The sequence below is a fragment of the Shewanella sp. SM69 genome (assembly GCF_025653985.1).
Lineage (GTDB): Bacteria > Pseudomonadota > Gammaproteobacteria > Enterobacterales > Shewanellaceae > Shewanella > Shewanella oncorhynchi.
In genome coordinates this window covers 173,015-216,656 of record NZ_JAKKRV010000009.1, presented here as the reverse complement: position 1 = coordinate 216,656, position 43,642 = coordinate 173,015, and the positions used below count along the sequence as shown (strand labels likewise).

The following is a 43,642-nucleotide window of genomic DNA, read 5'->3' as shown; positions in this document are numbered from 1 at the left end:
TGGTTCAATGCCTGTTGTGGCTAGTTGGTTTACACGCACAGCAACAGGGCTGGGATAAGCATTTTCAGGCCAATACCATTGGGCATCGAACGGTACTCTCAACGATTCGCTTGGGATTGGAGGTACTCAGGCGGCCTGATTATCAAATCACGGAGAAAGAATTGCTGGCGGCCTGGGTATTATTCGCCAATCAGTTGCTCAAATATGGCTATGCTATGGCTGATTTATGAGGGGATCCTTCAGTGCTAAGTACGGCCTTGTTCTCAGAGAGTCGAACTCAACCATTATTAATGGCAATCATATTATTTACTTTAAATTTTAGCATGTTATTCGATTTGCACCCACTAGCGTCCTCTCTACCTAATGGACAAGGTGATAAGTTTTTTATTAACTTTGAGTTAAAAAACATATAGTTACATTCCTTTTTTAACAATCCATTTTTACGAAGCTTGGCCAGCATAATATCTAACTTAATTATACTTATATGTAAAATGTCCGATATTTCCTCTCTAGTTAGCTTGACATCAACTTTAAGCCATTCATCCTTAAAGTTACAGTCGAACACTGTTAACAAGTCAAAAACTAACTTTACTAACTTTTCGTCAGGAGAGGACGTTAGTAAAAAAATTGCCAAAGCCGTTTGTCTTTCCAAGAAATAGTTTGAACTAAACATAAACTTAGTAAAAAGATTAATATTTGTGTGAGATAAATTGTTGATTAATCTTTTATCTATAAACGTTACTTTACTATCCCTCGCAACTATTATTTGTTTGCAACAAGTACATTTATCCTCTAAGAGCAAATGATAATCAGTCAGCCTACCTGGGATTATTGCATTTACAAATTTTGGTCTAGTGTAATCGTTAGTCCGTTTGGCATATAAAATAAGTCCATCGTCTAAATATATAAAATTGTTTAACAACAACTGCTTACTTATCGGGCTTCCTTTGGGTAAAGTCTTTGTTACACCATTTTCATATATAAAATCCACAATGCATTTTTCAACTTTTTCGGGGAAAAATATTGTCGACTGTTCCCTCATTCTTGCGTTTAGATCTACTGCGTTCATGATAAAGCCATCTAATAGTTACCACGTGTATTAATCATAATAATTAATACACGCTTTAAACATACCACTTATCAATTTTATATTTATGAAATCGTGACGCAATCGACACTTGGTAAAAATGCGTGATGACAATCAAAAAAATCAATTAATTGGATTTGTGACTAGTATCATCATTTATCATATAACTTCTATATGCGTATATACATATTTCTAACTAAATTATGCTTAAATCTTAAAGCGTCAAAGACATTCGTTAAATAAATGCTGATGTGCTTTTTGCATACTTAAATTGATCACATTTGCAGTTATTAAATACGGATAAAAATAATGAGCTTAAGTGCTTAAGGTTAATGGTTTGCAAAATGTGGTACGAGGCTTAATAATGAAACACTTATTATCAGCAATACTGTTGATTAAACTAATTCTTTTCATTCCTTTAGCATATTCTACACCTTGGGATGGCCTAACAACTGAGCAGGTTGAGTCGACCCTTGAAGATAAGTTTACCGCAGGTAAATATTCGCCTAAAGGTGCAGATTCTTGCCTAGTGTGTCATAAGAAAAATGACAAAGTGATGGCTATTTTCGATGGCAAGCATGGTGACATGAGCCATTCCAATTCCCCCATGGCGGGATTGCAGTGTGAGTCTTGTCACGGCCCTCTAGGTAACCATAACAAAGGTGGCAAAGAGCCAATGATCACCTTTGGTCAGGACAGCAAGTTATCCGCCCCGACTCAAAATACTGTGTGCTTGGGTTGTCACCAAAATACCGCCAAAGCAGGTTGGCATAATAGTTTGCATAATCTGGAGGAAATCGCCTGTGCATCCTGCCACCAGGTACATGTGGCTAAAGACCCTATCTTAGATAAACAACAGGTTAACCAAGCTTGTACTTCATGTCATACCCGCGAAAAAGCGGATATGAGTAAACGTTCATCCCATCCCTTAAAGTGGGATCAGATGACGTGCATCGATTGTCATGCACCTCACGGTTCATCAAATGAGAGCGCCCTCAAAAAAGCCACAGTAAATGACACTTGCTATAGCTGCCATGCCGAAAAACGCGGCCCCTTCCTATGGGAGCATGCGCCCGTAACCGAAAACTGTTCAACCTGTCACAACCCACACGGCAGTGTGAATGAGGCACTGGTGAAGCAACGCGTACCACAGTTATGCCAGCAGTGCCATGCCGATGACGGTCATGCTAGTCGCGTCGTGAGCCAGCCGAGTACCAATGCCTTTGGCGCTGGCATGGGTTGCTTGAATTGCCATAGCCAAATCCACGGTTCCAACCACCCTGCCGGCAGCAATTTTGCGCGTTGATTAAGGAGTCTAAGATGAAGTTTAAATTAAATTTAATCACCATTGGACTGCTTGCCGCTTCTGCAAGCGTTAACGCCGCAGACTTTTCGGTAAAGCAAGCCAATACCAGCAAGGTCAACACTAGCGCCTATCAATGTAAGGCTTGCACAGTGAAACAGGGCTACCAAGGCGAAGTGAACACCAATGTTGGCTGGGCAAGCAGCGACGATATCCACTCAGGTAACAGCTTTGGCGACAGTGATACGGGTTGGCGTGGCAGTGTCGGTGGTGATGTGAGTTATCGACAAGGTGAATACCAGGCAGTGATGAAAGCCGATGAACTCGGTTCGGACAACGGTTATCTGCACCTCGAAGCCGCCAAGAACAATCTGGGCGGCATCCAACTCGATTACAGCATGATGACTCGTTATGACGCCACTGCCCAAACCCAATTATGGCATAACAATGGGTTGCTGCTACCCGACAGTCACACCCGCTACCTTGACCTTGAATTACAGCGTGAAAAAGTCGGCATCGGCCTTGAGGGTGAGTTAGATGCGCTGCTTAACGGCCTCAAGGGCTATATCAACTATGACCAAGAGGATAAAACGGGCAATCGTCGCAGCAGTTTACTAGCCAACTCAGGCCCAATGAACTTTGCCTTGCCCGTCGATGCAACTACCCAAAATATCAATGCGGGTATTAGCATCGACCAACACCAATGGCAGAGCGAACTGGCCTATAACGGCAGTTATTACCGAAATCACATTAATCACTTAAGTCTACCCTATGCCGACAATGTGTATGCTGCTACCCCAGATAACGATGCCCATCAAGTCTCGTTAACGGGCCAATACCTACTCGGCACGAACGTGATTAACGGTCGCCTCGCTACTGGCCGAATGATTCAGGATGACAATCTTATCCAAGTCAGCGGCAATCCCCTGCAAAGCTGGGACGGTGAAGTGGAGACCTTAGACGCGCGTATCGGCTTTAGCAGTATGCTGAGTCCCCGTTGGCGCCTAAACAGTCAGCTGGATTACAGCGACCGCGATAATAAAAGCTCTACCTGGGATTTTGCCCAATTTGAAGTGGACAATGTCAGCGGTGCTTTTAAGCAAAACGTTGCGATGGATATTCAGCGCACCAACTTCAAACTGCAGAGTAGCTACCGTTTCAACAGCGACTATCGTTTACTCGGCGGTTTTGATTATAAAGCGGTGGAACGTAACTATACCGAGCGTGAAGAAACAGAAGACAGTGCGCTGTGGGCCAAGCTGAATATCCGTGTCATCCCTAAAACAGTGGTTGACCTTAAAGCCAGTTATGAAACCCGTGATGGCTCAACTTACGACAGCCTTGAAGCCACGTCCATCGAGGAAAATCCGTTGTTACGCAAGTTTTACCTTGCAGACAGAAACCGTAATGGGCTCGAACTCAGCGTTAATCATACTCCCCTGCAATGGTTAACTCTTGACTTCGATGCCCATTACAACAATGACGACTACGATGACACCCTCATTGGTTTAACTGAGGTGCAGGACTACGGTTACAACGTACAACTCAGTGCGCAGCTCTCCAACAGATTCAACGTTTTTGCTAGCGCAGGGCAACAATGGATTGAATCTGACATGGCAGGTAGCCAAGCCTATTCCACCCCAGATTGGTACACCAATGTCGACGATGAGTTTATCGACCTCAATATCGGTTTCACCTACGACGGGCTGATGGATGACCGCTTAAGCATTGGGGGCAATTACCAATTTGCTAACTCAGCGAGTGACACCCTAATCACCACGACCACTAACCAGCCTTACGGCGATTACTACTCCTACAGCCACAACTTTGAGCTGTATGGCCGTTATGCACTGAACAACAGTATGGGACTGAAACTGAGCTATCAGTACGAACGTTACTACGATACTGACTATGCCGAAGTCAGCCTCCATGCCGTTCCGGGATTAGTGACCTTGAGTGAGCTTAATCATAACTACAACGCGCATCTGCTGATGTTGACCTTCAGCTACATGCTGCCTTGATTTAAAAGAGGTGAAGAGAATGGAACGTAGAAGTTTTTTAAAGATGAGTGCCGCGGTGACCGCTGCAGCGACAATTTCTGGATGCAATAAAAGTGCGAGTGAAACCAATGTTGTACCACCGCCGATAACGCCCACAGATGAAGTCATTAATTGGTCCGCTTGTTTGGTTAACTGTGGCTCAAACTGCCCCATAAAAGTGTTCAGTAAGGATGGGGTGATCACTCGTATCGAAACAGATCATGAAACCACTGATGAGTATGGCGTTAATCATCAAGCAAGAGCTTGCCCCAGAGGCCGGTCATTAAGGCAACGAACTTACGCTACCGACAGACTTCGCTCACCAATGAAGCGTGTAGGTAAGCGTGGTGACGCTCAATTTGTCCCGATAACATGGGAACAAGCTTATTCTGAAATAGCTACGAAATTACAAGCGATTAAAGAAGCTTATGGTCCAGAATCTATATATATGCATCATGGTTCAGGAGCATATTATGGCTTTTCATCCAATACAGCCACTTGGGGACGCCTATTAAACTTAAACGGCGGCTTTCTAGACTACCACTGGGATTATTCTTGGGCTGGTGTCTACGCGGCATGTATGGCGACATACGGAAGTCAATGGGACAGTATTAGTGGTTCATCTCTAAGCGAAATTGAAAATTCTGACCTATTTATTGGTTTTGGATTTAACCCTAATGAAATTCGCATGAGTGGTAGTGGTGAAGGTTATGACTTTGTGAAAGCCCTTGAAAAAAACCAAAAGGGAATTAAAGTTTGGATGATCGAACCTCGTTACACTGATTCTATGCGTGGGAACGAAAATGAATGGCTTGCTATTCGCCCAGGAACAGACGCAGCATTAATCGAAGCTGTTATTTATCAGATGATTAATTCTGGCTGGGTAGACTCAAATGCGAAGTCATTTTTAGATAAGTATGTTGTAGGTTATGACAGGAATTCTTTAGTTAATGCCAAAGCATCTATCGCGTTACATTCAGATCCATTCATTGCATCACATGCACAGTATGTAAACCCAGATGAAAACTATTTTGATTACATCATGGGGCAAGGCATTTATTCCGCTAACGGAGCTAAAACTCCAAGTTGGGCGGCAGCTATTTGTGGTGTATCTGAAAATAAGATCAAACAATTAGCTACTGCAATTATGGCTGCTGAAGCGCCATATATTTCTGCTGGAGCAAGTATTGGTCGACATGCTAACGGTGATCAAGCAACCCGAGCTGTTTATACCCTAGCGATAATGACAGGTAAGATTGGCCGTTCAGGGGTAAATAGCGGTGCAATGCCGAGCAGTTATAGCTTTGGGGTATCAGGAATGCCGGCAGGTAATAATCCTGTTGAAGTAACAATCCCAGTCTTTACATGGTCAGATGCTATTGTTCGAGGCAAGGAATTTACAGGTACCACAGATGGTGTTCGATACAAGAAGAGTGGCAGCCAAGAACTAGTAGATAACAACCCTGCTAAATTAACAACCAACATCAAAGCCATAATCAACTGTGCGGGTAACACACTGGTAAACCAACATTCTGACATTAATGGTACAGCAGAGATATTACAAGACGAGACACTTTGTGAATTAGTGATCGTAAGTGATTGTTGGATGACAGCTTCTGCAAAATTTGCAGACTATCTGTTACCTGATAGTACTTGGCTTGAATCTGATGACTATGCAAATGACTCTTATGCATCAGGGCAGATGGCCTATGCAACCTTCATGAGTACATCACTAACTCCTCTTGGCCAAGCTCAATCAATGTATGAAATGTGTACTGGCATAGCCAAGGCAATGGGTAAAGAGTCTGAATATACCAATGGGCTAACTGGCCAACAATGGTGTGAAAAACTCTACAGTGAAACAAAAGCGATGAATCCAGACGTTGCGATGCCCAATACCTATGAAGAGGCTCAAAAAATTGGGGTATTCCGCAAATATATGCCAGCTTCATTTGTAGCGTATCAATCATTTATTCAAAACCCAACAGCAAATCCACGACCAACGATTTCAGGAAAGTTTGAAATATTCTCCATTTCCCTTGCTCGTAAAGCGGCAACTTGGACATTGCCTCCAGGAGACAAAATTACTGCCCTGCCACAGTATGTTGTCACTTGGGACGGGTATGAAGATGCTGATGCGATTAATGCTGGTTATCCATTACAACTTTGTGGCTATCACACAAAAGGTAGAGTCCATTCAAGTTATCACAATGTCGCTTGGTTACGTGAAGCGGTTGAAGATGCGGTGTGGATGAATCCCATTGATGCAACTCAACGCGGTTTAGCCGATGGAGATAAAGTCCATATTTTCAATGACAGAGGTACGATAGAGATTCCAGTCAAATTAACACCTAGAGTAACACCAGGAGTTTGCTCCTTAGGGCAAGGTGCATGGTACAAACCAGATAGCAATGGTCGAATTGGTCCATCTGGTCATGTGATTGATATTGGTGGTTGTATTAACACATTAACCAAATACCATCCTTCGCCCATTACAAAGGGGAATCCACAACATACCAATCGTGTTCAGGTAGTAAAAGCTTAAGGGTAATCAAAATGACAGAAAAAACTCAATTTGGATTCTATTTCGATAGTAGCAAGTGTACAGGCTGTAAGACTTGTCACATTGCTTGTAAAGACCGTATGGTTGGAAAAATTCGAAACAAAGATGACGTAGCCTTAAATGGCGTAGCTTCTCTACCTGGCATGTTATGGCGTCGAGTGTATGAATACGGTGGCGGAACATGGAACCAGAATAGCGATAATAGCTTTGAACAAGATGTATTTGCTTACTATACCTCGCTAAGTTGCAATCATTGTTCTGAACCTGTTTGCGTCAAAGCTTGCCCAACCGGAGCGATGCACAAACGCAAGGAAGATGGTCTTGTGTTAGTTGAAGAATCACTTTGCATTGGTTGTCAAAGTTGTTCTAGAGCATGTCCTTACGATGCTCCGCAAATTGATAGAGACCGAAAAGTCATGACTAAATGTGATGGTTGCTACGATCGTCTTGCCGAAGGTAAAAAACCTATTTGTGTCGAAAGCTGTCCTTTGCGGGCATTAGATTTTGATACGATGGAAAATCTACGAGCAAAATATGGCGATGGAGATGAGCATTTTGCTCCCTTACCTTCGCAGTCAATAACGTCTCCAAACTTGATTGTAAAAGCCTCACGAAACTCAAAATCAACAGGCAATGGTAGCGGTAAAGTATTGAATATACGCGAAGTTTAATGACCATTTAAGTTAAGGTGCAATGAAAATTGCACCTTTTTAAAATATAAAAAGATAATTCAACCATCATGAAAAGAAATAATCTCGCAACACTCAACGAATTGAAAGCTATATCAAATATTTTTCATTCAGTATTAATGATATACCCTGAGGCAGAATTACTAAATCAATTCAAAGAGCAAAACCTAGCCAAAGATTGGCCAAGATTAACTAATTCCAAAAGAGAATCTCAAGCTTTAGATGAATTGTCCCGATTTCTAACACAATGGAGTGATAACAATGATGCACTCATTAAGCTTAAATTAGATTACGGAACGGTTTTTTATGGTCCAAACACTCCCAAAGCAACACCTTGGGGGTCAACCTATTTATCACCTTCACAGCTATTAAATGACAGCAGCACTATTGAGTTAAAACATTTTTACGCCAAACACGGAATAAATGTTAAAGCCGAAAGCAATGAACCTATTGATCACATCGGCTTAATTATGGCTGTTATTAATTTTTTACTAGGAAAAATGATAGAAAACCCTAGTAACGATGATTATAGATTAGTTCTTACAGAGCTATTAGAGACCCATTTTCTACCGTGGGGAAATCGGTGTTTGCAGTTAGCTTATGAAAATTCTGAATCAGACTATTATAAAGGATTTTCAAATTTAGGATTAGAGTTCTTTGAATATTTAATTAAAACATTCAACTTAAAAGTTAAAGTTATAAATATTTATCGTTAGGTATCAAATAATGACCTTATTAAATTCAATAAACCAACAATGGGAAAAATCTCATTTAAGCGATGCGCTAAATCAAAAGTTTAGAAACTACAGTCAAATAAATCAATTTATTACGGGTGCAACCAGTTTAAATTCTGTGACATGTATGATTGCTGCACTGGTATACAATGAAGGTAAACCAGATTGGTTGCCCAGAAAAGTTAACTTAAACAAAATATCAGAAGAACATGTTTTAAACTGTTTGTTTATTAGCTGCCAGTTACTATTTATAAAAGCATTGCAAGATAACGAACTTAGCCAATGTGAAAGGCTCATATTCACATTGGCAAATATCTGGGCAAACAACTTCGCCCCCAAAAGCTCTAGTATCTGCGGCTTAATAAATAAAATATGTTATCAACTAGATATCATAACATTACAGAATGGGTTAAAAAATAAATCAATAAGATAAATGCATCTTTTACTTTCACTTTGCATCTGGATTTTTAAATTATATGGATTGGTTCTAATTTTTAATTAAACCTGATAAGCTTGTTCTGTATCTTCCACAGTACTATCTATTTTCAGCTCTAAAATATCATTATAAAATAATCAACTGGAAACAGTGCAAGTTATCTTTTATCAACCGTAATTTATTCTTTTTTTGGATTAAGAAAGATATGATTTTATGCAAACTGCAAGTTCAAAAATGCATAATAGTTATATTTTCAGTAAATTATCATAAATTCCGCACTAATGATTAAGCGTGTGTTATCTATACCAATATTCATTTTTAATCCTAAGCATCAACTAGCGAGCATCCTATTATTCTATGACCTATATTTAGCCTTATTTACAAGCACTTAGTATCTTAGCATGATTAAATAGAAAGTTAAAAATCCATGTACTGTAAAAATAGCGCGCGATGTATTGAATCGGGTGACTTAGATCTACTTCATATGTGACTTTATTAAGTGACTACGCAACTGTGAAATATAATGAGCATACTCGTTTGGAGGCGTCGCTGAGAACTTAGTGAACCAAGCCAATAATAAATCTTTATAAATACTCGCTATAGATATAGAAATAATTTGACTGGGAATATTAAAACTTATTGTAGGAAAAGCCTGATTTAATTTTTCCTGTAGAATTTTGCTCATAAGCATATTCACATTTGTTAATAAAAAATCAAGATCATTCCCCAATTTATAACTCATAAAAAATCGATTGTTTCCTAATTGACGTGACCGATTCAAAAACGATACTAAGTGAGGTTGTGGCTCAGTCTGCAGCCAGTTTTCAGATGTTGTAAGATCATCGAATAACAGGTTAAACATATCCTCATGAATTTCAAGCATAATGTGTGCTTTAGATGGATAATGCTTATAAAGTGTACTGCGGCCAACATTAGCCTCTTCGACAATGTCTTTTACAGTAATGTCATTATAGTTTTTGTTCTTTACTATTAGTATAAGTGCATTCTTAATTGCACTTTTAGTTCGGCAACGTTCTCGCTCTCCACGTTCCATAGCTTAGTATCTCACATTATAGCCAACAAATCATATTCGTCTAAGTATGGACAATATATATAATTTGTCTATATTTTGCAAATCTTAAAGCATTTATCATTATGACTCGACATTAACTTTTGTTTTATGAGAGGGTTGTTTATGAAATTTAGCTTAGTTTTTTTGTTTTCGGTTGCTTTTAGTATACCAGTTACTGCTAGTGAAATAATTTCAGCTGAAAAAATTATCAGGAATCAGCATCAGCTGCTAATCAATAAGATTAGCTCAATTGAAGCTGAAACACTTAATAAATGGATAGAAACCAAGAAAGATTTTATTCTTTTAGATGTTAGAGAGCCTGAAGAAATTATTGCTGTAAATATAGATATAAATAATAAGATAAACATCCCTAGGGGAACGGTGGAATTTAATGTTCAGAGGTTGATCCCAAATAAGAATCAACATATTGTTGTTATGTGTTCCCATGGCATTAGAAGCACAATCGTTACTGATACCCTTAATAAATTTGGGTATACCAATGTTTACAATCTAAAGGATGGGCTATTTTCATGGGTTAACTCTGGACACAGAGTAAGTAATTTTTATGGTTCATTTAAGATTGATGAATTTAAATCAAGCATGAAATAATTTTTTAAATTTGGAGTTTTTATGAATATTGTGATGTTACTTTACCCTGGTATAACGCCTTTAGATTTATTTGGGCCATTACAAGCTTGGTCATTAATAAATGATGTTAATATTCAACTAGTTTGGAAAAATCGTGAGCAAATAGAGACTGATACTAGCGCATATTTATTGCCAACTTGCACCTTTGATGAAATTGATGCTCTGCCGAGAGTTGATATACTTTTTGTTCCAGGAGGAAAACTTGGTGCATTTGAAGCAATGCAAGATCAAGAAGTTTTAGATTTTTTAAATCGTACCGCAGATAAATCATCTTGGATTACGAGCGTATGTACAGGTGCACTTATTCTTGGTGCAGCAGGATTATTGGAAGGCTATAAAGCAACGACACATTGGACAATGGTCGATATGCTTCATTCATTTGGTGCTGTCTATACAAAAGGCCGCTATGTGATTGATCGTAATCGTGTAACAGGTGGCGGTGTTACTGCTGGAATTGACTTTGGTCTTGCTATTATATCACGTATTATTGGTATCGATAAAGCACAAGAAACTCAATTACTACTGGAATATAATCCAGATCCACCGTTTAACTGTGGTCATCCTGATGTTGCTCCTCCAATTTTAGTAAATAAAGTTATTTGCGATTTGATGGCAATCGGTTATCCCGTCATAGCAAAGAATATGTAGCCACGTTCAGTTATTTACTGAGCATATAAAATATTAAGATTAACTTGCACCCTAAAATATTTTGATTGAAGTACACACAAACATCAATCGTAAAGCTAAAGGGTGCAAGTGTTAATTGCCTTATATAATCAATCTCTATCTGTATTCTCATACTCCTATCTCTTTTGGAGCAATATATTACATAAGGACATAGAGGCTAGAAATATTCCTGTAGCTTTCGATTGAAAGCTATGCACATCAGTTTGTACAAACTTAAAGGGCTTTGTATGCCTGAAACTCAGAACATAATTTGATATTTGAACAATTTTTGGACTTGTTAGTAAATCCGATTTGGAAACAAAGCTCATCCTAGATCATTGCTGAAACGTTTTGAGGCAAATCCGAGCTATAACATCTGAGCCAGCATAGATCGCCCGATTTTGAATCACTCGGAATCTGTCCCAGCAAACGCACTATTTTACTACTACGTCAACTTGATAGAAGCTATAAAGCTGTGGCCAGTTTCTTGAACGCTACAGACCACTACACTAGCTCGACAGTTAACTAGGCACACCAGAGTGCAAGCAGAACTGAGGCGGCAAATATCACTTGGCAAGTTTAATTAAGATGCCTCTATGGCAAGAGTGCCCTTATGTCACAACCTAAGGCTTCCGCCAACTGATAAGCCTTCTCGAGCGTGATGTTTACTTCCCCACGCTCAATTCGTCCCATATAACTGCGGTCTATCTCAGTCAATAACGCAACTTTTTCTTGGGAAATACCATGCCGTTTACGCTCTTCCCGTAATTTAGCCCCAAATTGGATTGCTAAGTCTTTCATTTTTCATCTCGTTAAAGAGAAAGACTATCCAAAGTTGCGGCTTATAATGCCACGGATTATAATCCGCATTTATGCAAGCAATGCTCTTCTAATGCCTAGTGGGAGCACTAAACAGCCTCTAGCGAGAACGTCATGTCTAAAGCCTCAATCAAAATATGCCCGACTTTACATACCATTCTCCAGGACGAGAGCTTCAACAATTTTCAAGTTATGAGTTTACGCGATGCTTATCTTGCTGTTTCAACTAGCAGTTTAACTGTCAGTAAAACTTACAATTTCATTTATCAGCAGATCCACAGACTCGTGAAAAAAGGGCTCTTAGATAAAAATGTAGACCCACTGTCGAAAGAAACGACTTATCAAAAGACAACGAATTTTTTCCAAGCGAATTTCATCCTGCAAAGCGCAAAAAAATCCGAAGCCGTAGAGGTAACACCTACAAATAGGGAAAAGCATAATACTATTAAACAATTAGAAGAGCGGCTCAAGCAGTCAGAAATCGATTTACTTACGAGCATAGGTGAGTCGGAAGAGTATATGCGCTTATACCAATCCTTTCCTGAAATGAAAGCTCATCTCGAATCACAGTATTTGTTGGCTCGTGAAACGAGCTCAAAACTGCTAGGTCAAATCAAAGCGATTAAATCAGCTATTACCCATCAGCAAAAGTAACTCCATGCAACTTAGACAATGGCAATCTGAGTGCGTCAAACGCGCTCTAAGGCACTTTCATGGTACTCACAAACATTTCCTTTGCTTAGCAACACCTGGTGCAGGCAAATCAATTATGGCCGCCGAAGTTGCTGCGAAACTATTTGAGGATGGTCTAATCGATTTTGTGTTGTGCTTCTCTCCATCAGTAAATATCTCTCAAGGGATGAAACAGACATTTTCCACTCGTCTGGAGTGCCGATTTGATGGCGTGATAGGTTCAGTCGGTTGCTCTTATACTTACCAGGGGATGTTGGCTTTTAAAGAGGATTTCTGGCAATTACTGAGAAGGAATAGAGTTCTCGTTGTCTTTGATGAGATCCATCATTGTGCAGGGAGATCTCTTGAAGATGCAAACGCATGGGGGGAAGAAATCCTACTCAACATACAGGCCCAAGCGCAGTACACCCTAGCGTTAACGGGCACGCCTTGGCGCTCTGACCAAGCACCCATTGTCTTATCTCGATACACAGATCCAGATAACCAAATTCAATGTGACTATGTCTATGGCCTTAAGGAAGCCGTTGCAGAAAGTGTATGCCGTAGCCCTCACATTGTGCTAATCGATAATGACAAAATTTCAGTTACAGACGAAGAAAACGAAACAAAGACTTATCGCTCTTTGGATGAGCTACTGAAAAGCTCATCAATCTCTTATCAGTCTATCATCGAGAATCATGAGGCGATTCAATATATCTTAACGTTAGCAACAAATAAGTTAAAAGCCATAAAACAGTCCAACCCTAATGCAGCCGGACTTATTGTCGCATCATCTGTATCACACGCAGCAGATATCTTAAACACACTCAAAAATGAGTTTAATGAAACAGCTCAGATAGTTACCTACAAAGAGGATGATCCATCTGCCAAGATAAATGGATTCAGAAACAGCACAACTAACTGGATCGTGAGTGTCGGCATGATAAGTGAGGGGACTGATATCCCTCGCCTGCAGGTTTGTTGCCACCTTAGTCGAGTAAAAACTGAGCTTTACTTTAGACAGGTTTTAGGTCGTATTTTACGAACTAATGATTCGCTTAATCAGCAAGCTTGGTTATACACCTTTGCTGAACCAAAACTTGTAGAATTTGCAAGTCGTATAGCAGAAGAAATACCTGATATCCCAGTGATATTCAGCGAGCCAATTGAGATAAAGCTCAAACAAGAGTTATCCGAACACCATGATATGACACTGAAAATGATTCCACCGACTAGCTGTAATATTCTCAATATTGGCAGGCAATACCTCGATAAACAGACAAAATCTGATTCTGCAGAGATTTTCTTGGCGGAAAATTTTGGCACCTCAACATCACTATCATTCGAACTCTTAGGTGGCTTTAGAGAAAAAGTTGTCTCAACTTTTGACTCTCCGTTTTAAATTAAAATGTCAAAATTATGGTGCCACCACTTTTCTCAGAATTTTAAGTTTTATGATGAAGTCATAAAACTTAAAATGATTTAACAAGCTATATGAAGCACGTATAAATAACTACACTGACAACATTTTGCAGCCAATCAGATATTTGATTTAAAATGACTACTGGCTAGTATTACTAGTCGATTACATCTGCTCCATTTGCAGACAGCGACACATAATACAAAATAGTTTACAATTTAGGTTAAAACATTTCCGATTCAGCAAATCTAACTTCTGGAAGTGCATCAAGTTTAGCTTCCGCCAGTATTCGATTTAATTCAATATCGTCATTTTTGCTTTTATTCAGAATATCTCTTGCTAACTTAACGCAAGCGGCTCGAACAAATGAAATACTCACTGACTCTCTACTGGAAGGGGAAATATTGCAGTATTCTGCGCTATCAAATATGACAGGTAGAATCTCCGTTAATACTTCAATATTATCGGGGGATAAATACTCTCGGCAGTACATCTGATTAGCTGTCCAAAGTAGTGCTGGTAAACCGACAATCCGATTTGACCCAATAAGGTAAACCAGTCTCAAAATCAATTTATCGATTGCAGGAGAAGCCTTCTGATTTCGCCAATCTAAAAGCGTGTAGGCTGCATATGCTAATTTATCCACATCTTCAGATTGAAATCCTTGTCTAATCAGTTTTTCTACCCGTCCGATAAATATTTCGCTTGCGGCAGCAAAGTAGGAAAAAGCTATCAAGACCTGCGATGTTTCAACTTCGGTATAAAAAGCAAATAATTTTTTGAAATTTTCTTCTGTCAATGCGCTAGAATGCAAAGATGGAACAACAGATCGAGCCAATACTGCACCGATTAAGTCAGCGGTTTGTTCATTTTCTTGTTTGGCAAAATTAAGCCTATCGTTATCATTTCTTTGCGGTCTCCAAGCAACCAGTTGTTCGAAATATTTGATAGCTTGCTCTCCAGATGGAAATTCCTTTACATCTTCAGCTAGAGCTGCATTTACTATATCTAACAGTAGATCCACATTAATCAGTTTTGCTTCTGTTGCGTCAAACAAATAACTCCTGACAAGAGCTTTCACACTCGAAGGGTTTTGTGAAGGCAACTCAAGCAGTGCATGGTGGAGCAAACCCGTTTCAGGAATAGTTTGCTGGCTGATATTGTCACCCCACACTTTCTCTGTAATTTTATTAAGCTCCTTAACCGTCAAAAAACTATTCTTAATTAAAGGAAAAAGGCGTATGAGAGCTGGTGCACTTTGAGTGGAGCATGGTGCTATGCACTCTATTATTTCATCTACTCGACGATCTAGAACCGGATTTTTTTTCCTTTCTCCAGGGTTTCTGATCACTGGATTAACCCACTTAGTACGCTCTTTAATGGTTAACTCAACTTGAAGTGGGAACGATAAGGCATCCACTAAGACATCCTGTTGCTGTAACTCGGGAATACTCTTTAAAGCAAATTCGATCAAATGCTTAATTGAATCAAAAAGCCAGAAATGATGAAACTCAGGCTTCTTACCAAGAGATACTGCCATACGGAATAACTCCATGGCTTGCTCCGGCGTTGCACGCACGGATACACGAGCCAACACTTCGATAAAAATCCCCAAACGTTCTATAGCATAACTTTCAGATTTATCTGTAAACTTTACAGTCCAATAATTAATTGCCTGCTTGCACTGATTCAGTAAAAAAATTATGCCATCTTCAGGAAGTCGTGCGATCTGAACTCTTGAAAACACTTTGTTCAAAATATCAGACGTACCGCTATTGGCTGCACGGATAGCAAATGCAAAACGGTGAATATTATCAATATCCTCAAGCTCAGCGAGCCTAGATGCCTGTTCAACAAGAAAGCCAACATAATCCCATCGTAATGGCATACCTACAGTATTCGAAACCCCTTCCAACAGAAGCAACGGATGCAGTTCATTGCTAAAATTTATTGTGTAGCCATTATTTTTATAACGTCCAGGTTCGAATAATGGTTCAATCGCTTGTTGTTTTTGCTGTTTATCTAATGCCTTCGAAATTTTATCTCTAATATGCTCAATATGATCCCATGGATCACACTTAGAATCTCGATAGCTAAATGGGAAAACTTTAAACTCTTCATTAAATGAAGACAGATCTATACCGCGCATTAACCTATGCGCCCATGCTAAGCGAGAAAGTACATGAATTGAATTACGGTCATTACGGTACTGTAGAAGAAGCTCCTTGTATGCCTCAGTCACTAGCCTCTCACCTTTATCAAAATGCCCAAGCTCGGCAAGTAGAGACGCCTTTCTTAATTTCCAGATTGGGTTGGAATTGGTGATTTTTTCGACACATTGTTCTAAGATGGCGTAATCGAACCTATCTCGCGCCACTATGGCGTTATGGTATGCAAGCTCATTAACGCTTTCAGCCCAGTATTTTTCGCCTTTCTCCAGTAACGCACTAGTCGTTTGGGAAATCGATTCAGCTTCAGATGGGCTCATCCAGCGCGTATTTTTAAGCAGTAAAAGAGCTATTTCCAACTGCTGCTTTTTTGTCAATGTGCATGTTTGTTCAGTGTCGCACATGGTAAGTAGTTCTTTCGCTAACCAAGGTGGAACAGCTTCAAAGGTAACTTGGTGACGCCAAGATATTTCATACAATAGCTTTGCTTTACAATTTGCGGTCATTGCAGACAAATTTTTTTCGCTTGGTAAAGGCTCTGATATTTGATGCCGCAACTCACCTCTCTGAAAATTGGGAACAATCAACCACCCAGGATAAGACAGTCTATCCTTCTCTAAAGATGGAAGCTGTTCTACCAATAACTTGGCAGCATAATCAGGCTCCTTATTAATCCTTTTGCGATCTACACCAGTTGCCGTTTCACGACGCAAACTCGTTGGATACCACTCCCAAGTCTGCTTTGGCTTTAGCTCTCTAAGTGCCTTAAAAAAAATCTTTGTGGCTTCCAAATGCCTGATATCTTTATCATCATAGTCTGCAACCAAGTCATCTAAGTCTATAGGCGCAACGTTGATGGATTCGAGGTATTTACGCTTAGCGGAGTTTAATCCTAAGGCTCCAACTAGGTAAATTCGTCTGGAATGATTTGCCAGATGATCTCGAACCCACCCAGTCCACTGCAGAAAGTTTGGATCATCACCGGAGAAGCCCAATAAACACAATTCGTTCTCAATAAATGCTTGCCGAGAAAAATTCACAAACGCCGCATGTTGTTGCGGGTATTTTCGGTAATCTTCTTGAGTGAAAATTAAGTCTTTGGTTACGTCGATAGTCCCATGCAACTTGACAATTCTAGGTGATCTTGCACAGGAAAGGTCCTCCTGCTTAGACACAACACTATAAACTGGATGATGAACTTCAATTGACGCTCGTTCAATTAAAGTATCCCAGTTTGTCGTTAATACTTCTGACCAAGGTAATTCAAGTAATTCTCGATGTAGTGGACCAGGATTCCAACTAACATCATTAACTTCCTTTTTGATGAGATCGTAAAGTGCTTGCTGGCCGAAATATGCACAGTACTCTTCCGCTAGGCGCAGAGGGTCAATACTCCCTGACTGTAATTCTCCAGCAAGCGTTTTTGAAAAATCATTCCATAGTGGTAATTTTCTGGTGGCGTCTCCGGTAGATGCTGCACATCGACTAAAGCCAGCACCCACCATAACGGCTGCACCATGATAGGAACTATCTTGTTGCCAAAGCGCAGATGCAAATTTTTTTAATGCTGCATAATCGGGAAGAGAGGAAATATTCGTAACCATTAAAAACCTACCTAAAAATGCTTTTGAAATCAATCAAAATACTCTCGCAAGTACAGCCAGTCAAATACACAAAACATAGCAATGACAAAGCATCAAAAGCAATTTCATAAAATACGTACACCATGAGCTCAGCAGTCTCCAACCACAAATGATGAAAATAGCCTAACAGTGCATTTAAAAAACGGAGGACAACGAGGACATGATCAGACAATCTAAGACAAGCAAAACATTCCACTGTCGTTTACGTGAGTCACTAGCTTACTCTGAGACAAAAGCATCTTATAAGTTGATCATTCAAGAAGTGTTCAGCTTTAGGCTTTAATGAGTAATTAAGATAAAAAACACCAAAGATAGTACATTGAAAAAAGTATAATACTATTTTTTAATATAATGAATTCAATCACTAAAACATTTTAGTACAATTAAAGAGCTACTAATTGGGAATCCGCGTTCTCACTACGGTCGCCCTGCGCCGCCGCTTCTTGGACTTTAAGGGTGATTTGCGGCCGATATTCTTTCCACAAATACTTCAATTCTTTATCTAAAGTTTGCCACCCCTGACGGGTGATCAAATGCGCTTTCATACTCATTACTCAATCGTTGGATTAAACGACCACAATTGATGCGGGATAATATATTGGACTGATGATACTCAGACTAGACGCTAAAGTTAACCCACTAAATCATCTCTGTGCATAATGGCTTTTAAATCACCTCTTTTACTGATACAAATTTAGTAACCATTTCAGCTTCGATCGACTGATACATTACTGTTTTCCATCAATATCAATCCAATAAATACAATAGCTGTATTGCCCATCATTAAGCTGGCGGTTATTGCTGGTCAGCTTGGGCTATAAAAGAGCTTTGTTTCCTAAATCGATTGAACTAAAACACTGTCTGCTGATCTGACCAGCATAATCCACTTTCTTCACCATCAATCGTGCCAAAACCTCACGACAAAACCACTCACTGGAAACGCTATAACCAAGCCTTGATAAACCGTGGTTTGCTTACCTTCTGGATTGATGAAGAGGCTATCACAATGTGGAAAACGAAAACTAAGCATTGCAATAAAGGCGTCCCCGCTTGTTTAGTGACCTTAGCTATTACCACCGGATGGTTAAACATGTTTTCTCTATGCCGTTGCGATCCCTGCAAGGCTTTATCAATTCAGTGCTTAAACTAGGCGACATCCAACTATCTTGCACCTGTATCATCAAGCGAGCAAAAAGCGTTAATATCGCCTTCAAAACCAAAACAAGAAGCACCATTGAGCACTTTGCTATCCAGTCGACGGACTTGAAAGTCGATGGCGAAGGCGAGTGGAAAATTAAAAAGCATGGCACGGATGGGAAGCGCCGAGTATAGCGTAAACTGTAGATACGTATAGCCACGCAATTTAGCCGTGAGCTTTCAGAAACTTTATAGTTCAAAGAAAAAACCAACGACCACTAATTATAATTTAACCTAATAAATGACTTTTTAAATAATTAACAATTTTCTTAATAAAAATTTAAGCAGCTAATAGTTTTTTCCAACTGATTAGCTGCTTAATTAGTTAATATAATAGAGAAAAATTAGCCAATTAACGAGAAAACTCTTTGTCAGCAAATAATGCGAACATCGAATGTTGCAATGATCGTGTTTCAAAGCTACCGCTATCTATACTAAGATCATCTCCTAATACATTCACACTGATTTTACCTTTATTTTTACTAACTAAAGCCATGGCATTTCCTACGCGGGCTTCATCTCGTTTTGGTCCCATGTCATAATCAAAGCAGTTTACATTGGATTGGTTCATGACTGACTCACCGTGACCACAATAAATAAAAGCAGATTGGTCGAAATGGCTAGATAAATAACTTACTAACTCTTGGTTATTAGTACATGGTAAAGTATTAGATGTGTCACTAGCTAAAAATTCAGCACTTTGTGCAATCGACTCCGCACCTTTCTCTCCTGTAATCCAATCGTTATTTTCATTATTATATTGACCAGCATGGAAAGCAAACAACTTACTAGACTTAGTAGCAAACACAACAGAGCATCCCGATAAACTCCCAGCATGAATTAAAATAGGCTGGCCCTCTTTGACTTGATTTAAATCGAATGAGATACCAATAGTACCTTTATTACCATTATCCACAGCGAGTATATGCAGGTTGTTATCAAATGTTGCTTGATGAAAATACTGCCCAATTGGGCTTCCAGGAATTAATTCCTCTGGTACAATGTGATCGCCAGTGTAATATATTAATCCAGCTTTACTTTCTAGAGTATCTGAAGAAATATACTGGCCATTCTTATCATTTTGAATATGAGTTATAGGGAATGGTAAGTGTTCGTATTTTTTATGACAATCAATAATCCCCTTGCCGATTAAGGGTGACAATTGACCTTTAAGAACAGTTTGCTTGTCTGATTGTAGGCTGTGTAACGATAAGTCTGCAGACTTGAAGTGATTTCGTCGCGAGTCATTTTTCCATTGAGCACTTGCTTCTTCGGTTGAACCTTTTTTAACTTCAATAGTTAAGCCTCGCTTACTTAACATTTTGTTCTTACCAGAGCTATTATCAAATAAAGATTTAATTTTAGTCAGTACGGTTGCAGACTTGATTGATTTGTTATTTTTAATAAAGTTAGAATAAGTTTTATTTTTTGTTAAATTTTTCTTCTCTTGTTCAGTCAACGGACGAACAGAAACCAATTGAATCGGTGACGAATTATCGCTATTTTTTAAATTCGGCGTCAATAAGTCATAAGAGTTAGCTTTACTAAATATATTCATGCGCATGTCAAGTTTTCCACTGAGTTAAAAAATGAGCATATTCGATATCAGTATATTTCCTTAATGAAAAAATATAATATTTCATCACTTTTAATTATCAAAAACTATTTAAGGGAACTAACGTGAATAAACATGAATAAATATTATCATTCCTCCTTCACTAAGCAGGATTGATAGACTTAAACTTTAGCCACAGAAAACACGTTTGAAAAAAATAAAAATTAGTAAATACAATGCATAGGTGGTGACTATAAATGGCTAATGCCGCTACCTCACCTTTAAAATACTCACCATGTAAAGGTGAGCTATATCGGTAAATTGTTATAAACAGTCCATCAGCCCGAAATTGAGTCTGCGGGATTACAACAGTCAGGTTTAAAAGTGATGAACAAGACATAAGGCTAGCTATGCCCATCCGCCAGAGGGTCAATTAGCACAGGAAACAAGGTAGGAATGGGGTCACTGGAGAGTGATTTAAGTAATAAGCCCTCTTGGATAGAAAAATATTTTCAAGCCAATACAGTATGATCGTCTAGAAACCATATAGATACAGACCTCAAGCTCTAATTCAATAATCATCAGAGTATTTCATTATTTTTATGGTGTACATCTGTCTAATAAGTCTGATAGTCATAAAACCGACAGATAACCAATAGGAAATATCCCTATGCCATTTCGCATAGTTCAAGGAACAATATTCGTACCACTCAATACGAACACCCAACACCGCAATCCTACAATCTCAATAAAACATGTTCGGCCTCTATTAGCATCATCCCAATCTCCACACTCACGACTAAAGAATCAGCACCATAATAGTGTGGTGAAGGGACCTGTATCGACACAGGATACGATTGATGGACCCACTCAGATGACAGACTTCAGCCACCGTTTATTTGAAGTCGCAGTAAATGATCACCAAGAGCGTCAACAAAGGCTTTCTAATATATTAACCCCTCATGATCACGCATCACTGAATCATATTAAACGTTTGGTCGTGATAGGAGATAGTCTATCGGATTCAGAAGGCCGAATGAAATCAAAAACCTTGGGAATAATGCTTTCCTCTAAACAATATCACGCTGGACGTTTTACCAATGGTTTCGTATGGCCAGATTTTATATCTTCACCTGCCTATTTGAATAAAGAACTGGTAAATTATGCCGAAGGTGGTGCTGTAGCGGCTAAATATTCCAAGTTAAATCCCACCTTCTGGTTTATTTCCAACATGGAACGTCAAATTAAAAAACATGATTTTAAATCTGATGACTTAGTCATACTCGCTCTGGGCAGCAACGATTATATGACGTTCGATAAGAAAGACACTCAAAAAGTGGTACACTGTTACGAGAAACAAATCACTAAATTAGTGGGAAATAAAAAAATAAAAAACATCTTAGTTACAGGGATTCCAGACTTCACGAAGACAGCCTATGCCCAAAAACAAGACGAAACATATCGCACCAGTAATAGTGCTCTCGCCAGTGAACATAATGCTAGCCTAAGCCAAAAAATAGCAGAACTCGCGGAGCGATATAAGGCCGAAGGAGTAAATATACAGTTTTTCGATTTCGATAATCAATTTACTGAATTACTAGATAAAGCTGATAAGGTAGGTTATGACACTCACACAGCAAATAGTGTCGGTTATGTGGATATCTTTGGCACGAGTAAAGCTTTTGATCCTGCACATCGGCATGTATTTCATGATGAAGTTCATCCAAGCCAAGAGGTACACCAAATGTTAGCATCTCGAATGAGCGATTATATTATCTATAAATTTGGAAAATTAACCGATAATTAAAAAATTATCAATTACATAAGATTTTATTGCGTCCATATTAATTAGACGCAATAATTTAATTCTATTATAGAACAACAAGAAACCTAGCCACCATGTTAAAAAAAACAATATTATGTGCGTTCGAGCGATAGTTCCCGAAGTCAATTTAATAAGAACTACTAAAAGTAGTTAAATACATAATAGAGGTAGAAATCGAGCTAATTCTTTCATAAATAACGTATTTAAGTTGCGCCAACTCATTGCCTAAAGGTTGGCGGTTTAAAATAGTTTTGGTGTCAGTTTTTTAAAAGTGCTGACAGCTTGTCGTAAAATGCCGCCGTCGTTTTTCTAAGTGTTCACAGTAATAGGTGAGTTCTTGCAGAGCCGTCACCACAGGGCTATAAAATATCTTAATTTAGATTTACCCTAATAAATTAGCTATGCGATTTTATGAAATCAAAATATGCGAAGCGAATTTCATTAACGAGATTCAATGCAGCTGGAGTTAATTTTTTGTTACGAGGAAAAATCAAGCTATAATGGCCCTTAGGAAGCTTATCCTTAATTGGAATAATAGATATCAAGTCTTTGTGATGTGGAGCTAAAAACATAGGTCTAGGACCAACAAACAAATAGTCCTCATTTAATACAAGTTTCCGAGCGATGGCACTTGAATCACCAAAAATTACCGAACCACAAGATTTGACTCCATTAGGAAAAATTACTATTTCTAAATCGCTATAATATCCATGACTTGCAGCTGGAATATACCATTTTGCAGCCTGTAGTTCAGCTAGTGAAGTACTATTAGCAAGAGGATGTCCTTTGCGAGCTACGACCGAAAAACTACACGATGTCAACCTCTCTTCAACAAACTCATTAAGCATTAAATCGGAAGATACAACGCCAATAAAAAAATCTAGCTTCCCCATACGTAAAGAGCTTAGTAATTCAGAAAGCTGCCCTTCAATAATAGTAATCCGAGTGGAATTATGGCGTTCCTGGAACTTTTTAATAACATCAGGAACAATACTAGTAGCTGGGAAATGAGAGCAACCAAAAGCTATTTTTCCATCTGATAATTTCTCAATTTGTCGTAATTCATCAACTGCTCTCTCTAACTCATTCAGGATTAAATTCATTCTAGGCTCAAACATCATGCCGGCTTTAGTTAATACAGTGCTATTCATCCCTCTGTCTAACAAGGTAACACCCAGCGTCTTTTCAAGCTCCTGGATACTTCTCGTCAATGTCGACTGTGTCTGATGAAGCATTTGTGCAGCAGCACTAATATTTCCATGTTGAATAATAGCCCTAAGATTTCTAAGTTGATTTAGTTTCGGCAACGCTTTCATTCTATCTCCTTCAATATAATGGACTTTCTTTTTTACTGCATTTCCATACGCAGGATAGCTGTAGATAGGATCACTCTGAGTAATAACTGGAACTTAAAAGCAATACCTCCATTGGCAAAACAACACTCAATTAATAATAGTAATAATTCTTGTTTAAGATAAGGGTATTTGCTACTACGTCGTGACTTATTAAAATTTGGCTTCAGCATACAACGACTTAGTATCGCAGACATTCCTAGTTTTAGCCCATGAGACCTAATGTGTACTGCAACCTCATTCGACTTATAGCAGAAAATATTATCAGATAAAAACCTCTTGACTGTAGGAAGGTGTGTTGGCATAGATCAATCACTGCAATGACTTTTTTAACAACCTCAAGGTCATTTTTGACAAATAATACAACAATATAATTACCAGAAAACCATCAAAAAAACAGTGAGTTATGAAAATCAACTTCGCAAGTTAAAGGACAAAAGAACAAAAAATTCATAGCCATGAAAAAAATATAGTTTTTTTTTTAAGCAAGTCTCGCTAGCATGCCTCTCCGTTATTGAGCACTTGACGCATAGTTTTGTTGTTTAGTACATATTAAAATCATAAATATCAATTCGATATACTTGCAGATTTACCAAAAACTATCATGACACAACTGGGAAATGTGAAAATTTTTATCCAGAAAATCACGAAAATATCAAAAAAAACAGTTACAAAAAAAATATAAATTACTAACTTACTTACAAGGCGGTGTTTTTCGATTGATGCATAGTTTAACTATTGAAGTAAATTAAACTTGATCAACAACAATATTTGAAATGACCGAACAAGGAATAACACAGAAATCAAGTGCTGAGGGCAATACAAAGTTATCTCCTAAACTTAATAAAATGACTAATTTTTAATTTATAAAACACAATATAGCAATATGAGTCGCTAGCGATGAATAAATTGCTGCACGATGTAAGCGCATAAATAGACTAAAGACTGCTTTTGACAGTAATGAGCACGGCAAGCAAATGACACAGCAAAAAGCTGCCAAACAAACTAGTCTAATAACCAAGAAAAAATCATTAAATACCTTATTCATAAAACGAATAGGGTCCATTTATCATGCTTAACACTAGACTTATATCAAGCGAGTGAGCTTAAGAGGGCTAAAAAATGACAAGAAACTATGTGTTGGGAAATCAGTTAGTATTTGATGTACTTAAAAGACAGATTAGTACACAAGAAAATACAGTGAAAATAGGTGGTCGCGAGGCAGTAATCTTGAAGTTACTATGTGATAATTTTAATAGTGTTGTAAATAAGGAATATATTCAAGAAAAAGTTTGGGGGAAAGTATTTGTAAGTGAAACATCCTTGACAAAAGCTATTTCAAATTTACGAAAAACCCTTACCCAATTCGACAACTTAGCTTGCGAAATCAAAACAATTTCAAAAGAAGGTTATGTACTTATTTTAGATAAAAGTACCACGGACATTCAAATTCCCGATAAAAAAGATATAATTGACATCAAAAGTATCGAACAAGGAAATAAAGCTTTAAACAATCACGGCATGATTTCATCTTTTATAGAGAGAACGGAAATGATGCGAGAAAATTTGTCTATTAATCATGTATATTTTTTCTTAGTATGCTTAATTTCTTCACTACTTGCATCGATGTTTACCGTTGTAGCTATTGTTACCATAAATAAAATATTTCAATAACTATAGAAGCTGTTTTTTTGAATATCTCATTATATATTAGAAGCATGTAAAAATTAGCTGTAAATATATTCCATAAAAATCAAAATACACTTGCATTATATAGTCAAGGCATTGGCCAATGATATTATACAAGTCAATAAATCTAGCTCAGATATAGTGATGAAGAGTGAATAGCTACGCATTAACTCTACAGAAATAAGTTCTCCAAAGACATCTGCAAGCGAAATACATAATTAGAATAGAGCATTTACACTTTAGAATAGGAGGTAGTACCTTACTAAAAAATCTATCAGCCTAATTATTTGCAATAAACACGTCTATCTAATTAACTTCGCATCTACTCAAATCTGATTAAATTTTTTCATAGTGTTTTATATCTAAATAAGTTAACTATTGATTAACACTTGCTTGCATAATATAGAAACTCTTAATGCCAATCAATATAGTAGCAGAAAAACCTTACTAATAAATAAAATATAAAGGCACAAGATATCCTCTGATATACATGCGCCACAAATATATAGATTTAACCAATAGATAAATCGTTATATTAATTTAACTATTACAGGTTTTAACTTGAAAATATAAATTAATTCACGATATTATTAACTTGTTCAATAGAAACATAAAACTGGTCATCTACTTTTATTAATGTGCCTGTTGCTATCAGTTCATTACCACTTTTTAATAATACTTCAGATTGAACAAAGTCGTTTACTGGCTTAATTTGACTTGTTTGTAAATGATTAAGTTCGTCCAATGTCATAGTGCAATTTGCAATAACAACATCTATCGCGATGCGCATCATTTAGCCTCCCTGAGAAATAGAAATAATTGAGCGACGGACATCACGGATCTCTTCTTGAGCAGAGGTAATTTCTGTCATCGTATTTTTAAACTTTTGTTGCTCAGTATCTAAATCGACTTGGATGGTGTCACAATATGCTGTCATAGTTGCATTCATAGATTGGAGTTGATCATAAGTTACGTTCTTAGTGCTCCAATCAGTACCCGCGATCTCTCCAACGCCCTGAGGATTGCCAAGTTTAGTTTTAATGATGTCGTCTATTTGACTCAAAAATCCCGCTGCACTGCCTCCATTTAACTTAGTGCTTTTATCATCACCAGGTTTAGTGTTCGGTAATCTATCACTCATAATTAACCCCCATAGGCGGTTAATTTCGGCAATAGCCTCTGACTTTAATGAAATATTGTCAGCTTTAGCTTCAGCACTTTTTGTCTGTTCTGAAATATATTTTGAAAGAATTGTATCAATCAGACTCAACGGGTCTCGATTGCCCGCTGAAAATAAATAATTTGAAGATGATGCTTTAACCGCTTTAGTCGCTATGGGAAGCTGGTTCAAGGCCAATTCGAGCGCCTTAGCCTCGGACTCAGGAGTGGGAATAGCACTGGTCATAGATCTAGCTTGAATATCTAGCATTTCAGTTTTCCTATTATGATTGAATAAAATATACGCGTGTTTGATTGCGGTCTTTAAAAATGACCTTATTACGTGAAATAGACTGAATCACACCTAGAAGTGGTACATTACTACCAACCCAATATCGATACTTGTCGTCATATATATACCCTCTTGATGTCGATGAGTAAAAGATTGAATATGGAAAGTTGGCATTATCAATAACTTGAGTGCTATCATTCCGAACTGAAACGGATGGGATAATATCCTGTAGCCCATTAGCTCTTAGCACAATTGCAGCTTTGGCGTTATCATTGACAAACCAAGTATCATTTATCTTATTAAACGACAAACCATATTCACCTAACACAGCCATAACTCGATTATCAGTTTCAAAGGTCTCAACCTGGATTTGATCACGATCGACTTTATTTATTACCTTATAACTAACAGGCTGCTTCGAATCGCTTGAGACTAATTCCACAACAGGTTGTGAGAGAATTTGCAAATTATTTGCTTCAACAATCTCAGCATTTGCTTGCAAAGCCTCAGGCAACAACAAAAAGGAGGCGCTATTGGGCACCTTAAGCTTGCCATTCTTGACGTAACTACCATTGAGTTGAGTTAAGTGTTCTGCAATTTGCGTGTACTGGTTAGCTTGATATACCATCCACATACCTAGACCCAATCCAGCATTAAGTAACAAAGTTAACATAATGAGTGCTTGATATTTTCGAGCTAGATAGCTTAACCATTGTGGTTTACGTTTACCTTCTGGATAAACAAAAAAGGCTATGCCTCTTAAGCGATAGATACGGCCTGACTTCAGTTTTTTTAATCGGTCGTTTTTTCTTGTTCCTCTAATACAGATGATATTTTTATCATTGCAAAACTCCCAACGAGTACTTACAGGCAAAATTTCTGGAACATAAAGCGTTTCTGCATCTATATCTTTATTTGACCCTGTAATAACTAGTTTTGGTTCGACTGGTAATATTACGCCATGCAGGTGGCCATCAACGAATTCAACTAACCACATGCAAGTTCAACTCTTTTCTCAATATATTTGTAATACTCACAGTATCACTCAACGCTTTTAATAAACCTTGAGGATGGTCTGGTAAAGGCATATTACGCACATAGAAATAATCATTCGACTTAAACTTAGCAATATATCCACCCGATGTTAATGAAAAATTAGCATTTATCTTTAACGCAGTCTCTGCAGGGAAATGCTCAATATCGAGTTCAACCATAATCAAGATAGTGTTGGCAAGGCCAACGCGAGCACCATCTTCAATACGGCAGCTTACATCACCAAAATGACATAATAATGCTTGGTGTTCATCTAGCGATAGGCTTGAAGCTTGAACTAAGTGAGTAAATTCCATTATAAATAAGGTAAATTTTTTATTTTTCATCGTAATTAAACTTCATCTCAATCATAAAGCGGCGCTGAGTAATACGCTGTTCAGCAGTAGGCAAACCATTTTCAACACTACCGCGTAAAAAAATGGGCGTATCTCTCATACCTTCAGTTTGTAAAAAGTATTTCACGCTTTTAGCGCGCGCATCAGCTAGATGTCGATTACTCTCATAAGCTCCTGATGAATCAGCAATGCCATAAACCAATATGCTTTCTATTGGCTTTCCACGCAGATCTTCAATCATGCGAACCAACATATTTCTACCATCTGGTGTCAGAGCTGATTCATTCACCATAAATAGCTCATTTAATACTAAACGTACGTGTTTAGACTGAGTACGACAAATATCGGATATATTATCTAATGCGCATGATGATTGATCGTCTACTATCCAATATTTCCCATCGTCCGAACTCCAACGATCACCCGCTATAGATCGACCGGTATCAGCTACAGTTGAACGGTCACTGCCAGAAAATTTATTACCCTTCACTACATTAATAAGATTTGAATAGAGCCAATAGTCACCTTGACAACTGCTTACCTCGCTTAACGCATAGGTATGTAAATTAGCGAGATAGAGCCGACTTGGATGAGAAGGCGTAGAAACTTCAATACATGTCGTTTGATGCGGTGAATCATCTACATATTCAGGTATTCTCTTTACCCAATAACGTAGATGATCTACATCATCAATCTCAGAAAACAGTAAATTATAAATATCTTTTTTCCACTCATGATCCCATATTATTGAATCATCTTTCACATTCTGGGCACATGAAGTGAGTCCAACTATCACCCCTATCCAAAGCCAATTTCTAAACATTTTTTGCACTTTCCTGCTTATTTAATTCTAAGAGAATAAAAGCGATATGGCGGTAAAACTCTTTAGGAATATAGTCTTCGCCAGTACGCATACTTTTATAGAATGCCCTTGCAAGCCCTATATGTTCCAAAATCGGAATATTAAGTGCCTCTAATCTACGGCGTTCATCCAATGCAAATGATTCAGTTGTAATCTTGAGCACGACAGGGACTTTATCTATCATGCAGTCATAGCAAATAGGCACTAAAATATGCGTAGGATTTGCAATAGCAAAAGTTGGTGTACGTCCTTTAGTTATTGGCGCATCCATGACTTCTCGCATTTGCCGTTTGCGTTCAGACTTCATTTCTGGCGAGCCTTCAGTTTCTTTCATTTCATTTTTCATTTCAGTAAACGTCATACGGTTTTTATGATTAAAGTGATAACTCTCAGCCATAAAATCTACACAACCTAAACTCACGCCATAAACAAAAAACAATAAGGAAACCAAACCAACATACAGCATTAGATTATAAATAAAGTATGACACATTGTTTATTTGTGCCAACCTAGTCAATTCTGCTCCACCAATATCAAAAACATATTTAAGCAAAAACAACAAAAACGTTAACTCTAGCACCTTACGTAATGAACGGGATATTGCCTCAATGCCAAATATATTTTTAGCCCCCGTAACTGGGCTAATTTTTTCCATTTTAAGACCTAATGACTCAGTATTAATAACATTCTTATTTAGCATTACCCAACTAATAGCTGCCATGACGAGCTTAATCATTAGCAGTATGAATATACCCCACGCAATCACACTGTAAATAATGTCTAAGCCTGTCTGTATATCTGCATATAACATTACCTCAAACCAATCATTTGACGAATCAAAAATAAAATAAACTGTACCAATAAATATCACTGCAAATACCACTAACTCCATAGTCGGTTCTGCTAGTTCAGTTTTTGGAAACTGACCTTTTTTTCTTAACTCCCGAAGCTTCTTCTCCGTTGGCGGATATTTTTTGGGTTCAGTTGATTCGTTTGACATAAATTTAGATCAAAACTTGTAGTGGTTCGGAACTCACAACACAACTTGGATCAGCTATATCACCATGGCTACATACTGAAATAGTTGATACCACCTGCTGGAAGAAAGATTTAACCGAATTAATTTCATTATCGTTCACAACTAAAGTCGGCTTACTTCCATATAGTGAGGTCATTCGCAGAACTTCCTGGCGTAATGCTGACTGAAGCTCAATTAGGCTATCTAAATCCTCACTCTCCCCCATGACAAAGGTTTCAATGCACTCGGTTAGTTCAGAACTCAACAGCGCAACATAGATTTTTCCCTCAGAATTCATTAAACGTGAGGTGATTTCATATCTTGCTTGATTTCGAATCCGATTGAGCCAATTTTTAGACTCATTATCGATACGAGACCAATAAATTAATGCCTCAAAGAAAGTCACCCTATCGAGATAAAACTCGCGAGCACGGATCATTTCTTTAATCACATCATGGACACGGTTCAAACCAAGTGCCGAGTCGATTTCGTTTTTAATCACTTCACTTTGGCTTGCAAGTCCTTCAATAATATTGCTGGTGTATTGAAGGTTATACTTTTCAACTAAGCATTTCCGTAAAAAATATTGCACAATCGTAGCGATATTTTGGGTGGCAGCATCGCTAATAAAAATTTCGTCCCCAAGTACTTCGATTAGCTCTGCAGACTCATCATGTGAGAAGCTATAAATACGAATACCCGAAATATGAACTTCTATATCAACAGTAAGTTGCTCATCTACTGTGATAATAGGGGCGCCGAGGGCTTGGCCCCAAAGTGCTTTTTCAATCTGTACAAGACTAGTTTCTACTAGGGTGCAATGCTGAGGTTCCCTTAGCACAAATGTAAGAGATTCATATAGTCCACTGCCGGCAATGCCTGTATTTACGATAGTTTTTGGCTTGCCTTGCACTCGCCACAGTAAGAACGCTGACAGTGTACATAAGATAAATAACGTCATACACACATAGAACAGACTTGGACTGAGTAGACCGAGTAATAAAATCAAGGCTCCAATAACTAACAGGCTTTTCCAAAAACGGCTAACCTGCTTTGCCATCTGCCCCATAAATGAACTAGATTCTTCATCCCCTTTAATACGCGTGAGATACACACCGCAAGCGATTGATAACAATAAGCTGGGGATCTGCGAGACAAGACCATCACCTATCGTCAGTACAGAGAATCGGCTAACACTTTCAGATAGCGAGAGATCAAACTGATTAACCCCCACATAAATGCCACCAAACAGGTTAACCAAGCTGATCAAAATACCAGCAATAGCATCACCTTTGACGAATTTCATTGCCCCATCGAGCGAACCAAATAGTCGATTTTCGGTGCTTAAATCAGAGCGTAACTTTTGTGCTTGTTCGCCTGTAATAAGACCGCTTTTTAAATCGCCGTCAATCGTCATTTGTCTACCAGGTAAGGCATCCAGAGAGAATCTGGCCCCCACTTCCGCGACCCTTTCGCCACCTTTGGTAACAACTAAAAATTGCACTATGGTGATAATGATAAAGATGAGTAACCCTGAAATAAGGTTCCCTCCCATCACAAATTCCCCCACGGTTTCAATCACATTACCTACATCTTCATTCGCAATAATGTTTCGGGTCGTTGCGATAGACAATAACAAGCGAAAGGTCGTCAGTAACAATACGACCGTTGGTAAAAATGTCACCATTAGAGGTTGATCATTCTCAAGCATGATAACCAGCAGCAACACTGAACTAATAAAACTAATTAAAATAAACAGATCGATCACCACTCCGGGAAGGGTGAACAAAATAATAGTTGGCAACGCAAATGCGATAATCACACTGCTGGGATTAAACTTGATAGGAAACCGACGAAGACGCTTAATCATACCGTCTCCAAGCTAGTCCGTAGTGCTTCAACAATCGACTGAGTTTCTATGCTAATAATCTTGTCGTCATTCTCTATCGTCAGCACGGCGAATCCATTGACATAGGTATGCTCTACAGACAAATGTCTTGCCTGATCGTCTATTTCAGCATGGAGTAAGTCCACAAGATGTCCGATTAAATACTCATTAAGACTCAGTTCTGTTAAACGCAATTTTACGGTTTCAGCGAGTCGGTTTTTCAATTCATCTTTCAACAAACTAAGACTTTGATACTGTTCTTCAACAATATCGACAAGCTGTTGATTGGCTTCGTCAAACCAACGCTCTTGATTAACCTGAAATTCTTCTTCTATCTCATTATATAAATTATTAGCGTGAAGATTGAGCGCCTGCTCTTTCTCCTCGATCAGTTGCACCACTTGCTCTTCAAGCATTTGCTGGTATTGCTCGACTCTCTCTTCTAAAGCAGATAATAACGCCTTAGCCTCGTTATAAATAAGAAGATCAGACTTCTTTATTACGTTTGAGTGACGCTCTTTCTTAAATGCAATCTGTGGAACTAATCGATGCAATGAATTGATTTCTATATACAAGACATACCTCATTCTGGTTTAGAATTTAAGCTTACTAAATCCTTAAATCTCACTACAAAAGAAAAAAAAAGATTAAACCTGAACTCTTATGATTTAATCTTTTCAATTGATGGAGAGTCTGGAGGTTAGCTATTGATTCAAGGCGCTAAAACCAGATTACTTCGAACAACCGGAGAGGTAACAATCAGTTTTCCACTGGCAGTCCCGAGTAAATATGAGCGTCCGGTCGACACTAGATCCAACCCTGAAATTTGCTGGTAATCAGATTTATTCATTCGATTAACGGGATTTAACTGCGACTTAATCTCGGCCCGATCCCTTAAATTATTTAATTTACCGGCAAAATGATTTTGTCCCCGCATACTGGTAGCCCCTTGAGTCAACAGGACCTTCGAATTCAAACTGTTCAAATACTGACCTAAATCTTGTTTTCGCCACTCTTCAAATTCAGCAGAATCTTTTTTACCTCGTAAAGACTCAGGTATAGGTCGCCAAGATCCCATTAACGTGCCAGCCTCTGGACGATCTAAGAACTTAGGTACCCTATGTTGAATATGTCCCCCCGCTCGGCCTACTATGCGCGATTCGATCTTACCTAGGTCAAGTTGTGGTTTAGCAGTACTTTTTTGACTCTCAGTGGCAATAACAAGACCAGCTGTCTCAATCGACACTGGGGTTAATGTATTAACTAACGTTGCAACAACACCGACTTCACCATCAGTCACATCCGTCATCGATGGCGAACCATTACCCGTTGCAGCTGGGGTTGTACCGCTGCCATTACCTGCCGCGGGACCACGAGGATGAGCTGTCGCTGCACTCGGCACTGCATCTGGGGTTGTCCCCAAATTACGTCTAGGTCCTTGGGTGTAATTACTGCCAGTTTGTGCACCCTGACTCAGACTCACCGGGGTGGGACTACTCACCTCCCATTTACGGCCGGTGTATCCTTGCGCAGCATTCGCCTCAGGCACCACTGTTGCAGGGGTGTCTTCCGTAGGCACGCCATCCGTCTGTGACATTGAAGGCGTGTTTGTGGTCTTCGTCGCAACAGGCGGACGAGCCGATGTCCCCGCATTCGTCGGTGTTTCTGCGACGGCTGTAGGAACATCAGTTTGAGTGCCATCATACGCCACCGATGGCGAACCGTTGCCCATCACTGGTGGGGTTGTACCGCTGCCATTGCCAACAGGACCACGAGGATGAGCTGTCGCTGCATCTGGGATTGTCCCAAGATTATGTCTAGGTCCTTGGGTGTAATTGCTGCCAGTTTGCGCACCGTGACTCAGATTCACAGGTGTTGAACTACTCACCTCCCATTTACGGCCAGTGTATCCTTGCGCAGCATTCGCCTCAGGCACTTCTATCGCAGGGATGTCTTCCGTAGGCACGCCATCCGTCTGTGACATTGAAGGCGTGTTTGTGGTCTTCGCCGCGACAGGCGGACGAGCTGGTGTACCCGCATTCGTCGGTGTGTCCGCGACGACTGTAGGCACATCGGTTTGAATCCCATCATCTGTTACATCCGCCACCGATGGCGAACCGTTGCCCATCACTGGTGGGGTTGTTCCGCTGCCATTGCCAGCCGCGGGACCACCGGGATGACCAGTCGCTGCATCTGGGATTGTCCCAAGATTATGTCTAGGTCCTTGGGTGTAATTGCTGCCCGTTTGCGCACCCTGACTCAGATTCACTGGTGTTGAACTACTCACCTCCCATTTACGGCCAGTGTATCCTTGCGCAGCATTCGCCTCAGGCACTTCTGTTGCAGGGGTGTCTTCCGTAGGCACGCCATCCGTCTGTGACGTTACTGGCGTGCTTGTGGTCTTCGCCGCGACAGGCGGACGAGCTGGTGTCCCCGCATTCGTCGGAGTGTCCGCGACGACTGTCGGAACATCGACTTGAGTGCCATCATCAGTTATCGATGGCGAACCGTTGCCCATCACAGGTGGGGTTGTTCCGCTGCCATTAACAGCCGCGGGACCACGAGGATGACCAGTCGCGGTACTCGGCGCTGCATCTGGGGTTGTCCCCAGATTACGTCTAGGTCCTTGGGTGTAATTGCTGCCCGTTTGCGCACCCTGACTCAGATTCACTGGTGTTGAACTACTCACCTCCCATTTACGGCCAGTGTATCCTTGCGCAGCATTCGCCTCAGGCACTTCTATCGCAGGGATGTCTTCCGTAGGCACGCCATCCGTCTGTGACATTGAAGGCGTGTTTGTGGTCTTCGCCGCGACAGGCGGACGAGCAGGTGTCCCCGCATTCGTCGGTGTGTCCGCGACGGCTGTCGGCACATCGGTTTGCGTGCCATCATCTGTTACATCCGCCACCGATGGCGAACCGTTGCCCATCACAGGTGGGGTTGTACCGCTGCCATTGCCAGCCGCAGAATCAGGCTCAGCACCAAGTGTCGTACCAAGATTACGTCTAGGTCCTTGGGTGTAATTACTGCCCGTTTGCGCACCGTGGCTCAGATTCACAGGTGTTGAACTACTCACCTCCCATTTACGGCCAGTGTATCCTTGTGCAGCATTCGCCTCAGGCACCACTGTCGCAGGGGTATCGTCCGTAGGCACGCCATCCGTCTGTGACATTGAAGGCGTGTTTGTGGTCTTCGCCGCGACAGGCGGACGAGCTGGTGTCCCCGCATTCGTCGGTGTATCCGCGACGGCTGTCGGCACATCGGTTTGCGTGCCATCATCAGTTACCGATGGCGAACCGTTACCCGTTACCGCTGGGGTTGTACCATTGCCAGTCGCTGCACTCGATGCTGCATCTGGGGTTATCCCCAAATTACGTCTAGGTCCTTGGGTGTAATTACTGCCCGTTTGCGCACCCTGACTCAGATTCACTGGGGTGGGACTACTCACCTCCCATTTACGGCCGGTGTATCCTTGTGCAGCATTCGCCTCAGGCACTTCTGTCGCAGGGGTGTCTTCCGTAGGCACGCCATCCGTCTGTGACATTGAAGGCGTGTTTGTGGTCTTCGCCGCGACAGGCGGACGAGCTGGTGTCCCCGCATTCGTCGGAGTGTCCGCGACGGCTGTCGGCACATCGGTTTGCGTGCCATCATCTGTCACATTCGCCACCGATGGCGAACCGTTGCCCGTTACCGCTGGGGTTGTACCTCTGCCATTGCCAACCGCGGGACCACCGGGATGACCAGTCGCTGCACTCGGTGCTGCATCTGGGGTTGTCCCCAAATTACGTCTAGGTCCTTGGGTGTAATTACTGCCCGTTTGCGCACCCTGACTCAGACTCACTGGGGTGGGACTACTCACCTCCCATTTACGGCCGGTGTATCCTTGTGCAGCATTCGCCTCAGGCACTTCTGTCGCAGGGGTGTCTTCCGTAGGCACGCCATCCGTCTGTGACATTGAAGGCGTGTTTGTGGTCTTCGCCGCGACAGGCGGACGAGCTGGTGTCCCCGCATTCGTCGGAGTGTCCGCGACGGCAGTCGGAACATCGGTTTGCGTGCCATCATCTGTCACCGATGGCGAACCGTTGCCCATCTCTGGTGGTGTTGTACCGCTGCCATTGCCAGCCGCGGGACCACCGAGATGAGCTGTCGCTGAACTCGGCGCTGCATCTGGGGTTGTCCCCAGATTACGTCTAGGTCCTTGGGTGTAATTGCTGCCCGTTTGCGCACCCTGACTCAGATTTACTGGTGTAGAACTACTCACCTCCCATTTACGGCCAGTGTATCCTTGCGCAGCATTCGCCTCAGGCACCACTGTCGCAGGGGTATCGTCTGTAGGCACGCCATCCGTCTGTGACATTGAAGGTGTGTTTATGGTGTTCGCCGCAACAGGTGGACGAGCAGGTGTCCCCCCATTCGTCGGTGTTTCTGCGACGGCTGTCGGAACATCGGTTTGAGTGCCATCATCTGTTACATTCGCCACCGATGGCGAACCGTTGCCCGTTACCGCTGGGGTTGTACCATTGCCATTGCCATTGCCAGCCGCAGAATCAGGCTCAGCACCAAGTGTCGTACCAAGATTACGTCTAGGTCCTTGGGTGTAATTGCTGCCCGTTTGCGCACCCTGACTCAGATTTACTGGTGTAGAACTACTCACCTCCCATTTACGGCCGGTGTATCCTTGCGCAGCATTCGCCTCAGGCACTTCTGTCGCAGGGGTGTCTTCCGTAGGCACGCCATCCGTCTGTGACGTTACTGGCGTGTTTGTGGTCTTCGCCGCGACAGGCGGACGAGCAGGTGTCCCCGCATTCGTCGGTGTTTCTGCGACGGCTGTAGGCGAATCGGTTTGCGTGCCATCATCTGTCATCGATGGCGAACCGTTGCCCGTCACTGTCGCAGGTGTATCGTCCGTTTGCGTCGCAACTGGCGTTGTGATTTTCGTTGTTGTACCTGCTAAAAGCCTAGGTAAATCGGATCCCGTCGCACGATCGTGTTCATCAATAACCAATGATTCACTATTAGGAATAACAGCATACGCTGTAGCACCATCTTTCCCTTTTATTTCGACCATTTGAGCACATGCATCATCCCCGCTTAGAAGTAAATTGAATAAGGTTACCAGCTGCGGATCTGCTTGCTCTTGGCACTCAGATATTAACGTCTTTAATCGCGCTTGACGCTCCTTAACTGGCGTCTCGACAACAGTGACTTCAGCAGCATCAGCAAAGGGTAACGTGACCCGCCCGATCGATGTTGCATCAGTTGTTTGCGTGCCGATATTATTAACATGCGACTCGTTAGGGGTCTTAACTTTATCTTCTGAAACCAGATTAATGTCTGGATCCTTGGAAGAGTTAATAAAGACATACCAACTGTTATGAAAGTTACTAACGTTGTTAAAACAGTTATTAAAAACATCTCCGCGTTCGGTGTCTTTGTCCGTCACATCTTCTGTATGCTTAGGTTCCGGTAGCTCGGCCAGGGAAGGCAAATGAAAAGGGCGCTTAGTTGGTAAATCTTTGGGGGCATCAACTTTAGGCGGCTCCAACGGGGCTTTTTTCTTCTCTTTATCGCCAGCGACAAATTGGGATCCACCATACATAGCTATCGCAGATGCATTACCATACATCACCACAAATACCGTCGGTAATAAACTAAATCCTAAGGTGAAGGGAGCTAACACAGTACCGATTGTTACGGCACCGGCGATCGCAGCCAAATGAAACTTAGCCTTTTTCTCTGTGCTCACTCTATTTGATTTTTTAGTGCTTTCTTTAATCTTTTTAGGCTTAACTTTAGAATGAGGCTCTTCCGTCTCCAAAATACTAGGGGCAGTAGAGACACTCTCTGGAATTTGAGGTTCCGCAGATCTAAGTGTTGGAGCTCTAACGTCCAATAAAGAGGTAGATCGTGCTATATTCCTAGGTAGAGCCTCACAGTCTAAACGTGATAACTCTGGCATAGAAGTACTACGAGTCAACGCTGGATTAAGTGCCATATTAAAATCTCATCTTTTCAAATAAATTAATGCTTAACCGTCTCACATTATCTTCGGAATAATCTTGCTCAGCTATTGTGAGAGTAAGAAATCCATCAACACGAATAAATACACCTTTTGAGGCCATTTCAAATTGTAAAATAAGATCAATAACGGCCTCCAAGTTAACGAGATGTATTAACTGAAAAAAAGGAAAAACTGGCAGCAATAGATTGTCTGGGTAATCTCTAAAAATAACACCCTCATTTTTTTCGAGGCGCTGTAAAAATTGTTGAATGTAGTCACACGTTCTAGTTTTCATTTACTTTGGACAAACCAATACAAGGTCATTATTAGTTAACGACAATATTTCTTCAACACTAAGACTAGTTTTAAACATAGTACAAGATGCCATCAGAACTAACGTTTTCGGTAATGAAGATAAACTAGTTTTCAAATAGTTAGCATCAATAATGAGTGTATCCACTTTTAACAATGCAGATATGTTGAAATCTCCTATAATAAGTTTGCAACTCATTAACAGAGGCAACTCATCTATATCCATCTCAGGATATGATTTAAACGCTAATCCATACTGGCTTAAGACTTGAGTGATTACATAGGATAAGTAATCCTGTTCGAGATGGTTCACATCCAAACCGAGCAACCTGCCTGCTTCGCATAAAGAAACATATAGTTCAGCCTCGATACCAACATGCTTTAAGCTGAGTAATATGAAATCCTGCTGCTGAAATCGATGACATACAGCCCCCACATCAACTCTAATCTCTTGATTATTAAAAGTTGTCCCAGCAATCTGATTAACTGCTCGGTACATTGCTGGTTTCATCTCATATTTTGGCATGAGAGTGACGCGCTCTTGTTTCATATATTTCACCGATTCCTAGATAACAGTGCTAATACATCCATACTCATTTTAAAATCTATATCATCGATCCAATCACGTATTCCAGCAGGTGTTTTGCAAACAAAGTCATAAAGCTGTTGATAAGCATCTTTCGAAGTCACCTCTTCAAAATCAACACTTTGTACTAATGTTAAAATAAAGGTAATTTTATGAAATTGACTATCTAGTATCCCTTCTACCACAATCGCTTTAACTGTTGTTTCAGAATAATCGCGCAACATAGCAAACCATTCGATTACCGCTTGTTTATCGGCATATATCTCCACATCAGATAATCTATTCCAACTAAGCCGTTCTGACTTAGCCTTTAATAACTGATAAGGATCAAGTGTTTTGCCCTTTAAGTGACAATGCGAGATACGAACATGGCGATTATTTGTAGGCATTTATACTTTACTCTTGAATATAGTAACGGCGACATAAAGCCAATAATGACAGTAAACCATCTAAATTATGTTCATAAGCGACAAGTTGCTGCACTGTTTTGCTATTAGCATCCATATCCCCTGCGGAAGACTTAACATCTGCAATATATTTTTTAAGCTGTTTTCTTAACGTTAATGGATATAAGTGCTCACAGTGCTCTGCCGCATGTAATATCCAAAGTTGAGCATCATTTAATGATTTAACATCAAGTAAATTATCAGAGAAACCTTGCCAATCGCGTAACGCCTTGAGCTGATAGCTATTAAGCTGTCGAGCAAATTGCCTTTGCTGATCCAATGTTAAATTTTTACGTTTAACCCGGAACAGACGAGGATATTTTTTAGTTCGCTTGTCGACTTGCTTTATATCTTTTACTCGGCGAGGCTGGCGGTGGTCACCAGCCTTTTGAGTTCGGTTAATATCCGAAATTTTTTCGGTGCGTTGTGTCACGGCAAAAGAAACGGGTCGAAGCATAGTTAATCAGAGCGAGCTTAGGCTCGCTCTGCTCCGTATTATCGGTTAGTCACTAAACTCGCTTTCGCTACAGCTTCAAGGATCTCATTTAACTTCACCGCTTCAGCAGTCAGATCTTGAATATATTGATCAAGCTGAGCATCAAACTTCTCTTTCAAGTCTTTGCTCGCTTGAGTCTCTTCTTGTACTTTCACCTGTTCAGCATTTTGAATTTCGTTTGCATTGCCAACCATACCATCAGCCATTCCACCCATTTGAGTGACAGAGTTGTACTTGGCAGTACGCTGCTGCTGAAGATTAGCACTGTATTGATTAAGCTCTTTTGCTGTTAGATCTGAGACTTTAGGAGACTTATCAACATTAGTGACTTTACCAGACTCAAGATCCGTCGTTTTTAATAACTTGACTCCTCCTGTATCCGCAGCCCCTCGGTCGCCCATTTTGGATAAGTGTTTATCCTTCAGCGTTTTAGTTTGGCCAATTCGAACAGTTGCTGCAGTTGTCATTCCCATGTTAACCACAGATGACGCTAAGGTAATACCGAAGCGTAATTTGGCATCTTGAGATTTATCTTGCGCGAGCATAGTCGCCAACTCTGACGTAGCAACAGCTTCACCAATGCGATTCTTCATCACTTGAGCGCGAACCTGTTGAGACGACTCAATAATTTGTGCTAAAAGTGCCAGTAAATCAGCCATTGAAACCGAGCCTTTGTTGGCCTCTTTCAATGAGTTTTCATAACTGCCCCATGCTTTTTGATCTATCGGCTTGAGATTATTAACAGAAGAAGTCTCTTCAGATTTTGTCGATGGTAGTGACAGTGCACTCATTTGTACTAAATTCATAAATTAACTTCCTCTTACATATTGATTGAAATAATCTTGTCGTTGTATTCGCGCTGATCACTATTAACTTTAAAAAGTGATTCAAAAGCATGGCTTACCGCACGCAACGCCTGATTAAGCATGGTCAAGATTTGCTGGATACGTGTTTCCAACTCCTCTTGGTTTGCTTTAGCAATCTCAAGATCTTTTGTAATGTCGGCAGACTTAATCGCGTAACCGCTACTCACGACTGAAGTTGCATTTGAAGTAACCGAACTTGCTTGAGCAATCTTTGAGGTCAGCTTTTCACCACCACTTGCAAATGACTTAATCTTATCGAGTAAAGGCTCAATCAACTTCATAACTTTGTTGACCATACCCTGAATTTTTGTCGATATAGTGCTGAATGACTTCAACGTTTTAACTGCGTCGACAGCCTTATCAACCATAGTTGCGACTTTCGCAGCCCCACTCGCAACAGCCTTACCCGCAGTCGCCATCATGTTCCCAGGATTGAAACTGACCACCATACTGATAATGCCAATAGCAATCTCTAATCCCATTGATACATAGCCCCTGATCTCTTCAGAGACACCTGCGGCTTCCATAATCTTATCGACAATTTTAGGCAACACGATCGAAGCAATCATGAAACCAATCATCACTGCAGCCATAACAGGATTGAATGGCGCCATTATAATTGCCGCAAGAAAACCTAATCCCATAGCAATCTTGCCCCAAATGCCTTGGCTCTTTTGGGCTTGCTTCTGTTCTTCAATCTGCGCCATACGCTCTTTAAGCGCATCGATCTGAGTATTTTTTTGAATATCTATCAGTGTTTTTTTCGCTTCAGAGTTTTCTTTACCGGTACCAGAAAACGCTTCAGCGGCCTGTTTCATACTCTCTTGCACCATGCGCCAGAGCTGACTATCGGACACTCCAATCGTATTGCCTGGTAAGGGTTGATTCGGCTTAGCCGATTCTGTCGCAGCAGTGTTTTGGCGCTGAACACTCTGGCTCTGTTCATCGACTGTACCAATAATGCTTGGCGCAGCGACGGTAATCATGAATGTACTCATAGTTATTTCCTTTCATGTGACGATACTGGGAATAGATGCGCACTCACTATCAGAGTTACTGAAGTGAGCTTGCACATCTAAATTCTCGCGATGCGAGCGGCATGTTCCCAGTGCTACCATGCCCTTCTATTTTGTACTTAATACAAACACGACTCTTTAGATGTTCCTTGCGAATGCCATTTGCTCATCACGGCAGACCTGAATCCAATACTTAAGGGTCTGCTGCAGCATCTTGACTTGATCGCCGATACGGTTAATTTCTTTAATATCTTCATCAGTAAGCTGTCTAGGCGAGAAGTTTTTATAAAGATCTGTTAAATATTGAGCCTGAATCGTTCCGTCATAATCGAAGGCCTGAGTCACTCCAGGTGGTAAAGGCTTATTTGTGTCCGACGAATTCTGCCAACCAGGACACTTAGCACTGAACAAGTACGCCATCGCATCCATATTGGCTAATTTAGTGAGTAGTCCATCAACCTCTGCTTTACTGCCAGTGAGAATGGTCTCGACCTCGGCTGCCGATACTGTTTGATCACCGTTTAACGCGCTCAGCAACACAATTCTTGCCATAGGGCTAATATCGTTAAGGCCGCTGGTGATCCAGCCACCGGCATTGGGATCGTTATACACAGACGAGGTAAAGCGACTCGATAACTCTGTGGGCGTCGTCGATGAGATATTGCCGCCACTCATAGCTGACATAGCTTGGTAAGCAATGCTATCCGTTGGAATTTTCCCCCCCTGAATCGCACTATTCAGAGTACTCCAAACATTATTGACCTTCGCCCCCAATTGCTCAGGGGTAAAATCCCAATTGGTATGACTGCCACTACCAGTTTTTTCCAGTAGAGTCCCCAATTCTTTCAAGAAGTTAGCGTCTTCTAAACCGTACTCTTTACTATTACTCAACACATCGAGCAGCACCAGCTGGAACATGTTCTCGTACTCAATTCCGTTAATCCCGCCCTCTTTCATAGCAGTAAACATCTGCATAATGGCGGCCTCGAATGCAGGTTTTCCACCACTGGTCCACTTATTAACGATGTCTAATTGACTTCCATAGCCCTCAATACTCGTCGCAAGAGCCGAAGCAATAACGGCCTCGGAATGTTGACCCGCCATAGCCATCACCACTTGTTTCTGCTGCGCCGCAACCATTAATAGCGTTGTTACATCCCCCGTTTCGACATCGAGTGAGGCGAGCGCACGGTCAGCAATCGCCAACTTAGATTCATTCGCGACAGGCTGCATAGTTTTAAGTGGTGCATTTTCGGTTGTAGACGGCAATGTCCACTGGGGCTGAAGACCAGAAACACCATTAATACTCATAGCAAACTCCCTGTTGATTGTTAGATATTTCTAGCGAATGCCATGAGTTCATCCCGGCAGATCTGAATCCAGTACTTAAGGGTCTGCTGGATCATTTTCACTTGATCGCCGATACGGTTAATTTCTTTAATATCTTCATCGGTTAACTCGCGTGGTGGAAAGTCGGTATACATATCTTTAAAATAACCGGAATCCAATCCAACCCCCTCCCAATCAATCACCTTATGCCCATTTTGAGTGACTTCACGCCAACCGCTATCTTCCCCGTGACCATCATTTTTAAAGAGAAAATCCATAGCAGATGTATAACTTCCGCCCGGTGTATTATTTTTAATAAAGTCATTCAACTCACCCACTGACCCAGTGAGAAATAAATTTATCGTATCTTGCGTTACGTCAGGATACTTATTTAAATAGGCAGCCAT

The 43,642-nt window shown here is 40.5% G+C and carries 35 protein-coding genes and 5 pseudogenes (1 of these 40 only partly in view); 15 read left to right on the top strand and 25 right to left on the bottom strand.

All coding sequences use genetic code 11. From position 1 onward, the window contains the following. Positions 1-230 (top strand): annotated as a pseudogene (locus L5M37_RS14065) (IS4 family transposase); the annotation flags it as partial. 47 nt (positions 231-277) lie between these two features. Here L5M37_RS14065 and L5M37_RS14060 read toward each other — a convergent pair. Continuing rightward, a complete protein-coding gene (locus tag L5M37_RS14060) occupies positions 278-1,069 on the bottom strand; it encodes a Crp/Fnr family transcriptional regulator (protein ID WP_263168011.1) in 792 nt (263 codons plus the stop codon). A gap of 382 nt (positions 1,070-1,451) precedes the next feature. Here L5M37_RS14060 and L5M37_RS14055 point away from each other — a divergent pair, with 382 nt between their 5' ends. The 6 genes from L5M37_RS14055 to L5M37_RS14030 all read left to right on the top strand — a co-directional run bounded on the left by L5M37_RS14055 (position 1,452) and on the right by L5M37_RS14030 (position 8,848). After that, a complete protein-coding gene (locus L5M37_RS14055) occupies positions 1,452-2,393 on the top strand; it encodes a DmsE family decaheme c-type cytochrome (protein ID WP_263168009.1) in 942 nt (313 codons plus the stop codon). A 14-nt stretch (positions 2,394-2,407) separates the two neighbouring features. Then, entirely contained in the window at positions 2,408-4,411 is a 2,004-nt protein-coding gene (locus tag L5M37_RS14050) for an MtrB/PioB family decaheme-associated outer membrane protein (protein ID WP_263168006.1), read from the top strand. A 19-nt stretch (positions 4,412-4,430) separates the two neighbouring features. Then, positions 4,431-6,974 (top strand): DMSO/selenate family reductase complex A subunit, encoded by a 2,544-nt coding sequence (locus tag L5M37_RS14045; protein ID WP_263168004.1) that lies wholly within the window; start codon positions 4,431-4,433, stop codon positions 6,972-6,974. 11 nt (positions 6,975-6,985) lie between these two features. Beyond that, entirely contained in the window at positions 6,986-7,663 is a 678-nt protein-coding gene (locus tag L5M37_RS14040) for a DMSO/selenate family reductase complex B subunit (RefSeq protein WP_172591570.1), read from the top strand. 68 nt (positions 7,664-7,731) lie between these two features. Next, positions 7,732-8,397: a molecular chaperone gene (locus L5M37_RS14035; protein ID WP_263168003.1), complete on the top strand. Its 666-nt coding sequence runs from the start codon at positions 7,732-7,734 to the stop codon at positions 8,395-8,397. A 10-nt stretch (positions 8,398-8,407) separates the two neighbouring features. Next, a complete protein-coding gene (locus L5M37_RS14030; RefSeq protein WP_263168002.1) occupies positions 8,408-8,848 on the top strand; it encodes a hypothetical protein in 441 nt (146 codons plus the stop codon). A 478-nt stretch (positions 8,849-9,326) separates the two neighbouring features. On the opposite strand, the gene L5M37_RS14025 is transcribed toward L5M37_RS14030, so the two are convergent. After that, positions 9,327-9,905 (bottom strand): TetR/AcrR family transcriptional regulator, encoded by a 579-nt coding sequence (locus L5M37_RS14025; protein ID WP_263168001.1) that lies wholly within the window; start codon positions 9,903-9,905, stop codon positions 9,327-9,329. 141 nt (positions 9,906-10,046) lie between these two features. Between L5M37_RS14025 and L5M37_RS14020 the strand changes: the two genes are divergently transcribed. Next, complete coding sequence (locus L5M37_RS14020; protein WP_263168000.1) at positions 10,047-10,532, top strand: rhodanese-like domain-containing protein; 486 nt, start codon at positions 10,047-10,049, stop codon at positions 10,530-10,532. Positions 10,533-10,553: 21 nt separating this feature from the next. Then, a complete protein-coding gene (locus L5M37_RS14015) occupies positions 10,554-11,219 on the top strand; it encodes a DJ-1/PfpI family protein (protein WP_263167999.1) in 666 nt (221 codons plus the stop codon). Between the two features lie 612 nt (positions 11,220-11,831). Here L5M37_RS14015 and L5M37_RS14010 read toward each other — a convergent pair. Continuing rightward, a complete protein-coding gene (locus L5M37_RS14010; RefSeq protein WP_263167998.1) occupies positions 11,832-12,038 on the bottom strand; it encodes a helix-turn-helix domain-containing protein in 207 nt (68 codons plus the stop codon). A 132-nt stretch (positions 12,039-12,170) separates the two neighbouring features. Here L5M37_RS14010 and L5M37_RS14005 point away from each other — a divergent pair, with 132 nt between their 5' ends. Then, positions 12,171-12,710: a response regulator gene (locus tag L5M37_RS14005; RefSeq protein ID WP_263167997.1), complete on the top strand. Its 540-nt coding sequence runs from the start codon at positions 12,171-12,173 to the stop codon at positions 12,708-12,710. Positions 12,711-12,714: 4 nt separating this feature from the next. Then, on the top strand, positions 12,715-14,130 hold the full coding sequence (locus L5M37_RS14000; protein WP_263167996.1) for a DEAD/DEAH box helicase: 1,416 nt from the start codon (positions 12,715-12,717) through the stop codon (positions 14,128-14,130). Positions 14,131-14,371: 241 nt separating this feature from the next. Here the strand turns inward: L5M37_RS14000 and L5M37_RS13995 are convergent, their stop codons facing one another. Both L5M37_RS13995 and L5M37_RS13990 read right to left on the bottom strand, forming a co-directional pair. After that, positions 14,372-17,953 (bottom strand): SIR2 family NAD-dependent protein deacylase, encoded by a 3,582-nt coding sequence (locus L5M37_RS13995; protein ID WP_263176885.1) that lies wholly within the window; start codon positions 17,951-17,953, stop codon positions 14,372-14,374. A gap of 410 nt (positions 17,954-18,363) precedes the next feature. Beyond that, positions 18,364-18,504, bottom strand: a pseudogene (locus L5M37_RS13990) (transcription elongation factor GreB); the annotation flags it as partial. Between the two features lie 359 nt (positions 18,505-18,863). On the opposite strand from L5M37_RS13990, the pseudogene L5M37_RS13985 reads away from it, so the two are divergent. Then, positions 18,864-19,288, top strand: a pseudogene (locus L5M37_RS13985) (transposase); the annotation flags it as partial. A 220-nt stretch (positions 19,289-19,508) separates the two neighbouring features. On the opposite strand, the gene L5M37_RS13980 reads toward L5M37_RS13985, so the two are convergent. Then, positions 19,509-20,720 (bottom strand): cytotoxic necrotizing factor Rho-activating domain-containing protein, encoded by a 1,212-nt coding sequence (locus L5M37_RS13980; protein ID WP_263200873.1) that lies wholly within the window; start codon positions 20,718-20,720, stop codon positions 19,509-19,511. 316 nt (positions 20,721-21,036) lie between these two features. On the opposite strand from L5M37_RS13980, the pseudogene L5M37_RS24155 reads away from it, so the two are divergent. Further along, positions 21,037-21,148: pseudogene (locus tag L5M37_RS24155) on the top strand (IS5/IS1182 family transposase); the annotation flags it as partial. A 437-nt stretch (positions 21,149-21,585) separates the two neighbouring features. Then, complete coding sequence (locus tag L5M37_RS13975) at positions 21,586-22,518, top strand: SGNH/GDSL hydrolase family protein (protein ID WP_263162446.1); 933 nt, start codon at positions 21,586-21,588, stop codon at positions 22,516-22,518. Positions 22,519-22,801: 283 nt separating this feature from the next. Here L5M37_RS13975 and L5M37_RS13970 read toward each other — a convergent pair. After that, positions 22,802-22,909 (bottom strand): annotated as a pseudogene (locus L5M37_RS13970) (transposase); the annotation flags it as partial. Between the two features lie 22 nt (positions 22,910-22,931). Continuing rightward, positions 22,932-23,852: a LysR substrate-binding domain-containing protein gene (locus tag L5M37_RS13965; protein ID WP_263182712.1), complete on the bottom strand. Its 921-nt coding sequence runs from the start codon at positions 23,850-23,852 to the stop codon at positions 22,932-22,934. A 1,158-nt stretch (positions 23,853-25,010) separates the two neighbouring features. Here L5M37_RS13965 and L5M37_RS13960 point away from each other — a divergent pair. Continuing rightward, complete coding sequence (locus L5M37_RS13960; RefSeq protein WP_263200871.1) at positions 25,011-25,562, top strand: transcriptional regulator; 552 nt, start codon at positions 25,011-25,013, stop codon at positions 25,560-25,562. Positions 25,563-26,151: 589 nt separating this feature from the next. Here L5M37_RS13960 and L5M37_RS13955 read toward each other — a convergent pair. From L5M37_RS13955 to L5M37_RS13875, 17 genes are all read right to left on the bottom strand, one after another. Further along, positions 26,152-26,370 carry a FliM/FliN family flagellar motor switch protein gene (locus L5M37_RS13955; protein WP_254451474.1) on the bottom strand — a complete coding sequence of 73 codons (219 nt, stop codon included), beginning with the start codon at positions 26,368-26,370 and terminating at the stop codon, positions 26,152-26,154. After that, the gene (locus L5M37_RS13950) at positions 26,371-27,006 is read right to left on the bottom strand and encodes a hypothetical protein (protein ID WP_173248256.1); all 636 of its coding nucleotides are present in this window, start codon (positions 27,004-27,006) and stop codon (positions 26,371-26,373) included. Between the two features lie 13 nt (positions 27,007-27,019). Then, positions 27,020-28,024: a hypothetical protein gene (locus L5M37_RS13945; RefSeq protein ID WP_263200869.1), complete on the bottom strand. Its 1,005-nt coding sequence runs from the start codon at positions 28,022-28,024 to the stop codon at positions 27,020-27,022. Further along, positions 28,011-28,406, bottom strand: a complete 396-nt coding sequence (locus L5M37_RS13940; RefSeq protein WP_263200867.1) for a hypothetical protein — start codon at positions 28,404-28,406, stop codon at positions 28,011-28,013. Before L5M37_RS13940 ends, L5M37_RS13945 begins: the two co-directional genes overlap by 14 nt. Continuing rightward, a complete protein-coding gene (locus L5M37_RS13935; protein WP_263200889.1) occupies positions 28,396-29,238 on the bottom strand; it encodes an OmpA family protein in 843 nt (280 codons plus the stop codon). The genes L5M37_RS13940 and L5M37_RS13935 overlap by 11 nt, the downstream gene beginning before the upstream one ends. Next, complete coding sequence (locus tag L5M37_RS13930; protein ID WP_263200865.1) at positions 29,231-30,277, bottom strand: EscU/YscU/HrcU family type III secretion system export apparatus switch protein; 1,047 nt, start codon at positions 30,275-30,277, stop codon at positions 29,231-29,233. Before L5M37_RS13930 ends, L5M37_RS13935 begins: the two co-directional genes overlap by 8 nt. A gap of 4 nt (positions 30,278-30,281) precedes the next feature. Then, positions 30,282-32,165, bottom strand: coding sequence for an FHIPEP family type III secretion protein (locus L5M37_RS13925; RefSeq protein ID WP_263200863.1), 1,884 nt, complete (start codon positions 32,163-32,165; stop codon positions 30,282-30,284). Beyond that, complete coding sequence (locus L5M37_RS13920) at positions 32,162-32,758, bottom strand: hypothetical protein (RefSeq protein ID WP_168827152.1); 597 nt, start codon at positions 32,756-32,758, stop codon at positions 32,162-32,164. The genes L5M37_RS13925 and L5M37_RS13920 overlap by 4 nt, the downstream gene beginning before the upstream one ends. 137 nt (positions 32,759-32,895) lie before the next feature. Continuing rightward, complete coding sequence (locus L5M37_RS13915) at positions 32,896-38,178, bottom strand: hypothetical protein (protein ID WP_411569070.1); 5,283 nt, start codon at positions 38,176-38,178, stop codon at positions 32,896-32,898. Position 38,179: 1 nt separating this feature from the next. Further along, a complete protein-coding gene (locus L5M37_RS13910) occupies positions 38,180-38,479 on the bottom strand; it encodes a hypothetical protein (RefSeq protein WP_263200859.1) in 300 nt (99 codons plus the stop codon). Then, on the bottom strand, positions 38,480-39,046 hold the full coding sequence (locus tag L5M37_RS13905) for a hypothetical protein (protein ID WP_173497862.1): 567 nt from the start codon (positions 39,044-39,046) through the stop codon (positions 38,480-38,482). It lies immediately after the preceding gene. A gap of 5 nt (positions 39,047-39,051) precedes the next feature. Further along, complete coding sequence (locus tag L5M37_RS13900) at positions 39,052-39,471, bottom strand: hypothetical protein (protein WP_049821674.1); 420 nt, start codon at positions 39,469-39,471, stop codon at positions 39,052-39,054. Between the two features lie 7 nt (positions 39,472-39,478). Then, entirely contained in the window at positions 39,479-39,985 is a 507-nt protein-coding gene (locus L5M37_RS13895; protein WP_028759493.1) for a hypothetical protein, read from the bottom strand. A gap of 38 nt (positions 39,986-40,023) precedes the next feature. Next, positions 40,024-40,830 carry a type III secretion system protein gene (locus tag L5M37_RS13890; protein WP_173248270.1) on the bottom strand — a complete coding sequence of 269 codons (807 nt, stop codon included), beginning with the start codon at positions 40,828-40,830 and terminating at the stop codon, positions 40,024-40,026. Positions 40,831-40,844: 14 nt separating this feature from the next. Further along, positions 40,845-41,888: a VspD gene (locus tag L5M37_RS13885; protein ID WP_263200857.1), complete on the bottom strand. Its 1,044-nt coding sequence runs from the start codon at positions 41,886-41,888 to the stop codon at positions 40,845-40,847. 156 nt (positions 41,889-42,044) lie between these two features. Then, complete coding sequence (locus L5M37_RS13880) at positions 42,045-43,217, bottom strand: hypothetical protein (RefSeq protein WP_173248274.1); 1,173 nt, start codon at positions 43,215-43,217, stop codon at positions 42,045-42,047. Positions 43,218-43,237: 20 nt separating this feature from the next. Further along, positions 43,238-43,642 carry the 3' portion of a hypothetical protein gene (locus L5M37_RS13875; RefSeq protein WP_173248276.1) on the bottom strand. The gene runs 783 nt beyond the window's last position, so 405 of the gene's 1,188 nt are visible here — the last part of the coding sequence; its start codon lies beyond the right edge, outside the window; its stop codon occupies positions 43,238-43,240.

Coding starts and splice junctions, on each gene's coding strand:
- L5M37_RS14060 (WP_263168011.1), bottom strand. CDS start 1,069: ATGAACGCAGTAGATCTAAACGCAAGAATGAGGGAACAGTCGACAATA.
- L5M37_RS14055 (WP_263168009.1), top strand. CDS start 1,452: ATGAAACACTTATTATCAGCAATACTGTTGATTAAACTAATTCTTTTC.
- L5M37_RS14050 (WP_263168006.1), top strand. CDS start 2,408: ATGAAGTTTAAATTAAATTTAATCACCATTGGACTGCTTGCCGCTTCT.
- L5M37_RS14045 (WP_263168004.1), top strand. CDS start 4,431: ATGGAACGTAGAAGTTTTTTAAAGATGAGTGCCGCGGTGACCGCTGCA.
- L5M37_RS14040 (WP_172591570.1), top strand. CDS start 6,986: ATGACAGAAAAAACTCAATTTGGATTCTATTTCGATAGTAGCAAGTGT.
- L5M37_RS14035 (WP_263168003.1), top strand. CDS start 7,732: ATGAAAAGAAATAATCTCGCAACACTCAACGAATTGAAAGCTATATCA.
- L5M37_RS14030 (WP_263168002.1), top strand. CDS start 8,408: ATGACCTTATTAAATTCAATAAACCAACAATGGGAAAAATCTCATTTA.
- L5M37_RS14025 (WP_263168001.1), bottom strand. CDS start 9,905: ATGGAACGTGGAGAGCGAGAACGTTGCCGAACTAAAAGTGCAATTAAG.
- L5M37_RS14020 (WP_263168000.1), top strand. CDS start 10,047: ATGAAATTTAGCTTAGTTTTTTTGTTTTCGGTTGCTTTTAGTATACCA.
- L5M37_RS14015 (WP_263167999.1), top strand. CDS start 10,554: ATGAATATTGTGATGTTACTTTACCCTGGTATAACGCCTTTAGATTTA.
- L5M37_RS14010 (WP_263167998.1), bottom strand. CDS start 12,038: ATGAAAGACTTAGCAATCCAATTTGGGGCTAAATTACGGGAAGAGCGT.
- L5M37_RS14005 (WP_263167997.1), top strand. CDS start 12,171: ATGTCTAAAGCCTCAATCAAAATATGCCCGACTTTACATACCATTCTC.
- L5M37_RS14000 (WP_263167996.1), top strand. CDS start 12,715: ATGCAACTTAGACAATGGCAATCTGAGTGCGTCAAACGCGCTCTAAGG.
- L5M37_RS13980 (WP_263200873.1), bottom strand. CDS start 20,720: ATGCGCATGAATATATTTAGTAAAGCTAACTCTTATGACTTATTGACG.
- L5M37_RS13975 (WP_263162446.1), top strand. CDS start 21,586: ATGACAGACTTCAGCCACCGTTTATTTGAAGTCGCAGTAAATGATCAC.
- L5M37_RS13965 (WP_263182712.1), bottom strand. CDS start 23,852: ATGAAAGCGTTGCCGAAACTAAATCAACTTAGAAATCTTAGGGCTATT.
- L5M37_RS13960 (WP_263200871.1), top strand. CDS start 25,011: ATGACAAGAAACTATGTGTTGGGAAATCAGTTAGTATTTGATGTACTT.
- L5M37_RS13955 (WP_254451474.1), bottom strand. CDS start 26,370: ATGATGCGCATCGCGATAGATGTTGTTATTGCAAATTGCACTATGACA.
- L5M37_RS13950 (WP_173248256.1), bottom strand. CDS start 27,006: ATGCTAGATATTCAAGCTAGATCTATGACCAGTGCTATTCCCACTCCT.
- L5M37_RS13945 (WP_263200869.1), bottom strand. CDS start 28,024: ATGTGGTTAGTTGAATTCGTTGATGGCCACCTGCATGGCGTAATATTA.
- L5M37_RS13940 (WP_263200867.1), bottom strand. CDS start 28,406: ATGAAAAATAAAAAATTTACCTTATTTATAATGGAATTTACTCACTTA.
- L5M37_RS13935 (WP_263200889.1), bottom strand. CDS start 29,238: ATGTTTAGAAATTGGCTTTGGATAGGGGTGATAGTTGGACTCACTTCA.
- L5M37_RS13930 (WP_263200865.1), bottom strand. CDS start 30,277: ATGTCAAACGAATCAACTGAACCCAAAAAATATCCGCCAACGGAGAAG.
- L5M37_RS13925 (WP_263200863.1), bottom strand. CDS start 32,165: ATGATTAAGCGTCTTCGTCGGTTTCCTATCAAGTTTAATCCCAGCAGT.
- L5M37_RS13915 (WP_411569070.1), bottom strand. CDS start 38,178: ATGGCACTTAATCCAGCGTTGACTCGTAGTACTTCTATGCCAGAGTTA.
- L5M37_RS13910 (WP_263200859.1), bottom strand. CDS start 38,479: ATGAAAACTAGAACGTGTGACTACATTCAACAATTTTTACAGCGCCTC.
- L5M37_RS13905 (WP_173497862.1), bottom strand. CDS start 39,046: ATGAAACAAGAGCGCGTCACTCTCATGCCAAAATATGAGATGAAACCA.
- L5M37_RS13900 (WP_049821674.1), bottom strand. CDS start 39,471: ATGCCTACAAATAATCGCCATGTTCGTATCTCGCATTGTCACTTAAAG.
- L5M37_RS13895 (WP_028759493.1), bottom strand. CDS start 39,985: ATGCTTCGACCCGTTTCTTTTGCCGTGACACAACGCACCGAAAAAATT.
- L5M37_RS13890 (WP_173248270.1), bottom strand. CDS start 40,830: ATGAATTTAGTACAAATGAGTGCACTGTCACTACCATCGACAAAATCT.
- L5M37_RS13885 (WP_263200857.1), bottom strand. CDS start 41,888: ATGAGTACATTCATGATTACCGTCGCTGCGCCAAGCATTATTGGTACA.
- L5M37_RS13880 (WP_173248274.1), bottom strand. CDS start 43,217: ATGAGTATTAATGGTGTTTCTGGTCTTCAGCCCCAGTGGACATTGCCG.